Below are 56,455 nucleotides of genomic sequence, written 5' to 3'. Positions count from 1 at the left end.
TCGGCGTAGGTCTTGCCACCGGCGATGGACTTCAGGTGCAGCCCGATGAACTGGTTGGCGTAGCACTCGGCCTGCTTGCCGGTGGTCATCGGCTTGCCGGCGTACTCGACCAGGCAGTCGGCCTTCTTCTCCTCGTCGGTGAGGGTGTCGGCCGACTTGAAGGTGATGTGCTGCGCGCCCAGCTGGTCGCGTACGTAGTCGTTGGCGAAGTTCGCGTTGGTGGTGAGGACGATGCCGGCGACCAGGAGCAGGACCGTGAGGCCCAGCCCGCCGATGCTGAACAGCAGGTCAAGGGTGCGTCGCTTCATGTCATGCTCCCGGTGCGGGGGGAATGGTGGGGGTCGTCGTTGCTCGTCCCATCATCGGCGGGGACCGTCCACTACGGTCAGGGCCGAACCCCCCGTACCGCCCGGGACCTTCGGCCCCCTCGGCGCCGGGCCGACCGGCCGGGCGCGGGCGGCTCAGACCGCGGCGGAGAGCGCGCGCAGCTCGGCCAGCCCGCCCGGCCGGCCGTACCGGTAGCCCTGGCCGTGCACGCAGCCGATGGCGGTGACCGCCGCGTGCTGCCCCTCGGTCTCCACCCCCTCGGCGATCACGACCAGGTCGAACGCGGCCGCCAGCCGGGTCACCATCTCCACCGTCGCGTACGCCCGGGCGTCGGAGTCCAGCCGGGACACGAACGAGCGGTCGATCTTCAGCTCGGTGGCCGGGATCCGGTGCAGGTAGCTCAGCGAGGAGTAGCCGGTGCCGAAGTCGTCGATGGCGATGTGGATGCCCAGCTCGCGCAGCTGGCGCAGCCGTTCCAGCACCGTCTCGCTGCCGTCGATCAGCGCCGACTCGGTCAGCTCCAGGGTGAGCGCACGCGGGGCCAGCCCGGCGCCCGCGGTGGCCGCGGTGACCGTGGCGATCAGGTCGGGACGGCGCAGGTGCGCGGCGGAGATGTTCACCGCCACGGTGGCCTCCGGCACCCGTTCCCGCCAGTCGGCCGCGGCCCGGCAGGCCTCGTTGATCACCCACCGGTCGATCGGCACGATCAGCCCGGTCTCCTCGGCCAACGGCAGGAACGCCGCCGGGCCGAGCGTGCCGAGCCGGGGGTGCCGCCAGCGCACCAGCGCCTCGGCGCTACGCACCGCGCCGGTGGCCAGGTCGACGATCGGCTGGTACTCCAGGTGCAGTTGCTCCTCGTCGACGGCGCGGCGCAGGTCGGCGATCAGCTCGGCGCGGGTCACCGCCGACTCGCGCAGCGCCGGGGTGCAGGTCCGGTACGCGGACTTCCCGGCGGCCTTGGCCGCGTACATCGCGATGTCGGCGTCGCGGAGCAGGTCGGTGTGGGAGGCGTGCTGCGGGCCGTACTCGGCGATGCCGATGCTGGCCGACGGGTGGATGCCGACATCCTCCTCGCCCGGCGAGGGGTGCAGGGCGGCGAGCAGCCGCTCGGCGAGCCGCTCCGGCGGTACCGGCCGGGCACCGTCGACCAGCACCGCGAACTCGTCGCCGCCGAGCCGGGCGATCGTCCCGTCACCGCCCACCGCGAGCCGCATCCGCTCGGCGATGCTGGTCAGCAGGGTGTCACCGGTGGCGTGCCCGAACCGGTCGTTGACCTGCTTGAACCCGTCCAGGTCAAGGAGCAGGACGGCCACCCGTGGCCGGTCGCGCAGCGCCCGGCGCAGCCGCCGGTTGAACGCCAGCCGGTTCGGCAGCCCGGTGAGCTGGTCGGCGTAGGCCAGCCGGCGCAGCCGGGCGACCAGGCGCAGGTTCTCGTTGGCGGCCAGCCCCTGGCGCAGCGCGAGCATCCCGAGCAGCGTCATCATGCCGATGAAGACCAGGTGCGGGGTCTCCCCGGTGGGCCGGCGGGCCAGCACCACCGCGATGATCGCCCCGCCCACCGGCAGGTACGGCAGGGCCACCCGCCACCAGGGCGGCAACGGCGATTCGGCCGCCTCGTCGGCGCCGTCGCAGGCCGTCGGCGGGGGTCGGGTGGCCGCGACGCCGATCAGCAGGTAGCTCAACGGCCAGCAGACGTCGATGGGGTGGCCGGGGACGTAGCTGCCGTGGGCGACGAGCGAGACGTAGACCGCGTCGGCGCCGGCCCGGGTGGCCAGGCTCGCCCCGATCAGGGTCAGCGGCCGCCACACCGGCCGGGACGGGCCGGCCACCGCCACCAGGATGGTCAGCTGCATCAGGTCGAGCATCGGGTAGAGCAGCCCGAAGGTACGCAACGGATCGGCGAGGTCGGCGGCGGCGACGTCGCGGAACACCACCACCCAGCCGACCGGGATCAGGGCGAGCGCGACGATCACCCCGTCCAGCACGGTGCGGGCCCGGCCGACCAGGCTGCGCGGCGCGGTCAGTGAGCAGAGCAGCGCGGCGGTGCCGGTGACGATGCCGGCGGTGAAGGCCCCGCCGACCAGCGGGGTGTGTGGCAGCTCCGCACCGCCGAGCCGCTCGATCGTCCAGAGTGTCCGGCCGACGGCGGCGAGCGCCATGGTCAGCGCGAGCAGCACCCAGAACCGGCGCAGCGGGGCGGGGTGTCGCCGCGCCGCGCCGAGGCAGGCGAGCGTCGCCCAGGCCGCCAGGGCGACCGCGCCGAGGTCGCTGGCCAGGGCCGCTCCGGGCAGCGCCGCGACCAGCCAACCCAGCTCCGCGACCACGACCGCCGACGCGACGATCGCGCCGAGGCGGTGCGGGCGGGCGGATCGGGGCGGCGCCACGGCGATGTGGCCGGCGTCCTGGGGCAGCACGGTGATCGCTCCGGCTCTCTCTCCTGCACGCACCTCGACGGTGAGGACCGGTCACGGACGGCGAACCCGGCAAGCCTAGCCATCGGCAGGTGTGCGCACCAGGGCCGGTGGGCCCGGCTCGACGGTCCGCGACCGGGCGGGAACACTCCGGAACCGACCGGCGCGGAGCCCGGCAGATCCGGGTCAGCGGCGGCGGGCAGTGGTCGGCCGGCGGTCCCGACCGGGGCGCGCGGCCGCAGCGGGCAGCCGGAGCCGGGCCGGCCAGTCGAGCACCAGCCCCGCACCGACGGGCAGCGCCGACCAGCGCGCGCCGGCCTCCCGTACCGCCTCGGCGGCCCGGCGGGCGGCAATCAGGTCGAGGTCGGGCAGCTCGCCGAGCATGACGGCGATCGCGTCGCGGACCTCGGGCGTCGGCTCCGCGGTCGGCAGCAGGCGCTCCACGACGCCACCGGCGAGTTCCGCCCGGCGCAACGCGTCGCGGTGCGCCCGGACGAGCGCGTGCGACCGTTCGGCAGCGTGCGGGGGACGCCGGCCCCCGACGTGCCGCATGCTGCGGAACACCACCCCCGACGCGATCGCACCCCACACGCCGTCCGGGATACCGAGGGTGCGTTCGGTTTCGAAGTGGATCAGATCGTGCGGGATCTCCGCGCCGGTCACCGGCCCGCCGTCCATCCGGTAGACCACACCGTCGTCGCGTTCGATCAGCGCGGTGCCGCGCTCGTGGTCGCGCGGGCGCTCGAACGTCACTCGCATGCCCCGACCGTCCCAGCGGCCGGCACCCGACGCAACGGATTAACTCCGACCGATCAGGCCCAGGCCTCCGCCGGGTCACCGTCGCCGGCCACCGGCCGGTCGGCGGCCGAGACCGGCGGGCCGCCGTGCGTCCACGGGGTCTCGTCCGGCGCGGGGAACGCCCCGGCCGGCAGGAACGCGTCCGACAGGGTGGTCAGGCAGAGCCGCTCCCCCACCTCCGGCACGCTGCCCGGCGGCGCCGTCAGCCCGCGTCCCATCCCGCCCGAGAGCTCCAGCACCACCTCGGTCTTGCCGTCCGCGCCCGGGGTCACGAAGACCACCCTCGCCTTCTGCGCCGGCCGGGCCGGGGACCAGAGCGTCGCGCCGACCGGCATCGGCACCGGCTCGGTGGTCACCACCTGGATCCGGGGCCGCAGCACCGGCCGCTTGCCGGTGTCGTCCACCCGCTTCGGGTCGGCCAGCGTCACCTCCCCGACGAACGCCTCGCCGGCCAGCCGGTGCTCGGCCATGACCAGCGGATCGTCGTAGGCGCGCTGGACCGCGTACGAGGTCAGCGCGCGCTCCAGCCGGTGCAGCCGGACCGCCGCCGCCACCGCGCCGTCCCGCCGCGGCTGCGGGCCACCGCCGCCGTCGACGTGCTCCGCGTACCCGGTGAATGCGTCCCGGTCGGCGTCCCACCGGCCGGCCACCCGGGCCCCCGCCGGCAGCGCCCGGAGCAACCCGACGCCGCGCCACATCAGCTCCCAGGTGGGCGCGAGCTGGTCGCGCAGCACCCGTTCCAGCTCCGCGTACGCGCCGGCGCGCGCGTCCGGGTCATCGGCCGCGTCGGCGTACCCGGCGATGGCCGGGGCGAGCACCCGGTTGTCGAACTCCGGATCGGTGGCCGGGCCGGCCGGCGGGCAGACCGCCGGGTCCTCCGCCCGGGCCGCCGCCTGCGCCCCGGTCAGCCCGGCCGGCGGGTCGATCCAGCCGAGCAGCGCCGGCAGGTGCAGGTCCTCCACCGCGCTCTGCCCGGTGGCCCAGTGCAGGGTCAGCGCGTCGGTCATCGCCACCAGCGCCGACGAGCCGGGGTGCTCGGCCCGCTCGGCGAGGAAGGTCAGCCAGCGCCCGAGCAGCGGCACCGACGGGTGCACCGGGTAATCGCCGTCCGGGCGGCGGAACCGGGTGGAGCGGCCGAGCAGCCGCAGGAAGGTGATCCCGGCCGGGTTGGGCACCAGCAGCTGCGGCGCGTCGACGTACCGATGGCGGACGTCCTTCCCGCGGTCCACCGGCACCGCCTCGGAGGCGCCCCGGTGACCGTCCAACCAGGGCAGCACGACGCCGGCCAGTTCGGCGGCGAAGCGGAACCGCTGGTCCCGGTTGCGGGGCTGCGCCACCACCAGCAGCCGCGCGTCGTCCGGGGCGGTGCCGACCAGCGCGGCGAGCGGGGCGTTGGCCTCGCCCGCCATCGCCAGCGGCACCAGCACCAGCGGGCGCTCCGCCAGGTGCAGGTGCCGGACGGTGGCCACCGGCTGGGCCACCCCGGCGGCCAGGGCCTGCGCCCGGGCCAGCGCGCGCAGCGTACTCATGCGGAGCGGCCGGTGAGAGCGTCGGCGCGCAACCGGGCGGCGGCCCGCAGCAGCGCGGCGGCCTCCTCCTGCCCGGGGTCGGCGGCCCGCTCACCGGCGGCCAGCGCCAGCACCTCCGCGACGGTGCCGACGCCGCCGAGCGCCTCCCGGACCGGCCGGCCCAGCGCCCCGGTGTGGCCGCGCGCCTCGTCCCGGCAGAAGTACGCCAGCTCGCAGCTGGCCAGGCACTCCGGCGCGTAGCGGGCCTCGACGGTGCGCAGCGCGGCGGCCAGCGTCGCCGGGTCGGCGGTCGGGTCGGCGGTGAAGCCCACCGGCACGGCGTCGAGCAGGGTGTCCAGCCGGGCCATCCGGTCCAGCTGGCGGCGCAGCACCAGCAGCTGCTTGCGGACGTCGAGCAGGCTGGCCACCGGACGGTTGGCGAAGTCCCGCGGGCAGACCAGCACCACGTCGGTCGAGACCAGCTCCGGGTCGTGGCCGGCGGCGGCGAGCAGGTCGCGTAGCGCCAGCACATAGACGGCGGACTGGATGGCGGCGGCGGCGACCTTGGCCGGGTCGGCCTGCCCGTCGACCACCGGGAACGACTTGATCTCGACGACGTGGAACCGGCCGGCGAGGCGGGCGGCCACCAGGTCGGGTTCCAGGTGCACCCGCCGCCCGGCCACGTCCAGCCCGAGCAGCGGATGGTCGAAGAGCGCGGCGTCCGCGCCGCTGTCGGTCAACGCGGCCCGGGAACGCTCGTGCCGGTCCGGCAGGTCGTCGGCGCCGCCCAGGTCGGTCCAGCTGGCCCGCTCCGGCACCGGTACGCCCAGCCGCTCCGCGACCAGCCGGAGCAGCTCGGCCCCACCGTCGGCCTTGACCTGCGCCTCGAACGCGTTGCCCCGGGTGATGGCGAAGCGGGACTGCCCGAAGCGGGCCGGGAAGCCGATCCGCTCGGCCAGCTTCGGCTTGTCCACCCCGGCGCCGTCCAGCACGGCCCGGCGGCCGCAGCCGGGGTTGCCGGTCAGCGCGGCGATCGTCCGGGCGTTGTGGCGCTTCGGCGGCACGTCGCCCCGGATGGCGGCCAGGCGCTGTTCGGTGCTCGTCACGACAGGCCACGATAGCCGCCGGCCGGCGCCCCGGCCCGGTACCCGCGCCCGCACCCGGCCGGTGGTGCGGCGCGGGGGCCCGGACCGACGGCCCGGGCCCCCGCTGTCACGACGCGGCCGGTCAGGGGACGACGACAGTCGTCCGCAGGCCGGCGTTGCCCGTCTTGTCGAACGTCCAGATCGCGATCGCGACCGGCTTGGTGCTCGGCGCCGCGAAGCGGACCGGGCTGGTGGTGCCGTAGCGGGCCAGGTTGCCGACGTCGGGCACGCCCGGCGCGACGTCACCGGAGTACCACCGCACGATCGTCCGGGCGAAATCCGTCGACGGCGGGTTGGTCCAGCTCAGGTTGACGTAGTTGCCGTCCCGGACCGCGCTGACCCCGCTGACCCGGTACGGACCCTTCAGGTCGGTCCGATCGTGATGACGGATCCGCCCGCTCACCGTCCGCCCGCTGGCCGACCGGCAGTGCGTCGTGAAGGTGACGTCGAGCAGGTCGAGCCGCTGGTCCGGCCCCTTGTACGCCAGGTTGGCGATGTCGAGGGTCCCCCGGTCCACCTCGCAGCCGTTGTTGGCCCAGGAGAGACTCACCCGCAGCCCGGTGCCGTCGGGCTTGTACTCGTAGTGGCCGCCCTGGGCGAAGGTCTGCCCGGTCGGCAGGTAGTACCGCGCCATCCAGAGGTTCCCGTCCGCGTCCCAACTCTGCGACGAGATCTCGTACGGGTTGCCCCAGCTGATCGAGCTCGGCAGGTCGAGGTGCACGTCGGTGCTGGTCGCCTCGTCGTAGTCGACATCGAGCGGGGACCAGTTGCTGGTGCCCAGGTCGCCCGCGCCGTCCAGCGTGCTGCTCAGGGTGCCCGCCGACGTCTTCACCTCCAGCCGGGCGTACCGGGGACCGGCGTACTGCGGGACAAAGCCCACCCACACCGTGCAGCCGGACGGGCCGACCACGCCCGTGCAGCCGTTGCGGCGGATCGGGAACGAGCCGGGGGTGGGCCCGGTGACCGCCACCGAGTTGACCGTGACCGACGTCGTGCCGGTCGGGTACACGGTCACCGGCATGTCGTACGACGAGTGACTCGGGTACGTGCCGGGCGGCCAGCGCACGGCGCGGGGGGTGACGTCGGCCGACGACGGCTTCGGGTAGCCGAGCCGGATCTCACCGAACGAGGGGCGCTGGTCGGCGTAGAAGGCGTTGTTGCAGTACCGCTGGAAGGTGATCCAGATCCGGATGATCGCGGGGCCGTTCCACGCGATGTCGCGGACCTCGAAGTTGCCCCGCTGGTCGTCGCAGAAGCCGAGCGGGCTGATCGAGATGCCCGGCCGACCCGGATCGGTGAACGGCTCGTTCTGCGCGTCGCCGTAGTAGCCGACCTTCAGGTACTCGTTCGAGTTGTCCCGGGAGGCGAACCGGAAGGTCATGCCCGACGACCCGTCGCGCATGGAGACACCCACCTGGATCATCTGGCGGGTGACCTCGTTGGACTGGAGGACCCCGACCGTGGAGTTGGCCGGGGTGTAGACCGCGCTGCCGTACTGGCCGCTGATCGAGACGGAGTGGTTCTCCTCGATCACCGTCGCCTCGGCGGGCCGCGCGGGGATGACGTCGGTGGTGACCAGCGTGGCGAGCACCGCCACCAGGGTGATGCCGATCGCCCGGCGGCGCCACGGTCGGGGCGCGTGGCGGCCGCGACCCCATCGGGGCCCGGCGCCCGGCACCCGGTGGGTGGGCACGGGAACAGGTGATCCGGTCATGGGTTCCTTCAGCTGCTGGGGAACTGGGGCTGGACCGGGTGCGCGCCGAACCACCGGGCCGCGGTCATCCGGATCTTGACCGGTCCATCTATCAGGCGTCGGGAACATCGAAAGGGTTACATCGGCTCCCTGGCGGGGGCATCCCGCCCGGATTCCGGTGTGGACGGAGCTGTCCCGGCTATCCGGCCGGAACCCGTTCCGGGCGGGGCGCCCGGGCCCGGCGGACCAGCACGGCGGTCGCCACCGCGGCGACCAGGGCCACCGCCGCCATCGACCAGAGCACGGTGTGCAGCCCGCCGGTGAAGCCCGGGTCGGCGAGCCGACCGGCGGTGGTGCTGGCCAGCACCGCACCGACCACCGCGATGGCGACCGTCTCGCTGGCCAGCCGGGCCGTGTTGATCATCCCGGCGCCGGTGGCCGCCCGCTCCGGGGCGACGCTGCCGATCGCGATCGCGTCCAGCAGGCCGATCGACAGCCCCACCCCGACCCCGATGGTCAACAGCGGTCCGGCCAGCGCGGCGGCCCCGGCGTGCGGGCCGAGCACGGTCGCCCAGGCGGCGCCGACCGCGACCACCGCCACCGAGGTGACGATCACCGCCGGCGCCGGCACCAGTCGGGTCAGCGCGCCGCTGAGCAGCGGCAGCACCAGGGTCGGCGCGGTGAGCAGGATCAGCGTCGCGCCGGCCGCGCCGGGGCTCATCCCGACCACCGTGGTCAGGTACGACGGCAGGTAGACCAGCAGCGGCACCAGCACCGCCACGATGGTCGCCGCCGCCAGGCAGATGCCGACGAAGCGGGGGCTCGCGAGCAGGGCCAGGTCGAACATCGGGTCGGCGCGGCCCCGCTCCACCCGGACGAACGCCACCAGCAGGGCGACCGCCGCGGCGAACGCCGCCACGATCACCGGGGCGGACCAGCCCAGCTCCGGCCCCTGCACGAAACCGAAGATGAGCAGCAGCAGCGCGGCGGTGAAGGTGACCGTCCCCGGCCAGTCGATCCGGCCGGGCAGCGGCTGGCGCGACTCCGGCAGCAGCGGGGTGAGTGCCAGCACCAGCAGGGCGGCCAGCGCCGGCGCCGCGAACACGGCCCGCCAACCGAAGGCGGAGATGAGCAGCCCGGCGATCGACGGGCCGAAGGCCAACCCGACGCCGATGGTGGTGCCGAAGACGCTGAACACCCGGGCCCGGGCCCGACCGTGGAAGGTGTGCGCCAGGATGGCCGAGCCGCTGGTCGCGGCGGCCGCGGCGCCCACCCCGGCGAGGGCGCGCACCACGTCGAGCAGCACGATGTTCCCGGCGACCGCGCCGAGCAGACCCGACGCGGCGAAGACGGCGACACCGGCGGCGAAGACCCGCCGCCGGCCGAACAGGTCGGCGAGCGCGCCGGTGGCCAGCATGAAGCTGGCGAAGGTGGCGTTGTAGCCGTTCACCACCCACTGCACCCCGGCCAGCCCGGAGTGCAGATCCCGGCCGATCTCCGGCAGCGCGACCGACGCGCCGGTCAGCGAGACCGGCAGCGAGAGGGTGGACAGCAGGACGGCGACCAGCACGACGGTCGGGTGGTTACGCACAGTTCTCCCCGTTCGGACGGCGGCCCCAGCCTAGAGCGCGCAGGTCGGGGCGAGATCCGTACGGGGACGAGGATCACCGGGTCAGCGGCCGGCCGACCGGTTCCAGGGCGAGCGGGGGGACTGCGCGCCGGCGAGCGGGCGGCTGCGCCGACGGTGCCGGCGCCGACCCGGCGTGCACGGCGGCCGGGACACCGTGTGCACCGGCGGAACGGGCTGCCGGCCGATCAGCCAGCAGAGGAAACGGGCCATCGCCGGATCAGCCGACCGGGAGGCGCTGCGCCTCGTGCCGGGACACGGCGTACTCGGCGCCGCAGAACGAGCACTGCTGCACGTAGCGGGTCCGGATCGGGATCAGCGGGATGAAGAAGAGGGTGAACTTCGTCGACCGGCGGGTGATGACCTGTGAGGCCTGATGGTGGCAGTTGCGGCACACCGCGGTGAGCACACCCGACCGGGAGACCTTGGTGCGGAGACCGAAGATGAAGAACATCGCCCGCCAGTACCCCGCGGGCCACCGAATATCACCTCCGATTTTTTTCTGGTAGGCAGGTGTCCGGAACCGCGCATCCCGTTCGTCACCCTGGTGACCGACCACGACACCGAGGAGCGCCGAAGATGAAGTACCTGATGTTTGTCTGCAGCGACACCGAGCCGGACGCCGACCCGAGCGCCGCGCCCGACATCGAGCAGTGGGTGGCCGAGCGGGACGGCAACGGCCAGCGCCTGATGGGCAGCGTGCTGGCCGAGCCGTCGGCGGCCACCACGGTGCGGGTCCGCGACGGGGAGCTGCTGCTGACCGACGGGCCGTTCGCCGAGACCAAGGAGGTGATCGTGGGCTTCGACCTGCTGGAGTGCGCCGACCTGGACGAGGCGATCGAGGTGGCCCGCCGGCACCCGATGGCCTACGCCGGCCGGCTCGAGCTGCGCCCCCTGGTGGACCTGGACTGATCGCCGGTGACGGACGCGGTCGACGCGGTCACGGTGGCGGGTGCCGAGGCGTACCCGCGGATGGTGGCCGCGTTGATCCGGGTCACCGGCGACTGGACGCTCGCCGAGGACTGCGCCCAGGAGGCGCTGACGCTGGCGCTCGAACGCTGGCCGCGCGACGGCGTACCGGGAAATCCGGGCGGCTGGCTGATGACGACCGCCCGGAACCGGGCCGTGGACGTGCTGCGCCGCGCCGCCGTGGAACGCCGCAAGCTGCGGGAGCTGGCCCTGCTCACCGATCCGGAGCCGGCACCCGCCGAGGCCGAGGGGACCGTGGTGGACGACCGGCTGCGACTCATCTTCACCTGCTGCCATCCGGCGCTGGCCCCGGAGGCCCGGGTCGCGCTGACCCTGCGCACCGTGGCCGGCGTGCCCACCGCCCACATCGCCCGCGCCTTCCTGGTCACCGAGTCCACGATGACCCGTCGGATCACCCGGGCGAAGGCGAAGATCGCGACGGCCGGCATCCCGTACCGGGTGCCGACCGGGGCCGCGCTGGTCGAGCGGCTGCCGGGCGTCCTGGCCGTGCTCTACCTGCTCTTCACCCGGGGGTACGACGCCGACGGCGAGCCCGCCTTCGCCGACGAGGCGGTCCGGCTGGCCCGGCTGCTCGACCGGCTGATGCCCGACGAGTCCGAGGTCGCGGCACTGCTCGCGCTGCTGCTCCTGCAGCACTCCCGCCGGGCGGCCCGCCGCGACCCGGACGGCAACCTGCGCACCCTCGACGAGCAGGACCGCTCCCGCTGGGACCACGAAGCCGTCGCCGAAGGGCTGACGGTGCTGGCCCGGGCGCACCGGCACGGCCCGTACGCCCTCCAGGCCCGGGTCGCCGCCGCGCACGCCACCGCGCCCACCCCCGCCGCCACCGACTGGCCGGCGATCGCCGGTTGGTACGACGAGCTGGCCCGGCTCCATCCCAGCCCGGTGGTCCGGCTCAACCGGGCAATGGCGCACGGCCTGGCGTACGGACCGGCGACCGGGCTGGCCCTGGTCGCTGAGGCCCGGGCCGGTGGGGCGCTCGACGGCTACCCGCCGGCGCTGGCGGCCGAGGCGGAGCTGACCGCCCGCCGGGGCGACGCGGTCCGGGCCGCCGCGCTGTTCCGGGACGCCGCCGGGCTGGTCGCCTCGGCCGCCGAACGGCGGGCGCTGCTGCGGCGGGCCGACCAACTCGACCCGGCGGGCTGAACGCCGGTGCCCGCCGGGCTCGGGGCCGGCGGGCATCGGCCGGATCGCGGCCAGCAGCCGGACCGGTTCGGCGTTCCGGATTCCCCATCCGTTCCCGGCCTCGGACGGAGGTCACGTCGGACGCTGCAAACTTGATGACGTTCGCGGATCGCCGGGCCTCGACCGAACTCAAGGTGGTGATTCGTCTAGGTCATCAAGTTCGTAGCGCCCATAAACCCTGGTCGGGCCCGGCGGTGCGGACACCAGCGGCGCCAACCTGACCGTGCCCGGACCGGGTCGCGCCGCCAGGCACCGCGCCGCCCGGCTCCGGGTGCGTCGCTCAGGTTCCGGACGGGAGCTCCACGGCGACCCAGATCGGCTTCCAGTCGGCCATCTCGTGGAAGCGGCGCAGCTCGGAGAGCCCGGCCACCGACCCGCTCCACGCCGCGTACGGCGGGTTGCCCTCGTCGAAGCCGCTCTGCACGAAGGTCAGCTTCGTCTTCCCTTCGGACTCGGCCAGCTCCCAGGTGACGACGCCCGGGACGCCCCAGTCGACGGACATCTTCCGGCCGGGCTCCAGGTCGAGCACCTTGGCCGGGTACCCCTGCTCGAAGCCGCCCATGGCGTAGCGGCCGCCGACCCAGGGCTCGATCCCGATCGGGTAGCCGAACCAGGCGCTGGCCTGCGCCGAGTCGGTCAGCGACTCCCACACCTTCGCCATCGGCGCGTCGATCAGCAGCTCGCCGCGCAGGTCGGTGGAGGTGAAGTCGGTCTTCGGCAGCAGCGCGCGCCCCTCCAGGTGGGCGGCGAGGTTGGCGATCGACAGTGACCACCAGGTGTGCAGCACACCGCGGATGCCCTTGCCGCTCAGCGCGTCGGCGAAGTCGAAGTCGGTCTGGGTCAGCGTCAGCAGCGTCGCGTCCGGCCCGTCGGGGGCCAGGGATATCTCGCTGGTGGTCTCCACCCCGTCGAGCAGCCAGGCGAACCGGAGGGTGTGGTCGTCGGCGTGCAGCAACCGCTGGTGCGGCGCGTCGCCCTCGGGGGTGTGCCGGCCCCAGAACTCGTACCGGGTGGGCAGCTCGACCTCGGCGTGCTCGGTCAGCCAGACGCGCAGCGTTGCCGGCGTGGTGAGCGCGCCCCACACGGCCTCGACCGGCGCGGCGAGTCGAGCGCTCAGCTTCATCGGTTCAGTCACGGTCGTTCTCCTTGGGATAGCAGGCCACGGCGAGCTTGAAGGCGTCTCCCTCGGCACCGCCGTAGCGGGCGAACAGGTCCCGCAGTGTCGACTGCAGGTCGTGCAGGAACTCCTGCCGGCGCTCGGCCGGCACCCGGATCTCGCCGGACACCCCGATCGAGGGCAGTTCCGGCGCCGTCCGGTCCAGTGCCGCGACGTCGGCCTGGACCTCCTCCATCAGGTCGAGCAGGTGGCCCAGGCTCAACTCGTCGCGGGCCCGGCGCAGGCCGCCGATCCGGCCCACCAGCCGGGGCGACAGCCAGTACGACCGGGCGGCGGCCTGGTAGATGCCCTCGCTGATGCCGCGCACCCGGCGGCTGGACACCTGCTCGGCCAGGCCGGCCGCGACCAGCTGCTTGACGTGGTAGTAGACCCGCTGCGGGGTCTGCTCCAGCCGCGCCGCCACCTCGGTGCAGGTGCCCGGCTCCGCCAACTGCCGCAGCACCTCGACGCGCTGCGGCTTGAGCAGGGCCTCGGCCTGCTCGATCTGCTCCAGGTACAGGACGTCTCTCATCGCAAAAACCAGCTTGTACGTACAAAATCTGTTTGTCAATGGGTCTGACGAAAGCCGCGCCGTCTCCGGCGCGGCTCGCGTCGACCGGCCGCGGTCAGGGCGTCCAGTCGGGCCGCAGCGGGTAGCTCGACCTGCCGTCCGGGCCGTTGCGGGTGGCCAGCACCTGGTGCAGCTGGATGCCGTTGCGTTCGAACGCCAGCCGGGAACCGGCCATGTAGAGCCCCCACACCCGCGCCGTGCCCGGGCCCACCTCGCCCACGCAGAAGTCCCAGTGCTCCACCAGGTTGCGGCACCAGCCGGCCAGCGTCAGCGCGTAGTGCTGCCGCAGGTTCTCCTCGTGGCGCACCTCCAGACCGGCGTCATGGATCTCGCCGATCAGCCGGCCCGGCCCGGCCAGCTCACCGTCCGGGAAGACGTACCGGTCGATGAACGCGCCGGAGCGGTGCGGGGCCCGGTTGTCGATCCGGGTGATGCAGTGGTTGAGCAGCCGGCCGTCCGGGCGCAGCCGGTCGCGCAGCGCCCCGAAGTACGCCGGGTAGTTGCGCACCCCGATGTGCTCGGTCAACCCGATCGACGAGACCGCGTCGAACTGCTGCCGCGGGGCGTCCCGGTAGTCCAGGTGCCGCACCTCGGCCAGCCCGGACAGCCCCTCCCGCTCGATGGCCGCCTGCGCCCACTGCGCCTGCGCCCTCGACAGGGTCACCCCCAGCGCCTTCACGCCGTACTCGCGGGCCGCGTGCCGGACCATGCCGCCCCAGCCGCAGCCGACGTCGAGCAGCGTCATCCCCGGCTTCAGCGCGAGCTTGTTCGCGACCAGGTCGTACTTGGCCGCCTGGGCCTGCTCCAGCGTGTCACCGGGGCTGTGGAAGACCGCGCAGGTGTACGTCATGGACGGGCCGAGCACCTTTTCGTAGAAGGCGTTCGAGACGTCGTAGTGGTGCGAGATCGCGGTGCTGTCCCGGACGCGGGAGTGCCGCAGCCCGTTCATCACCCGCTTCCAGCGCGGCAGCGCCTCCTGCGGCGGGGGCGGCGGCGGCAGCAGCCGCTCCCAGCCCAGCCCGCGCGCCAGCGCCAGCCCCTCGGCCACCGCCGGCGCCCGCAGCTTCAGGCCGTCCTTGAGCACCACCAACGCCTCGTACGGGTCACCCGGGTGGACCGCCCCTTCCAGGGCCAGGTCGCCGCTGACGTACGCCCGGGCCATGCCCAGGTCGCCCGGCGCGGTGAGCAGGTACGACAGGCCCCGCTCGGTGCGGATGGAGAGGGTGATCCCGGCGTCGGCGGGGCCGATCGCGCTGCCGTCGTACCCGGTGATGCGGACCGGAAGGTCCCCGTTGGTGACCGCGCGGACGACGTCGGCGACGGTCGGGCCGGTGCGCCGGCCCCCCGCTGGCGGGGTGGCCGGCGAGGCGGCCGCCCCCTGTTCTCGGTCGGTCAGGCTCATTTCCTTGCAACCGCCTTCTCGTAGAGTCCGGTGAGCCGGTGGTCCGGGTCGTAGCGGTCCTTCACGGCGCGCCAGGTCTCCCCGCCGTAGAGCCGGTCGAAGGCCGCTCGGTCGTAGTACGCGTCCGAGTAGAGCGACTTGTGCCCGCCCGCCTCCGACACCGCCCGCTCGATCGAGCGGTTCACGTCGCCGTCGGCTGCGCCCTCGGCGATCGGCACGCTCCCCCAGAAGCCGATGTTGACGTAGCTCTCCCCCGGCCGGAGCGGATAGAGCGGCCAGACCCGGGCCGAACCCGGACCGGACGGCTCGCGCAGCCGCAGCGGGCAGAGCCACACCGGGGTCATCCCGACCTCGCGGGCGAACCAGCGCAGGAAGTCGGCCGTCCCGTCGAGCGGGATCTCCACGTCCTGCACCACCCGCTCCCGGGCCGGCCGGCCCCGCCAGCGGTCCACCCGGGCGGCCACCTGGTGCCGGTGCTCCAGCCGGACCAGCCGGTGATAGACGTCGCTGCGCCGCAGCCGGGCCGGCCAGAGCCGGCGGATCACCGGGTGCTGCACGCCGAACGCCGACGAGCACCAGAACCAGTCGGTGTCCCAGCGCCAGAGGTAGTCGTACGCGCCCAGGGCGTCCCGGGCGCGCCGGCGCAGCGAGCGGTAGTAGATCTCCTGGCCGGTGTAGTCGCTGAGCCGTGGCGCGTCGTCGGTGAAGGTGCCCAGGGTCAGGTACGCCTCGCCGGGGCTGAACATCACCCCGTCCATCGCGTCGACCGGCTGCCCGTCCCACTCGCCCTTGGCGATCACGTCACCGATCGCCTGGGTGAGCTCCTCCAGCCGGCTGAACCGGACGTTGCGCAGGGCCACCGCGTGGCGTACCGGTTGGAGCTCGATGCGCAGCCGGGTGGCGTAGCCGAGGCTGCCCAGCGAGTTGGGGAAAGCGGCGAAGAGGTCGGCGTGCTCCCCGTCGGGCCGGGCGGTGACGATCTCACCGGCGCCGGTGAGCACGTCCAGCTCGATCACCGACTCGTGCGGCAGGCCGTTGTGGAAGGAGGTCGACTCGATGCCCAGCCCGGTGACCGCGCCGCCCAGGGTGATCGTCCGCAGCTGCGGCACGACCAGCGGCATCAGCCCGTGCGGGAGGGTGGCGTCGACGAGGTCCTCATAGGTGCACATGCCCTGCACGTCGGCGGTGCGGGCGGCCGGGTCGACGGCGAGCACTCCGTCGAGGCCGCTGACGTCCAGCCCGGGGCTGCCGGTGGCCGAGCGGGGCCGGAACAGGTTGGAGGTGCGTTTGGCAAGGCGGACGGGCTGACCGGCAGGCACCGCGGCGTACGATCGCCGCAACCTGTCTACCGCCTGCTCATGATCACGCTGCGCGCGCATGAGATCACCTTACGCGCGTGGAGCCGGTCCGCGTGGGATGTCCACGATGGTCTTTTGCCATCGGCTACCCGACAGCGACGGGTGGCCGCGGCGGAACCGGCGGCATAGCGTGGGGTCATGCCGAAAGCCGTCTGGAACGACCTGGTCGTCGCGGAGAGCGACGACACCGTCATGGTGGAGGGCAACCACTACTTCCCCCGCTCCGCCCTCCGCGACGACCTGATCACCGAGTCGTCGACCCACACGGTCTGCCCGTGGAAGGGCACCGCCTCCTACTACACGCTCAGCCACGCCGGCCTGACCAGCGCCGACGCGGTCTGGTACTACCCGGAGCCGAAGCCCGACGCGGAAGCGGTCCGGGACCGGGTGGCGTTCTGGAAGGACGTGAAGGTCGTCGACTGAGTCACGCCCGCCCGCGTCGGACTGGCCTACCGGGCGGTCGGTGGGTCAGGATGCCCCCATGTCCGTCCCCGACGAACACCACGACCCGACCGGCACCGTCTACGGCGCCCGCCCGGCCGCCCGCCGCGGGCTCCCCCGCGACCCGCTGATGCGGGTCGCGCTGGCCACCGGGCTGGTGGGCGTACTGCTGGGGGTCTTCTTCGCCACCGGCGTGCTCGGCGGCGGCGGTGACCCGTCGGTGGTGCCGGCGGCGGCCGCGCCCGCGCGGCCGACCACCGCGCCGACGACCGCGCCGACGGTCGACGCGGCGGCCCCCACCACCATCTCGGCGACGCCCTCGCCGACCGCCGCCCCGACCACGCCGCCGGCGCCCGCTCCGGCCGCACCGGCGCCGGTGACCGGCCCGAAGGTGATCCGGGCGGTGACCTCCGGGCTCTGCGTGGCCCCCGACGGCAACGGCGAACAGGCGACGGCCCGGCTGACCCCCTGCACCGGCGGGCCGGAGCAGCAGTGGGTGGCGAACCCGGTCGCGGCGGACGTGGTGACCCTCACCAACGCGGCGTACGGCCAGTGCCTGGACGTTTCCGGCGGCGGCGTCGACGACGGCGCGAAGCTCCAGCAGTTCGGCTGCCACGGCCAGCCCAATCAGCAGTGGCGGGTGACCCCGGTCGGCACCGGGCCGGTGCTGCTGGTCAGCGTGCAGTCCGGCCGGTGCGCGCAGGTGCGGGACGCCCGCACCGACCCCGGCGCGGAGGTCATCCAGACCGGCTGCACCGCCGGGGCCGAGCAGCAGTGGGCGCTCGGCTGACCGGTCAGCCCCGGAAGCTCCAGGCCCGTGCGGCGGGTACCACCACCGGCAGCGGTGCCGGCACCTGCTGCCGTCGGCGCAGCAGCAGGGAGAGCCCGGCCGCGCCGATCGACAGCGCCCCGGCGACGTACCAGGCCAGCGCGTAGTCGCCGAGCCGGTCGCGGACCAGGCCGGCCCCGGTCGCGGCGGCCGCCGCGCCGAACTGGTGGGCGGCGAAGACCCAGCCGAAGACCACCGGCCCGGCGGCGCCGAAGTACTCCCGGCAGAGCGCGACGGTGGGCGGCACGGTGGCCACCCAGTCCAGGCCGTAGAAGATGATGAAGACCAGCATGCTCGGCTCGGCGCTGCCCGCGAAGAGACCGGGCAGCACCAGCAGGGACAGGCCCCGCAGCGCGTAGTAGGCGCCGAGCAGCAGCCGGCTGTCCATCCGGTCGGTGAGCCAGCCGGAGGCGATCGTGCCGACGATGTCGAAGAGCCCCACCAGGGCGAGCAGGCCGGCCGCCGTGGTCTCCGGCATGCCGTGGTCGTGCGCGGCCGGCACGAAGTGGGTGCCGACCAGCCCGTTGGTGGTCGCGCCGCAGATCGCGAACCCGCCCGCGAGCAGCCAGAACGGTCGGGTCCGGGCGGCGGAGGCCAGCGCGCCGATCGCCCGGGACGCCGCGCCGCCGGCCGGCGGCGCGGGGGGCGTCACCTCGGTCGCGCCGTAGGCGGGCAGGCCGAGATCCGCCGGGTGCTCGCGCAGCAGCCACACCACCAGGGGTACGACCGCCAGCGCCGCCACGGCCACGACCAGCGCGGCGGCCCGCCACCCGTGATCGCGCACCAGGAGGGCGAGCAGCGGCAGGAAGACCAGTTGCCCGGCCGCCCCGCCGGCGGTGAGCACCCCGGTGACCAGCCCGCGGCGGTGGACGAACCAGCGGCCGGTGACGGTCGCCACGAAGGCCAGCGCCATCGAGCCGGTGCCGAGCCCGACCAGCACGCCCCAGCAGAGGATGAGCTGCCAGCTGGCCGTCATGAACACGGTCAGCCCGCTGCCGGCGGCCACCAGCACCAGCGCGGTGGCCACCACCCGACGGATGCCGAACCGGTCCATCAGGGCGGCGGCGAACGGCGCGGTCAGCCCGTAGAGCAGCAGGTTGACCGAGACGGCGGCGGAGATGGTCGCCAGCGGCCAGCGGAACTCGGCGTGCAGGGGGTGCAGCAGCACGGACGGGGTGGCGCGGAAGCCGGCGGCGCCGACCAGGGCGACGAAGGCCACGGCGGCGACGGCCCAGGCCGGGTGGAAGCGGCGGTCTCGGATCACCTCCCGAGTCTGCGAGTCGCCGACCCCCGCCGACGAGTGGCCGGGAAGCCATGATGCGCAATAATCGGGCCATGACCCCCGCCCCGCACCGGGTGGCCGTGCTCGCGGTCGACCACGTGGTCGGCCTGGACCTGGGCACCCCGGCCCAGGTATTCGGCACCGCCCGCACCGACGACCTGCGACCGCTCTACACCGTCGACGCCTGCACCCCGGGCGGCCGGCCGGTGCGCAGCACCGCCGGCTTCCAGGTCCTCCCCGAGCACGGCCTCGACCTGCTGGCGACCGCCGACACGGTGGTCGTGCCCGGCATCCACGGCGGATCGCCGATGACCGACGGCACGGTCGACCCGGAGGTCGCGGCGGCGCTGCGGGCCGCCCACGACCGCGGCGCCCGGATCATGTCGATCTGCACCGGGGCGTTCGTGCTCGCCGCCGCCGGCCTGCTCGACGGCCGCCGGGCCACCACCCACTGGGCGTACGCCGACCGGTTCCGCCGGCTGCACCCGGCGGTCGACCTCGACCCGGACGTGCTCTTCATCGACTCCGGCAGCGTGCTGACCTCGGCCGGGGTGGCCGCCGGCATCGACCTCTGCCTGCACGTCATCCGCACCGACCACGGCAGCGAGGTGGCCAACCGCTCGGCCCGGCGCTGCGTCGTGCCGCCGTGGCGGGACGGCGGCCAGGCCCAGTACATCGAACGCCCCGTCCCCCGGGGGCCGGCGAGCGGCACCGCCGCCACCCGGGAGTGGGCGCGGCAGCGGCTGCACGAGCCGGTGGCGCTACGCGACCTGGCCACCCACGCCCGGATGAGCGTGCGCACCTTCACCCGGCACTTCCGCTCCGAGACCGGCCTGAGCCCGGCCCAGTGGCTGCTCCAGCAGCGCACCGACCACGCCCGACTGCTGCTGGAGACCACCGACCTGCCCGTCGACCAGGTGGCCCGGCGCAGCGGCTTCGGCACCACCGCCGCCCTCCGCCAGCAACTGCACCATCGCATCGGCGTCTCCCCGACCACCTACCGCCGCACGTTCCGCCGCGCCTAGCCCCGCTCCCTGTCCCCGTCGCGTCGGTCCAGGGAAAGCGTCCCTGTTCGATCTCCGACGACGACACCTTCCCTAGACCGACGAAGGTGGGGTACCGGGGGCAACTGGAGCTCCGCGGAGGCGATGGAGGGCCGCGAGGACGTCCTGGAGGTGGACGTCGTAGGGGTGAGCGGCGGTGCCCGAGCAGGGGTGTGCGCCGGGTGCCGCGGGGAGCGGGGGTGGTCGGGTGGGCGGCGCGGGATGCATGGCCGGCGGCGAGCGGTCGGCCAGCGCGGTCAGACCGTCCGCCAGCGCCGTCAGCTGATCCGGCAGCGAGGGTCGTGGTGGGACGGCCGGCGGGTACGCGTCCGGGGGCGGGGTCGGCAGCTCCAGTCGGGACCGGACGTCCTCGCAGAGCAGCAGGACGGCTGCGACCAGCACATCCACGTCGTCGAGCGGCTGGTCAGCCGCGCGCAACCGCGACACTCGCCGCCGTCCCCGTACCGTCCGACCGGTGACCCGGCGAGCGGCCGTGCGGGCCGCGGAGAGTTCCCCCAACCGGGCGTGCGCCTCCCGGGCGTGCCCGCAGGCGGCGTCCGCCTGCGCCACCGAGCTTCGGCGCACCGCCTCGGCCGCGCTGAGCAGGGCCTCCGCCGCGTCCCGCAGGATTTCCCGGACCGGCGCCTCGACCAGCTTCACCGGATCCGGGCTGAACAGCACCTGGCTGCCGAGCAGCCCCACCGCACCGCCGACCGCGGCGTCCAGCAGGTAGTCCGTCGGCGAACTGGACGCGCCGACCGTCACCACGATCAGCACGGCGGCGCCGGCCTGGATGTAGGTCAACGGCCGGGGGTCGAGGAGGGCGGCCATCGACATGGCCAGCGCGACCGCCGGGATGATCAGCCAGAACCCGCCGCCCAGGTGCAGGGCGCGGACCCCCTCCCCGATCAGGACCCCGGCCAGCACCCCGACGAACAGGTCGACGGCCTGGCGACCCCGGCCGCCCATGCCGGCGGTCAGGCAGATCAGCGCGGCGGTGGCAGCGAAGATCGGAGTCGGGTGGCCGAGGAGCGACTGGGAGATCCACCACGCACCACCGGCCAGCAGCGCGCACTGGACGATCAGCGGCGCGGCCACCCGCAGCCGGCGGCGCAGCACGGCCGGGCCGGCGTCCAACGCGAAACGGCGGCCCGGCAGCGGCCACCTCACCGGAGCGGGCGACTCATGACCCGGCCGTGCGGGCCACCCCGTCGCGCAGCATCCGAAGCTGGGCCAGGTGCTTGGGCAGGTGTACCCGGGTGTGCAGGTCCAGGGTGCGACCCCAGGGCAGCGGCTCGTCCACCACCAGGTCGAAGCCCTCGCGCAGGTGGGTCTCGACCGCGGTGTCGGCCGCCGGGCCGAGCCGGTCGACCAGCGTGCAGAGCTTCTGGCTGGTGGCCCGCAGCAGGGTGGCCAGCCCGGGCAGCCCGCCGCACTCGGCGACCAGGGCGTCCAGCTCCGGCCGGTGCACGCCGGCCAGGTCGTAGAAGACGTACGGGGACCCGCCGAGCACCGCCTCGGACGCCTCGCTCATCAGCTCGTCGTTGGCCGCGAGGTGCGCCACGATCTGCTCCGCGCTCAACTGCCCCGCCGGGGGCACCCCGAACCCACCCGCCTCCACCTCGGCGAGCACCTCCCCGTACGCCCGCCGCATCCCCGAGCTGTCCATCCCCCCATCCAACCCCGCCCGCCAGCGTCGACCGGGCGGCTACCGCTCCCGGATCACCCGGACGGGCGGGTCCGCTCCCCTGGGTCAGCGGCGGCCGTGGCGGGCTCGGAGGTAGTCGGAGACGACGTACTCGCCGAGGTCGTCGAGCTCGGGGGTGAACATCCGGCCCTTCGAGCGGCGGGCCACCGCGTCGACGAAGCGGCGCAGACCGGAGTCGTCGCCCAGCATGAAGAGGTTGAGGGTGGCGCCGTAGCGGGTCAGCTTGTCGACCTCGCGGACGGTGGCCTCGATCGTCTCCGGCAGCGGCGGCCAGTGGAAGTACGCCTCACCGTCCTCCGGGTCCAGGTGCGCGGTCGGCTCGCCGTCGGTGACCACCAGGACCACCGGCTCCGCCCCCGGATGCCGGCGCAGGTGCCGCCCGGCCAGCCGCAACGCGTGCTGGAGGTTGGTGCCCTGCTGCATGTCCGGCTCCGCCGCCGCCAGCTCCTGCTGGGTCAGCGGCATCGCCTCCCGGCCGAAGCCGACGATCTGCAACGCGTCCTGCGGGAACCGGGTCGCCATCAGGTGCGACAGGGCCAGCGCCGTCTGCTTCATCGGCCCCCACCGCCCCTGCGAGATCATCGAGTACGACAGGTCCACGCAGAGCGCCACCGCCGCCGACGCCCGACGCTCGGTCTCCACCACCTCGAAGTCGTCGACCGCGAGCTGGAGGGGGACGCTCGGGCCGGCCCGGCGTACCGCCCGGGTCAGCGTGCGGACCACGTCGAGGGGCTGCTCGTCGCCGTACTCCCACTGCCGGGACGCGCCGCTGACCTCGCCGGCCGCACCGGCCGAGCGGAGGTCGTGCCCGCCGCGCGGGCCGGCGGTCAGGTCGGCGAAGACCCGGCGCAGCGCGGTGCCGGCGAGCCGGCGCAGCGCCTTCGGGCTGAGCGTCAGCCCGTCGGCGTCCCGGCTCACCCAACCCTGCCGGCGCAGCTGGAGTTCCAGCTCCCGCAGCCGGCGGACGTCATCGGCGGCGTCCCGGCCCAGCGTCCGGGCCACCGCGTCGACGTCCACGTCGTCCAGGGTGGCGCCGGCGTGCTCCTGGTCAAGCGAGTCCAGCAGCTCGTCCAGCTCGGCGATCTCGTCGAGCGCCCCGGTCGCCTCGCCGTAGCCGAGCGGCTGGTCGCCGCGGACCCGCTCGCCGCGCTGCCAGTTCAGGTCCGGGCGCAGCGCCCGCAACTGGCCGTCGAGCTGGGACAGCTCGCCGGCCAGCTGATCGCCGAGGGACTGGCGCATCAGCCCGGCCAGCTCCTCGCGCTGCCGGTCGGACAGCGACCGCATCAGCCGCTCCCCGGCCGCCGCCCGGCGGGCCAGCACGTCGACCAGCTCGTCGACGTCCTTCGGCTGCTCCGGGAAGAACTCCCCGTGCCGGCGCATGAACTCGGCGAACGCGTCGGTGGTGTCCTCGGAACGGGCGTGCCGGGCCAGCAGGTCGTTGAGGTCGCCCATCATCTCGGCGAGCTGCCGCTGCACCGCCGGGTCGCCGGCGGCGCGCGCCGCGTCCCGCAGCCCGGCGAAGCGCTGCTCCAGCACCTCACCGCGCAGCCCGTCGAGGATCCGCTGGTACGTCTGCCGCGCCTCGTCGCTGGCCCACCGGTAACCGGAGAGCTCCTGCACCGCGCGGGCGGTGGAGCGGGGCAGATTGTCCAGCACCGCCTCGGCGAAGCGGGCCTCGTCGTCGGTACGCCCGCGCAGCTCGTCGCGTTCGGCCGCGAGCGCCTGGTCGAGCAGCGCCCGGGAGCGGGTCACCGCACCGTCCAGGTCGCCCCGGCGCAGTGCCTCCCGGCGCAGCCGCCGGGCCCGGGCGGCGAGGTCCTCCAGGCCGCCGTGCCCCTGCGGGCCACGGCGGAGCAGGTCACGCAGCGCCTCCCGCAGGCTGCCGCCGGCCAGCACCTCGGCGCCGACCGCGTCCACCGCGGCGCGCACGTCGTACGGCGGGGCGAGCGGGTCGGGCCCGCCGCGCCACTGGCCGTAGCGGAACCGGTTCCCGGCCACGCCTCAGCCCCGGCCGCCGTAGACGGTACGGCCCGACTCGGTGACATCCTTGCCGAGCCGGCGGGTCAGGTGCAGCCCCTCCAGCACGAACTCGACGCCCGCGGCGGCCTGCTCCGGGGTGGGCGCGTCGCCCAGCCCCAGCCGGTCCAGCGCCTTGGCCAGCCCCGGCACGGTGCCGACCTGGCGCAGCAGCTCGGCCGAGGAGACCAGCTCGCCGGTCTCGATCACGCCGTCCTCGGCGACCAGCGCGGTGAAACCGGACAGGTCCAGCCCGGCGAGGCGGGCCCGGAAGGTCTCCGCGGTGGCGGTCCGCAGCAGGTGGGCGAGGACCTCGATCTCCCGCCCCTCCTCGCCGCTCTCGAACTCGACCTTTCCGCGCAGCGTGGAGGTCACCGAGACCGCGTCGCCGACCCGGGCGACCGGCGCCTCGGCGCGTACCCCCTCGGCGGCGGGACCGGCGGCGAGCAGGCCGGAGCGGCGCAGCGCGGCGGCGGCGACCGTCTCGGCGGCGGCGATGGCGAACCGGGCGGAGACGCCCGAGCGCGGGTCCACCGACGGCGACTCGCGGACCGCGCGGGCGAACCGGGCGAGCACCTCCAGCACGTGCTCCGGCACCTCGGCGACCAGGTCGGCCTCCTGCCGGATCAACGCCAGCTCCAGCTCCAGGTCGACCGGGTAGTGGGTACGGACCTCCGCGCCGAAGCGGTCCTTCAGCGGGGTGATGATCCGGCCCCGGTTGGTGTAGTCCTCCGGGTTGGCGCTGGCCACCAGGAAGAGGTCCAGCGGCAGCCGCAGCTGGTAGCCGCGGACCTGGATGTCCCGCTCCTCCAGCACGTTGAGCAGCGCCACCTGGATCCGCTCGGCCAGGTCGGGCAGCTCGTTGACCGCGAAGATGCCCCGGTTGGTGCGCGGCACGAGTCCGAAGTGGATGGTCTCCGGGTCGCCGAGGGTACGGCCCTGGGCCAGCCGGATCGGGTCCACGTCGCCGATCAGGTCGCCGACGCTGGTGTCCGGGGTGGCGAGCTTCTCGCCGTACCGCATCGAGCGGTGCAGCCAGGCGATCGCCAGCTCGTCGCCGGCCTCGGCGACCAGCGCGCGGGACGCCGGGGTGAGCGGGTGCAGCGGGTGCTCGTTGAGCGCCGAGCCGGGGAGCACCGGCGTCCACTCGTCGAGCAGCGCCACCAGCGAACGGATCAGCCGGGTCTTGCCCTGGCCGCGCTCGCCGAGCAGCACCATGTCGTGGCCGGCGAGCAGCGCCCGCTCGACCTCGGGAAGAACGGTGTCGTCGTAGCCGACGATGCCGGGGAAGCGGTCCTCGCCGGAACGCATCCGGGCGAGAAGATTGTCGCGGAGTTCGGACTTGACGCTGCGGTACCGGTGGCCGGACGCGCGCAGCTCGCCCAGCGTGCCGGGCAGGTCGGCGGGCGGGACCGGGAGAACCTGGTTGGGCTCAGTCACCCGACCCACGCTAGCGCGGTCCCGTGGCCGGCTGCCCGGTTCCGCCCGCCCGCGCTCCCCGGAGGGCCCACGAACGGGCGGAACCGGGCGACCGGGAGCGGCCGATCCCCCCGTTTCCCGCGACCCGCCGCTCCCGGTCACTCCCGGCCGCAGCGGCGGCAGGCGCCCCGCCGTCGCAGCTGGTACGCCAGCGCCGCCGCGCCGAGGGCCACCCCCCACAGCGGCCAGAGCAGCATCGGCGCGCCGGCCATGCTGAGCCCCTCCTCCAGCGCCCAGAACCGCGGGCTGGACAGCAGCCCGAGGGAGGCCGCGGTGACCGCGAGCGCCACCAGCCCGGCGGGGACCACCGCGAGCGGGATCGGCACCCGCCGGCCGGCCAGCCCGACCAGCCAGCGCGGGAAGCGCTCGCCCCAGGGCCGAACCAGCCCGACGGTGAGCACGGCGCCGACGGTGGCGAAGGCGCCCAGGCCGGCGCCCGCCCAGACCAGGCCGCTGTCCTGCATCTCGTGGAGGAACCCCGGGGTGATGCCGAGCGGGATCCCGGCCGCCCAGGCGAACCGGGTGACCGCGTAGGTCAGCGGGATCGCCGTGGCGGTCCAGGTCGCCCAGCGCCCCCACCGGGCCGCCGAGGCCGGGGTGGTCCAGCCCCGGGCCCGGCCGTCCCGGCCGCAGGTCAGGCAGGCGCCGGCCGCCCGTCCCTGGCCGGCCAGCAGCGCGCCGGCGAGCAGCACCCCGCCGACCAGGGCCGCAAACCGGGCGAAGAGCGGCCAGGTGAAGATCTCGGCGTAGTCGACCGGCGGCCAGCCGAACGGCGCCCCGAGGATGAGCATCGGCGCGTACCCGAGCACGACCAGCACCCGGGCGTCGGGCACCACCACGGCCAGCACGAAGGTGAGCGCCCAGCCGTAGCCGAGCAGCAGCACCCGGAGCGGGCCGCGTACCGGGGCGGACAGGGCCAGGGCGGTGACCGCGCCGGCCAGCAGCAGACCGCCGAACAGCGGGGCGCCGACCTCGACCGGGACCAGCCGCAGCAGGTTGGCGCCACCGCCGTCCGGGTCGTCGGCGCCGAACGGGTAGCCGGCGCCGGTCAGGGTGGCGACCAGGGCGAACACGCCCCAGACCGCCAGCCAGCCGGCCGCCAGCGGCGCGGCCAGGTCGAGCCGGGACCGGGCGGCCCGGTGGGGTGGGGCGGAGGTGAGCGTCGTCATGGCTCCAGCCTGGGCGGCGCGCCGGTCGCGCCCCTCCCGCGCGGGGGCGAACCCGCTCCCCCGGCGGAGGGATCAGCCGGTCGGGATGACGAAGCCCGACTCGTACGCGGCGATCACCGCCTGGGTGCGGTCCCGGACACCGAGCTTGGCCAGCACGTTTCCGACGTGCGTCTTGACCGTCTCCGTGCCGACGACCAGCTCGGCGGCGATCTCGGTGTTGGACAGGCCGGCCGTCATCAGCCGGAGCACCTCCGCCTCCCGCTCGGTCAGCCGCGCCCCGACCAGCCGGTTCCCGCCCGGCCCCGCGTACGCCCCGGCGAGCCGGCGGATCGCGGCGGGGAAGAGCAGCGAGTCCCCGTCGGCGACGGCCCGCACGGCGGTCACCACCTCCGCCGGGCGGGCCCGCTTGAGCAGGAACCCACTCGCGCCGGCGCGCAGCGCCTCGTAGACGTACTCGTCGTTCTCGAAGGTGGTGATCACCAGGACCCGCGGCGGGTCGGCCGAGGTGGCGAGCAGCCGGCGGGTGGCCTGGATGCCGTCGATGGCCGGCATCCGGACGTCCATCAGCACCACCCGGGGCCGCAGCCGCGCCACCAGCGGCGGCACCTCGACGCCGTCGGCGGCCTCGCCGACCACCCGCAGGTCGGGCTGGGCGTCGATGATCGCCCGCAACCCGACCCGGATCAGCTCGTCGTCGTCGACGATCAGCACGTCGATGGTCACCGCGTCCCTCCCGTCACGGCGTCCGCCGGCGGGGCACCGGCAGCCGCACCCGGACCCGCCACCGGTCGCCCTCCCGCCCGGCGGTGATCCGGCCGCCCAGCAGCAGAACCCGTTCCCGCATGCCGGCCAGGCCGCGGCCGCCGCCACCGGGCCCGGTCGCGCCGCCGACGGCGTTTTCCAGCTCGATCTCCAACCCCTCCGGGGGTACGTCCACCCGCAGCCGGACCGGTCCGCGGCCGTACCGGGCGGCGTTGGTCAGTCCCTCCTGGACGATCCGGTAGCCCTCCCGGGACACCGCCGGGGGCAGTTCGCACAGCTCGCCGCCGATCCGCGCCTCCACCGGCAGCCCGGCGGCCCGGGTGTCGGCGACCAGCCGATCGAGCTGGGCCAGGGTGCGCTGCGGCGCGGTGCCGGCCGATGGGCGGACCCGCTCGTCGCTCCGCCTGAGCACGCCGAGGACGTGGTCCAGGTCGTCCATCGCGTGCCGGCTGGTCTCCTCGATCGCGGCCAGCGCACGGCGGGCGAACTCCGGGTCGTCGTCGAGCAGCTGACGGGCCGCGCCGGCCTGGAGGGTGGCCACGGTGAGCGCGTGGCCGACGGAGTCGTGCAGCTCCCGGGCGAGCCGGTTGCGTTCGGCGAGCCGGATGGCCGCCCGTTCCAGGGCGGCGATCCGCTCCTGCGGGGACGGGCCGAGCAGCACCGGGGCCATCGAGGCGGCCAGCGCGCCGAGCCCGGCGACCGCGTAGCCGAGGCCGACCAGGACCAACGCCCCGGCCAGCGTGAGCCAGCCGGTGTTCCGCCCGTCCAACGGCCCCAGGCCAGTCGTCGGGTGCGGGCCGGTGTCGACGCCGAACTGCGCGACGATGAAGACCAACGCCATCGGCAGCGCGCTGATCAGCGCGAACATCACCAGGCCGCCGGTGGCCAGGTGCAGGCCGATCCAGAGCGCGGCGCGCAGCCGGGTCTCCCGGTCGATCCGGTGGCCGGCGACCGGCTCGGGCAGGTCGACGCCGAGCAACGCCCGGGCGGCGGCGATCTCCAGGGCCCGGCTGCCCTCCAGGAAGACCGGTACGGCGGCGATGGCGGCGGCGACCACCAGCAACCCGAGCACCAGCGGGCGGGGCACCTCGCCGCGGGTCAGCAGCTGGGCGAAGGTGGCGGCCAGCAGCACGTACGGCAGCACCAGCACCCCGCCGAGCAGCAGGAACACCCCGCGCCGCCAGGTGCTGCCGCGGACCAGTGGCGCGACGACGGCTCCGGGACCCATCCGGTCATTCTCCCGCCGGCACCGGCCCCGCCGACTCCCCCGAGGTGGGGAGATCCCGCCTCAGCGGTGCTCCTGCACGTACTTCTCCGGGTCCTTGTCGGCGAAGCGCAGGTTGCGCCCGTTCTTGTGCTCGCCGTAGAAGGTCAGCCAACGGGCGCCCAGCTCGGCCCGCAGCTCCACACCGACGTGCCGCCGGAAGTCGGGCAGCGCCTCGTCCTCCTCCTCGGCGAGGTGCTCGCTGTTCTCCCGGCGAGCTCGCCACACGGCGGCCCACCACTCGTCCGAGCCGACCGGGTGCAACTTCGACTCGGCGATCGCGTCGCGGATCTTGTTGTGGTCGCCAACGGCGTCCTCGGTCTCCTCCTCGCCGTCGTCGCCGTGCTTGACCAGGTGCGGGTAGAGGATGGTCTCCTCCGCCTCGGCGTGGATGTCAAGGTGCAGGGCGAGCGCCTCCCAGATGGCGAGCAGTTCGGCGTCGTCCCGGGCGTCGTCGAGCCGGGCGAAGCCGCGCCGGAAGGCGGCGTGGTCGTCGAGGATCAGCGCGGTGATGTCGTCCATGGTGCTCACTTCCCCAGCCGGGCGCGGATCAGCTTCGGCAGCGCGGCCAGGCCGGTGACCGGCCGGAACTGCTGGGCGGCGGTGGCCAGGGCGGCGTACTCGGCGTCGGTCAGGTCGATCTCGGCGGCGGCGGCGTTGCGCTCCATCTGCTCCACGCTGGACGCGCCGGGGATGGCCACCACGTTCGGGTGGTGCAGCAGGTACGCCAGGGCGATCTGGCTGGGGGTGGCGGCGTGCGCGTCGGCCACCTCGCGGAGGGTGGCGATCAGCGCGGTGCCGCGTTCCAGGTTCTCCGGCAGGAAGTACGGGTTCGCCCGGCGCACCGCACCGCTCGGGGGGTGCTTCGCGTCGTACCGCCCGGAGAGGAAGCCCTGCGCGAGCGGGCTGTACGCGATGACGATCCGGCCGGTCTGCTCGGCGTACGGGATCAGGTCCTCCTCCGGACTTCGGTCGATCATGCTGTAGCGGACCTGGTTGCTGAGCACCCGGCGGCCCAGCGCGGCCTCGGCGAAGCGCCACCGGCGCAGGTTGTAGTTGCTGACCCCGACCTCGCCGACCAGGCCCACCTCCTGCAGGTCGCGCATGCCGCGCATGGTGGTGGTGTCGGCGACCACCGGGTTGGGCTGGTGCACCTGGTACAGGTCGATGCTGCGGACGCCGAGCCGGGCCGCGGAGGCGATCGCCCGCTGCTGCACCACCGGGGCGACCGGCAGCACCGGGAAGATCTTGCTGGCCACCACGACCTTGTCCCGGTCGTCGCCGAGCGCCTCGCCGAGGATCCGCTCGCTGCGGCCGAAGCCGTAGATCTCGGCGGTGTCGAAGAGGGTGACGCCGAGGTCGAGCGCGCGCCGCACGATGTCCGCCGCGCGGCGCTCGTAGTCGGGGCCGTAGCCCCACTCCTTCGAGCCGAACTGCCAGGTGCCGAGACCGATCTTCGAAATGGGCTTCGGGGTGTCGAGCGGGACGAATCGCATGGCCTCGAAGCTACCCGGCAGGGCCGGCCGGCACGCCCGTTCCGCCGCCCGGGCGCAAGGGCCGGGTGGATCCGCCTCCACCTGACGCGACGGTCTCGCGGAGCCCCGGGAGCGGTACCACCCGACGGACTAGGCTGATGATCCGTGACCTACCTTGCCGCCGATGAGCGCTACGACCAGATGACCTACCGGCGCAGCGGACGCAGCGGGCTGCGACTGCCCGCCATCTCGCTCGGCCTGTGGCACAACTTCGGCCCGGACCGGCCCTACGAGCGGCAGCGGGACATCGTCCGGCGCGCCTTCGACCTCGGCGTCACCCACTTCGACCTGGCCAACAACTACGGCCCGCCGCCCGGCGCCGCCGAGGAGGCCTTCGGCCGGATGCTCGCCACCGACCTGAAGCCGTACCGGGACGAGCTGGTGATCTCCAGCAAGGCCGGCTACCTGATGTGGCCCGGCCCGTACGGCGAGTGGGGCTCGCGCAAGTCCCTGATCTCGTCGCTGGACCAGTCGCTGCGCCGGATGGGCCTGGACTACGTCGACATCTTCTACTCGCACCGGTTCGACCCGGACACCCCGCTGGAGGAGACGATGGGCGCGCTGGACGCCGTCGTCCGCTCCGGCAAGGCGCTCTACGTGGGCATCTCCAACTACACCTCGGAGCAGACCGCGCAGGCCGCGACGATCCTGCGCGACCTGGGCACGCCGCTGCTCATCAACCAGCCGTCGTACTCGATGTTCAACCGGTGGACCGAGGACGACGGCCTGCTGGACACGCTGGCGGAGGTGGGCGCGGGCTGCATCGCCTACAGCCCACTCGCGCAGGGCCTGCTCACCGACCGCTACCTGGGCGGCATCCCGGAGGACTCCCGGGTGCGCACCAGCGTCTTCCTCGACGAGAGCGCGCTGACCGACGAGAAGCTGGCCGCCATCCGGGGGCTCGCCGACCTCGCCGACCGCCGGGGGCAGACGCTGGCCCAGCTTGCCCTGGCCTGGGCGCTGCGCGACCCGCGGATGACCAGCCTGATCATCGGCGCGAGCAGCGTCGCCCAGTTGCAGGGGAACGTCGCCGCGGTCACCAACCTCGACCTCACCGCCGAGGAGTTGGCCGAGATCGAGCGCCTGCTGGGCTGACCGGCCGCCGGCCGCCGCGGGTCGTCCCGGGCGGCCCGGCGCCCGGGTCACCAGATGCGGCGGCGGCCGGCGCGGTGGCTGCGCACCTCGCAGGGGCGACCCGGGGGTACGGTGCCGGCCCGGCGCAGCCGCATCGCGACCATCGCGGCGAGCAGCACGGTGACCGCCGCCGCCGCCCCCACCACCAGCGGGAAGCTGTCGCCGCCCAGGTGGGTCACCGACGCCACGGGTACGCCGTCGCGCTCGACGGGCGGCGCGGTCAGCCCGGGTACCGCGGTGGTGCGCGGCGGCGTCGCGGCCGGGGACGGGCCGGCGCTGGCCGGCGTTCCGCCGCGGATCGCGTCGGGCGCCCGGAAGACCACGTCGGAGCAGGAGTAGTAGCTGTCCGGGGTGTCGGAGTTCTGCCAGATCGTGTAGATCAGGTGCCGGCCGGTCAGCCCCGCCGGCAGCCGCCCCGGAATCTGGTACGACCCGTCGCGCAGCGGCGGGTCGGTGACGGTCAGGAACGGGAGCGGGGCGAGGTCGGCCCAGCTCAGCCGGCTTCCCGGATCGTAGCCGGGGCGGGTGGCGTAGAGCCGGAAGGTCCCCTTGTGCGGGATGGTGCCCCGGTAGCGGAAGGTGAACTTCGCGCCGGCGGTCAGCTCGGTCGCCGGCCAGTCCACCCGGGGCAGGTCCAGCCCCCGGTACGCGGACAGCCCGCCGCTGCACAACTCCCCGTCGGGGATCCGCTCCCGGTCCCGGCCGTTCACGCCGAAGACCCGGATGTTGTCCCACTCGCGTACCGCCGCGCCGGCGGATACGGCGGCCTGGCAGGCGGGCGTCGAGGCGTCCCGGCCCTCCGGGCCGCAGGCGGCGGAGCGGCTCAGCGGGCTGGTCGGCGCGCCGTGCGCGGCGGCGGGAGACGCGGTGAGCAGCACGGTCGCGGCGACGGCCACGGCGGTGGCGAGCATTCGACGTACGGTCATGAGGTCGACCTCCCGCGCACTGGTACGGACCGGGGATCCGAACAGTTCGATCGGTGACGCCCCTCTCATCTTCGGCGGCGGCCTGCCAGGGCTCCGGCGCGGCGTCGCGGGGCGGCGGGCGGCAAGGGGTTCGCTCTACAGTGACCGCACTTTCGAAGGATCAAGGAGCGTGCGTGTCCGAGCCGCCAGAGACACCAGAATCTTCCGGGGTCGCCCCGTCGGCCGGCGCTGCGCCGACCGCCGACGCGACGCCGTTCCTGCTCGTCGCGTCCGCCGTCGAGGGCGCCCCGCCCGGTCTGGTCTGGCCCGGCCGCCCGGGTGAGCCCGCCTGGGCCATCCCCGTCCAGGTCCCGGCCGGCACCCGGGGGTACGCGCTGTTCCTGCCCCTGGTGCCGGCCGGTGCCGACACCGCCGCACCGCCCAGCGCCGGGTCCACGGTCCCGACCGTCGGCCCGCCGGCCACCGCGACCTCGGTGGCGGTCCCCCGGCAGGCCACCGGCGATGCCCCGACCCCGGCGATCCCCGCCCAGGCCACCGGCGACGGCACCACCACGGTGGACGGGCCCGCGGCTTCCCCGCCCTCGCCGGTCGGCGAGGACACCCCCGTGGGGATCTCGGGCGACCGCGCGGCCACCGGGGCCGCAACGCCGACCGTGCAGGCCAACACGGCGGAGACGACGCAGCCGACCGGCGACGCTCCGGCGTCGGCAGCCGGTGACCGCGTCACCACACCGGCCGGAACGCAGGCCACCCCGGCGGCCCCGACGCAGGCCGGCGGCGGCACCGCCGCGCCGGCTCCGGCCGAGGGCGCGGCCGTGCCGGCTCCGGGCGAGGGCACGGCCGTACCGGCCGCAACGCCCACCGGGCACCAGGCCGCCGCCCCGGGCGTCGGCCACCCGCGCGCCGGCGCGGCCGGTTACCCCGCCGGGCCCTACCCCGCCGGCGTACCCGGCCAGTTTCCGCCCGCCGCCGCACCGTTCCCTGGGGGTCACCCGGCACCGCAGTGGGGCGGGCCTCCGGTCACCTGGACCCCCCGGCCGGCGGAGCCCCGGACGTCCTTCCTCGGCGCGCGCTGGCCGGGGCCGAAGCAGGCGACCGGGCGGGCCGTGCCCGCCGCGGTCCTGGCCGGGGCCCTGGGGGTGGCGACCTTCGTCCCGCTGGGCCGCACCGGCATCGGCTGGTTCCTCGGCTGGCTCGTCCTGACCGCCGCGGTGTTCGCCGCCGTCCGGCGCGGCACCGCCGCGCTGCCCCGCACCGATCGGCTGATCCGGGCCGGCTGGGCGGCGGCCGCGCTGGCGCTGCTCTCCGTGCTCACCTTCCGCAACGCATGGTGGCTGGTGACGTTCTGCGTGCTCGGCGCGCTCGGCTGCGCGGCACTGGCCATCGTCGGCGGACGGTTGATCCGCTCGATCCTGTTCAGCCTGGTCGCGGCCCCGTTCGCCGCGTTCCGCGGGTTGCCGTGGGTACGCCGGCACGTCACCGCCTCGCCCGACGCGGGGATGGTCCGCCGGGTCACCGGGTCGGTGCTCGGCACCGTCGCGGTGCTGCTGGTCTTCGGACTGCTCCTCTCCTCGGCCGACGCGGCCTTCTCCGAGGTGCTCGGCGCGATCGTGCCCGAGATCGGCGGGGGCGCGGTGTTCCGTTGGATCTTCCTGGCCGTGGTGGGCGGCCTGATCGCGGTGGCCGCCACCTACACCCTGGCCGTCCCGCCGGACCTGTCGACCGTGGACCGGGACGGCCGGCGCCGGCTGAGTGCCCTGGAGTGGGCGCCGGCCATCGCCGCGCTGGTGGCGCTCTTCGCCGGCTTCGTCGCCGTGCAGTTCACCGTGCTCTTCGGTGGCCAGCGGCACGTCCTGAAGACCGCCGGGTTGAGCTACGCCGAGTACGCGCGCAGTGGCTTCTGGCAGCTGCTCTTCGTCACCCTGCTGACCCTGGCCGTGCTGGGCGGGGTGAGCCGCTGGGCGCGCCGGGAGACCCGGTCCGACCGGCTCCTGCTGCAAATCCTGCTCGGGCTGCTCGGCGCGCTGAGCGTGGTGATCGTGGTGTCGGCGCTGTCCCGGATGTACGCGTACCAGAAGGTCTACAGCTTCACCGGTGAGCGGATCTTCGTGATGGCCTTCGAGCTGCTGCTCGGCGCCGTCCTGCTGATGATCCTGGTGGCCGGGGTCCGCTGGCGCGGCCGCTGGATCCCCGGCGCCACCGTCGGGCTGGCCGTGCTGATGCTGCTGAGCCTGGCCGTGCTCAACGCCGAGGACTACGCGGCCCGCCGCAACGTCGCCCGGTACGAGCAGACCGGCAAGATCGACGCCTGGTACCTGCGGGCGCTCTCCGCCGACGCCACGCCCGCCCTGGCCGGCCTGCCCGACCCGGTCCGCCGGTGCACGTTGAGCTGGATCGACGACGACCTCGCCGAACCCGACCCCTGGTACGCCTGGAACCTCGGCCGGGCCAGGGCCCGCGCCGAGCTCAAGCGACTCGGCCCGGCCGCCAGCGGCGGGCAGCAGGACTGCACCGCCGCCGACCAGTACGACCTGCCCAAGGGGCGCACCCCCCGCTGAGCAGAGCATCGATACGGAAATGACGAACGCCCTGGCTCCGGGCAAGATCCCGGGCCAGGGCGCGAGTCGTGGTGAGAGTCGGGCAGACCGCTCACCGCTCAGCGGCACGCCGCCGTGCCGCCGTCGAGCGAGCGACGCGCGGACAACGACATCACCGCCTGCGCGCCTCGTCGCGAAGCCCCGCGTGCAGCAGCACCAACCCGAGGAGGAACCCGAGGAGGGCCAGCAGCCGCATCGCATCGCGGAAACCGTCCTGCAGGGTGAGCAGGAACACGAGCACGGCCGTGAGCAGGAGCAGGAACGACCCGAACTTCGCCAGGTTGCCTGTCAAGGCCGGCCTCCAAGCATCTGGTGCACGGATGGTCTTACAGCGGAACGTGGCATGAGGAGCCCTTCATGGAGTGCTGCACTGCGTAGGCGAGGGAAACATGCCCGGAGTACTCGAATCTCGTGACCACCGCCCGGGGGGCCTTCGATCGCCACCGATCAGCCCAGTCCGGAGCCACCACCGTGTCACCAGCGTTCCCGATTATACAAATTGGCGAGGTGCCGGCCGTCAAGTTCCCCGTCCAGCCTGCCGTCCGATTTCCGGATATCTCGGTCCGCTTCTCGCATTGTTGGGCGATCGCGTCAAAGAGCAACCCGACCGTCGGCGCGACGGTCCTCTGCGCCTGCGAGGCCTCCCATCCCTGGTACGCGTCGCAGATGCCCTCGATGTACGCACCCATTGACGACGAGATGTACCGGCCATCAAAGCGCTGAATGAGTTGGTCGGCCAAGCGGCCAAGGCTGATCAGATCACGATCCGTCATCTCCGAAACGTGCGTCAACGAACGCCACAGCCATTCTTCGTTGGCCCTGAGGTCGTACGCCGCCCCCATCACGGCCAGCAGTACGTCGCCCTGCTCGATGGCCTTCGTCCGGCCTACCACCGGTCGTTTGGAGAATTGCGCGGCCGCCTGCATCACCGCAACGGTTCCGGTCGTCCGGCAACTGAGGCGTCGCCTCGTGCAGTAGTCGCGGTAGCTGCGGTCGAGGCGCCGCTCGAGGGCGCCCACCCGGCCCTTGACCACGTCAGGTCCGGTCGTGTCCGGTGGGGCGATCGGAGCGTGCAGCAGAACCCAGGCTGAAGGCGCGACCGAGGCCGCAGTCGCCGCGGGTAACGCCCCGAACGATTGTCCGACGATACCCGCCAGGGGTCTATCCTCCGCCTTGAGGATGGCCCGCAGCGTGGTGGCGTAATCCGCGCCGCGCCACGTCCGGTAAGAACATTCTGCAAGGCCGTCCGCAACCTTCGCCGACTTGGCCGGTGACGAGAGCGCGGATCCGAACTCGTCGAGACGGGACAGGCAGGGCTTGCTCGGGCTTTCCGATGCCCAGGGCTCGCGAATCAGCAGGAGGTCGTAGTTGTGGAGCAGCGTCTCCGGTAGCCCGAAACCCGAAACGTCGGGACGGGACAGTATGTCGATTCCGGGCCCGCCCATCTCCAGCAGGACGAGTCCACGGGAGGACTGGGAGGCAGCGGCAACCGCGTAGGACACGTGCAATCCGTCCACCGTGGTGACGTCTCTGCACGTCGTCCCCTTACTGCTGCAGAGCTGCGGGATGGCGGCCGCGCGTTCCGGATCCTGATTCGAGACGCTGCCCTGAGGCACCGGGGAGGCGGTCGAGCGCGGCGAGCACGCCACGGCACCGGCAGCGAGGATGATCACGATGAACAGGGGTAATAGGCGCTTCCCGGAGCGCAGAGCGCTCCGGGAAGCATCACGGTCTGTGTTGGGCACACGCGTTCCGAATCAGCAGGTGCTCGAGTTGGTGCTACCGCATCCGGTGCCGTCCTCATAGAACGTGCTCCAGAAATTGACGTGCTGGTAGTCGTTTGCGTAGAAGGTCGAACCGGCCCGTCCAGCAATCCAGTTGAAGGCGGTCTCCCGTGGGCCGAAGGGATACGAGAGGTACGGGTGGTTCCAGTTCACGCTCATGTCGCCCGGGCTCGTCGAGCTGATGGAGACGGTGTACTTGTCACAGTCCTTGAAGGTGATGCTCGAGGAGGCGCCGGCATAGCTGAGGCTCAGCGACAACGGCGTCGAGTTGCAGTCACCGGTGTGCGTGCCGGTCGAAGGCGACCAGTCGACCCAGTGATGCATCCCGTATCCCGACTTGGGATACGACTTGATCGCGAAGTTGTCGATCCCATAGTTGAAGCCGCTGATGTCGTACGCCCGCGCGACGGCCTTGCGCTGGTAGCTCCAGTAGTCGTATGAGGCGTCGCTCTCCCCGGTCATCTTCTCCTTGGCCCACGTCGCCAGCAGCTCGCCGACGCTGGTCCTCAGTAGATACTGTCCGCTGCCCTGTAGCGAAAAGGAGGCGAAGCCCGGGCCGTCGGGCATGGTCACGTCCGACTCGTCGAACCCGATCTCGCCCAGAGCGCTGGCCGCCAGGGTCTTGTGAACCCGCCCCAGCTCATCCGCGGCCCGACCTTCTTCGATGTCGACCTGCTTGATGGTGTAATCGCGGGGAACCACCACCTCGACCGTCTTGAACTCGGCGCTGTCCGACCGCTTGAAGGACAGGTAGTCGACATACTCGGTGTCGTAGTAGGTGCCCGCCGCAGCAGCCCGGGCGACGAAGTCGCGCTTCAGCGCCTGCCCGGCAGTCGGGGTGGCGCGCGCGGTGCGGTAGGCGTCGCTCACCATGGTTGCCGAGAAGGTCGCTCTGCCACCGGGGGCCGGCGCGGTGGCCCCCGCGGCCGCCGCGCCGTTGGCCGTCGCGGCGATGACCGTGCCGACGGCCACTGCGGCGACTCCGCTACGGCGGACTAAACTCCACGTTTTTCTCATGCTGCTCCCCGATCAGTTGAAGGGTGGGACCGCATGGAAACGATTGCGGCCGCGGCGTCCTGCAAGCCGCAGCCCCTCCACACGTGACGACCATGCTATGCCGAGACATTTCCATATGACAATGCACGTTCGGATCTTGCCCGCTGACGTTTCCCGTGCTAGGGCGGATTCATGCGGTGCCGAACGGACTCCACGTATGGCACAAATTCGCAAGAACGCCGAATACGCCACAGCCGCTGGTCCATTAAGTCGACTTTCAATGGTGAGATCTCCACCTAACGGTGCCGGCACCACGAATCCGTGCGCCCGACGAGTCGCACGCCAGCGGGCCTGGACATGACGAAAGGGCGCCCGCCTGCCGGCGGACGCCCTTTCGCAAGGGTGGAGCCGAGGGGACTCGAACCCCTGACCCCCACACTGCCAGGAGCCGGCAAAGGCCGGCCAGCCTCGCCTGGCGCTGCTCAACTGGTCCGCAGGGGTACGCGGTCGTCCGGTCAGGTGCACCGCCTTGGCTACTCGCGTGGCTACTCCGCACCGGGCGATCTGCGCATTACGAGCCCGTTCCGCGGCGCTGATCCGCCCCCTGGTCCTCCTACTCGAGGTGGTGTCTGAGTCCGCGATCGTCCGCTGCTGCTCGCCGGTTTGGCTGCTCGCTTTGCTGCTCGGCGAGCCATGGACGCCCTCGGTAGCTCTGGGCCTCGCAGGTAATCCGCGACGCTCAAGCGGGTCCGGGTCGTCGTGGCCTGCTCGTGTCAGCTTCCATCGGGACGGGCGACGGTCGGCTGCGCCGGCCAGAAAGGCCATTCCTCGAACGATTTGCAGCGCCCGTCCTCGGCGAAGCGCATGATCCACACGTCGCGGTACTCCTGGTCGACTGGGTCGCCATACCGGACCTCCACTCGCGCCACCGCAGTGTTGCCCTCGACTGCGACGACCTCGCTGGCCATCTGGAACACCTCGTCAGGGCCGTCGCGCTCGTCTTCCCACATCCGGGCTATGGCCGGCAGGCCGATGATCGGTGTCTGGTACGGCCCCTGCAGATAGCTCGCCTCTTCGGTGAAGATCGTGGCGAGCACCTCAGTCCCCGGCGTCCGCCACGCCTGCTCGTAGGCCTCAAGCCAGCCCTTCACCTGTTTCCTATCCACAGGTGCCCAGCCTTCCACGTGACCGAGCGCTAGACGGCGGGGTTGGCCAAGCCGCGAGGAGTGCTCTGGCACCTGCCCGATCTGGGCCGGTCGCAAGTTCTCGCGTACAAGGCGCTTCCGGCAAGACTCAGAGCCTCCGCTGACGTCCACTGGGTCCGGGCCGGAGTTGATGGCGGTGAGGCATCATGGTGGCCATGAATGCCCCAAGCGCTGATTGGGTCACCATCGTGGCCTATGAGAACATCGCTGGCTGTCTGCAGCCGATGGCTGCCGTCCGCGCTTGACTGCGTGATCGGGGCATCGACTGGATGCCTCTCGAGCCGGGCGAGGTTCGCTGGGATCTGGCCTGCGGCGTCCGCGCTGACGGTCGTTGGCATGGCTGGGTGACCATCCGTATCCAGGCAGCTGCTCTTCGCCGCCTCGGCTTGCATCCCAGCCAGCCGACCGCGACCGTTACCGGGCCGTCTCCGCCCGCGTGGTGGCACGCCGCTGCCACGCCCGGTGAGACATCAGCGATCTCTGTTCAGACGAGGCCTAACAGGCCGGGCGCTGCTCGGTAGGTCAACGGCAGGTGTCTGCCAGGACGTGTACTCCGCACCTCCGGCTGACCTCACGTGTCGCCACCGTTGAGGCATGAGCTTCACGCCGCCCACTGCGGCGGCCCGGACGGCACTCACCTGGGCGCACGGCTACACCCTGCGGAGTGGGGCGGCGGTTGGTCATGCAACCTTTTCGGGTCACAGCCGGTACTACCTCGTGACCGACTGGGCAGAAGGGCGGGCACGTGATCACACCGGAGGGCTTTGACGACTTCGTCGTGACCCGCTCCCCGCGGTTGCTGCGCACCGCATTCCTGCTCACTCGCGATTGGGCGCTGGCCGAGGACCTGCTGCAGACCGCGCTGGCGCGGGCTTGGGAGGCGTGGCGGCGCATCGACGGCGATCCGGAGCCGTACGTGCGCCGAATCATCGTCAATACATACGCCTCGTCATGGCGGCGCAGGTGGTGGGGCGAGCTACCCACGGCCGACCTCCCCGAGGTGGCCGCCGAGGCTGATCCGCACGCCAATCTCGACGACCGGGACCGCCTTTGGCGGGCGCTGGGCCGTCTGCCCCGCCGGCAGCGCGCCGTGCTTGTGCTGCGCTACTTCGAGGACCTCTCGGAGGCCGAGATCGCCGAGGCCCTCGGCTGCTCGGTCGGCACAGTAAAGAGCCAGGCCAGCCGGGCAGTGGCCAAGCTTCGCCTCGATCAGACGCTGGCGCCGGAAGGGATGCTGCGATGAACCTCACCGATCTCAAGCAGGTACTCGACGAGCGTTCCGGCGGCCCGGCGGAGCACGTCATACACCACATGCGGCTGCACGGCGTGCGCGCCAAGGTGGTCGCGCGCCGACGCCGACGGATCGCGACCTGGACCACGTGCGCGGTGGCCGTCCTGGCCGGCATCGCCGCGGCCGCAAGCGTGCCCGGACTCCACACGGACGGCACTCCCACCCCGGCGGACAGCCCTTCCCCGCCACGCGCGATCGAGGGATTTCCGGAATACGCCAACGGCGCGCACGTCGTGACCGCAGAGTCCGCCGAACTGCCCCAGCGCCGCGTCGAGCTCACGATCGTGCCGACCACTCTTGATCTGGTCATCTTCAGCCGCTGCGACGACCCCGGAGATGGCATCGAGCTCCAGGAGAAGCTCACCGTGAACGGCCACGACCTCGCCGACGGTACGTGCGGTGGCAACGGCACCACGCGACCGTCGAGCTGGAAGGGTCTGGACGTGGTGGTCGGCAAACCCGCCACATTCGTCATGGCGGTCACCGGAGCCAAGCAGTTCCCCCAGACGGGCACCGTCGATGTGCCGATCCCGCAGACCGGCAGGTTCGGGCTCGCGATCGGCGAGCGGGTCCCGTTCGAGGAGTACCCGCTGCCACCTCGGCCATCACGAACACTCGAGCCGCTGGACCAGCGGATCCCGGCCGTCTGCACCGAGGCGCGGTGCCCGCATGCGGTGATCATCCGGTCGGATCCCGTCGACCCGAGGCGCCCGGTCCGACGGACCGTGGTTTGGCAGCCGGTCAGTTCGATCGACATGGTCGCCCAGACGCCCGGGCTCCTCCACCTCCGCGTCAACGGCGTAGAAATCACGACCGGCGAGTGGTGGGACTACGACATGAGCCCGAATGGCATGTACGGCGACAAGGGCGGGGAGTGGAAGCGCCCGTTCGGACTCGACCTGCATCCCGGCGACTCAGTGACCATCGAGATCATGCCCGAGCACACCACCGGGGCCTGGCAGGTCGTCTTCTCACCGGACGGAATGGGTGAGGGTGGGTAGTGCGTGCCGGGATTCGGGGATCAAGGCCTGCGAGACCCTCCCCTGGTAGCGGCGCATGTTCGATGCGAGGAGGCGGTTGCCGCTGACGGATCGCCTCGCTTGGTACCGAAGGTCCGCCTGAATGACCTGCGGCACACTGCCGCCACCCTCCTGCTCGACTTAGCGTGGCCCCGGATTCTCATGGAACTCCTCGGTCACTCCTAGATCGGCGTCACCACACGACAAAGGGCGTCCGCCATCTCTGACGAACGCCCTGTCGTGAAGGGTGGAGCCGAGGGGACTCGAACCCCTGACCCCCACACTGCCAGTGTGGTGCGCTACCAGCTGCGCCACGGCCCCTTGCTGTCGTTCCCGGTCGCCCGGGCACGACGAGAACTATACACACGCCGCCCGGCATGGTCATGTCGCGGGGGGTGCCCCCGCTCCGCCCTCAGTTGAGCGCGACGTCGGGCGGGAAATGGGCCACGGCCGCCATCATTCCGCCCTGCCGGCGCAGCACCATCGGCCAGAGGTCGTCCGGCCGGTCGACGAAGGCGTCCCCGGGCAGCGCGTCGAACACGAACCAGGAGCCGTCCTCGACCTCCTGCTCCAACTGCCCCGAACCCCAGCCGGAGTAGCCGGCGAAGACCCGGATCCCGCCGATGCTGTCGCGCAGCTTCTCGGGGTCGGCGGAGAGGTCGACGGTGCCGACCGCGCCGGAGATCTGCTGAAAGCCGCGCAGCCGGCGCATCGGGTGCCGCATCCGGGCCAGGCAGATCGCCGAGTCCGGCTGCACCGGGCCGCCCTCGAAGAGCACCGCCGGGTGCCGGGCCAGGTCGCTCCAGTCGCCGAGCACGTCGGCGACCGGCACCTCGGTAGCCCGGTTCAGGACCACCCCGAGCGCCCCGCCGGCCTCGTGGGCGACCAGCAGCACGACGGTACGGTCGAAGTTCGGGTCCTTGAGGGCCGGAGTCGCGACCAGCAGCCGCCCGGTCATCGACTCCATGGCTGGACCCCCGATCGCCCGCCCCTCCTCCTGCATGTCGGACACCGTCAGCCGCGCACCGGGCCGTAGGACCGGGTGCTGCCGACCATCCGTGCTGTCACCGCCATGCCTGGCACCATAGCCTGCACCCCGGGCGCTGGCTAAGGTCTGACCGGCGGATGATCGAGCAGGATCGAGGGAGGCACGATGGGTCCGACGGCGGACATCGCGGTGATCGGCGGGTCGGGGCTCTACGCGCTGCTCGACGGCGCCACCGAACACCGGGTGGAGACGCCGTACGGCGCGCCCTCCGACGCGGTCACCATCGCCGAGGTCGGCGGCCGGTCGGTCGCGTTCCTGCCCCGGCACGGCCGGGACCACCGCCACCCGCCGCACCTGATCCCGTACCGGGCCAACCTGTGGGCGCTGCGCTCCCTCGGGGTACGCCAGGTGCTCGCCCCGTGCGCCGTGGGCGGGCTCCGGCCCGAGCTGGGCCCGGGCACCTTCGTGGTGCCGGACCAGCTGATCGACCGGACCAGCGGCCGGACGCAGACCTACTACGACCGGGGCGCGGTGCACGTGCCCTTCGGCGACCCGTACTGCCCGGTGGGCCGGCGTACCCTGCTGGCCGCCGCGACCGGCCGGGACGTGGCGGCGGTCGACGGCGGCACGGTGGTGGTGGTCGAGGGCCCGCGCTTCTCCACCCGCGCCGAGTCCCGGTGGTACGCCTCGATGGGCGGCACGGTGGTCAACATGACCGGCCACCCGGAGGCGGTGCTCGCCCGCGAGCTGGCCCTCTGCTACACCTCGATCGCGCTCGTCACCGACCTGGACGCCGGCGTCGAGGCCGGTGAGTCGGTGACCCAGGAGGAGGTGTTCCGGGTCTTCGCGGCGAACACCGACCGGCTGCGGGGCGTGCTGCTCGACGCGCTGGCCGCCCTCCCCACCGACCGGGACTGCCCGTGCGGGCACGCCCTGGACGGCATCAAGACCCCCTTCCCGCTGCCCTGAGCGGTGCCGCCGGACCAACGGTGACCGGCAAAGCGCCCGGCTCGTCCCCGGACGCCCGATAGATTCGGCAGGTCGGGTGTGTGGCCGTCGTGCCTCCCGGCGGCCAGCAGCACGCGCCGGGGACACGGAGGCATGGGTGATGGCGAGCGTCCGGGACACCACCTATGACCTGCTCCGCGCGTTGGGCCTGACCACGGTCTTCGGCAACCCCGGCTCGACGGAGGAGCCGTTCCTCGAGGACTTCCCGGCCGACTTCCACTACGTGCACGCGCTGCACGAGGCGTCCGCGGTGGCGATGGCCGACGGGTACGCCCAGGCCACCGGCCGCCCGGCGCACGTCAACCTGCACACCGCCCCGGGTACCGGCAACGGGATGGGCAACCTGGTCACCGCCTGGCACAACCGCACCCCGCTGATCGTCACCGCCGGCCAGCAGAGCCGGGAGATGCTGCTGATGGAGCCCAGGCTGGCCAGCCGACACCCCACCGAACTGCCCCAGCCGTACGTGAAGTGGGCGCACGAGCCGGTCCGGGCGCAGGACGTGCCGGCGGCGATCATGCGGGCGTACGCGACGGCCGCCCAGCCGCCCACCGGGCCGGTGTTCCTCTCACTGCCGCTGGACGACTGGCACCAGCCGGCCGACCCGCCGCCGCAGGTGCGCACCGTCGCCACCCGGTTCGCTCCCGACCCGCGGCGGCTGCGGGAGTTCGCCGCGGTGCTGGCGGGCAGCCGCTCCCCGGTGCTGGTCTTCGGCGCGGCGGTGGACCGGGCGGCGGCCTGGCCGGTGGCCGTGGCGGTGGCCGAGCGGTTGGCCGCGCCGGTCTGGTCCGCGCCAGCGCCGGAACGGGCCGCCTTCCCGGAGCAGCACCCGCACTACCGGGGAGTGCTGCCGTTCGCGATCGCCCCGCTGGCGGAGAAGCTGCGCGGGCACGACACGGTGCTGGTCGTCGGCGCGCCGGTGTTCCGTTACTACCCCCACGTGCCCGGCGACCACCTGCCCGAGGGAACCCGGCTGCTGCACGTCACCGACGACTCGGACGAGGCGGCCCGCGCCCCGGTCGGCGACAGCCTGCTCGGCGACGCGGGGCTGACCCTGGCCGCCCTGCTGGACCTGCTTCCGGCGGCGGACCGGCCGGGGCCGGCGCCGCGACCCGCACCGGAACCCCCGGAGGCCGGTGCTCCGCCGAGCGCCGACGCGCTCTTCGCCGCCCTGGCCGCCTGCTGGCCCACGGACGGGGTGCTCGTCCAGGAGTCGCCGTCGAACCTGGCCGCCCTGCGCCGCCGGCTGGTGGTGAACCGGCCGGCGTCGTACTTCACCATGGCCAGCGGCGGGCTCGGCTACGGCCTGCCGGCGGCGGTCGGGATCGCGCTCGCCGAGCGGGACACCGGCCGCGCCCGACCGGTGGTCGCGGTGATCGGCGACGGGTCGTTCCACTACTCGGTGCAGGCCCTCTGGACGGCGGCACGGCTGCGCCTGCCGCTGGTCGTACTGGTCCCGGTCAACCAGCAGTACGCGATCCTCAAGGCCTTCGCCGACTTCAAGTCCACGCCGGGAGTGCCCGGGCTGGACCTGCCCGGCCTGGACATCACCGCGATCGCCCGGGGGTACGGCTGCGCGACCCGGGTGGTCAGCTCCCCCGACGAGCTGGGTGAGGCGGTCGGGGAGGCGCTGCGGGCCGACGGGCCGACCGTGCTGCCGGCCCCGATCAACCCCGAGGTGCCCCGGATCCTCTGAGGAACGGGCCCCGGGGTCAACGGACCGGCTGGCCGAGCACCCGGCCGGTGAGCACGTCGAGCACCGGCCGGCCGCCGAGCGGGGCCTTCAGCGTGACGGTGACCGGCTCCAGCTTGAGCTGGGAGGTGCAGATGCCGGTGGCGCGGACGATCCCGCCGCCGACCACCACCACGTCGGGCCGCTCCTGCACGAGCGGGGTGAGGCCGCTGTCGCAGGCGCCCACGCCGACCACATAGGTCAGCCGGGCCCCGTCCACCCGCTGGGTGTGGTCGGCGCCCACCACGCCGTCGACGGCGGGCCGGGGCGCCTCGGTGGGCTCGGGCACCGGGGTGACCGACTGCGGCGCCACGGCGACCCGAGCCACCGGCGCGCTCAGTTCTTCCACGGTGAACAGCCAGGCCGGCACCTCCGCCACGCCCCGGCTGGTGCGGACCGGCGCGGTGCCGAGCTTCACGGCGGTGACGGTGAGCGGGATGCAGGCGGTGGCGACCGGGCTGGAAACGGAGCCGTCCGGGCCCGGCTCGATCGTGGGGCCGGGCACCTTCGGCCGCCCCACGCACGGCGGCGGGTCGCCCTGGTCCAACGTCCGGTACGCCTCGGCCGCGCTGACCAGCCGGACGCTCATCGTGCCGTCCGGGAAGCGGATCGTCCCGTCGGCGGGGCGGGCGTCCGGCACCTCGATCTGGTCGCGGTACCAGCCGGCCCGGAACGCCGTCTCGGTGTCGGCGTTGAAGCCGGGGTCGCCGAGGAGCACGGTCTGGTCCTGCAACGGGACGAACCCGGTCGACCAGGACGGGCCCGGCCGCCACGCCTGGGCGACCTCGCCGGCCCGCTGGTCGAACGCCTGCCGGCGCGGGTCGGGGCTGCCACCGCCGGACGCGCCGGCATCGGGGCCGGAACCGGCCGGGGCGCAGCCGGCAGCGATGATCACCAGGGGCAGTCCCAGCAGAGCCAGAGGTCGACGCATGCCTCTTGGACGCCCCGCGGCGCCGCCCGGTTCCGCGCCGCTCAGGTCTCCCCGCCGAGGTCCGTCTGGTACGCCTGCCAGAGCAGGTCCGCGCCGTGCTGCCGGTGCCGGGCCAGCGCCCGCAGCAGCTCGTCGACCCGGCGGCACAGCTCCTCGGCGTGGACGGTGGGTCGCTCCACGGCGTGCTGGAGATCGGCGAGCGCGGCGACGATGGCCGTGTGCTCCCGGCCGAGCAGCCGTACGCCGCGGTGCAGCCGGGGGGCCTGGGCGACCACCTCGGCGTAGAGGCCGGCCGGCCCCTCGGTGATCCGGACATGTTCGGCGAAGCCCCGGCGGACCGGGGCGAGACAGACGATGAACCGCTCCCGCCAGCGCGGCTCCCCCGCCGGTACGGCGAGCGCCCGGGCCAGGCCGGACAGGTCGCCGGGCGGGACGGGCCGGCGGGCGGCGGGTGGGCGGGCCGCCGTGGGAACGACGGACGGCTGCTGGATCGGACCGGTGACCATGGGCACCTCCCGCGTTTGCTGCGCTACCGCGTACAGCGATGGTGGACCCGCAGGTCAGGGCTGTCCAGAGGGGTGGGCCGTCTCATTACTCCCATCGGCACCGGCAGCCCCGCCAGCCTCACCTGCCCCAGAGCGGACGGTCAGAGAGCCAGCGGGTTGGCCGCCATCGCCCGCAGCTGGCCGGCGAGGGCGTGCACGTCACCGTCGCGTCCCCCGGTGGGCCGGTTGGCGGTCATCGCGTCGGCGAGCGCCCGCAGCTCGTGCGGGGGCAGTGGGGCCGACCCGCCCGCGCGCAGCGGGACGGTCACCCGCCGACCGGTGTCGGGGTCACGCGCGACGATCGTCGGGACCCGGTACCCCGGCCCCACGTCGCCGTCCCGGTAGGCCAGCACGCCGGCGGTGACCTCCGCGGCGGCCAGGTCGACGGTGCGGGCGCCGAGGGCGCCCCGCACGGTCACCCGGGTGCCCTCCAGCCAGGCGGCGGTCCGCAGCGTCCGGAGCACCAGCCAGAGCCCGAGCAGCACGAACGGCAGCCCGCAGAGGCCGAGGAACCGCGCGGCTCCGAGCCCCGCCGCCGGGGTGTCCCCTCGCAGCTCCGGCGGAAGCAGCTCGGGTGGAAGGTCCTGGGCCGCCTGATAGGAGGAGAGAGCGGGTCGTCGTCGCCCAACATCCGCCGGACCAGACCGTCGGCGAGCAGCGGCAGCAGCACGAAGGCCGCGCTGAAGAGGGCGAAGAAGAGGCCGACCAGGGCCACGAAGGCGCGCTGCCCGGCCGTTACGCCCACGGAGAGTGGGACTCTCTCAGCTGTCACAGGGGCAGCGTAGGTGGCCGGAGCCACCGCGGAAACGACTGTGCGCCCCGGTCCAGAGGACCGGGGCGCACATGAGGTGGTGGAGGTGCCGGGAATCGAACCCGGGTCCTTCGCCGCATTGTCAGGGCTTCTCCGAGCGCAGCTCGCTATGCCTCTACTCGGCCCCACCGCTCACGCGAGCGAGTTGGTGTGACGGGCCCAGTCGCTGATTAATCTCGCCGCACGGACCCCGCGACCGGGTCCGATTGGCCAGCCTCCTAGCTGATGCCGGCTGACTGGGACGAAGGCGTTCCCAGGCCGACAGACTCACTACTCGCCTCAGGCGGCGAGAGCGAAGTCAGCGCGATTGTTCTTGGCGCTTATTGGTTTCCGACGAACGATTCTCGAGACGACGTCGGCTTCCTCGGCTCGCTTCCCCTGCCGCAACGTACGAAGTCGAAACCAGTCACCCCCTCGATCGGCCGCCCCTGTAGCGGCACTGACAAGCCTAACGCCTGCCGCAACGGGTTTCATCCCGAGCCCCCGGCCGGCACGCTGACCCGGGACAAACGCGACAAACTACTCTTCCATGCCCTTGCCACGCCGGCCCGACACCCGGGCGATCTCCCGGTCGGCGTCCCGCTTGGCCAGGTCCTGGCGCTTGTCGTACGACTTCTTACCCTTCGCCAGGGCGATCTCCACCTTGGCCCAGCCGTCGGAGAAGTAGACCTGCAACGGGACCATGGTCAGGCCACCCTCGCGGGTCTTGCCGATCAGCCGGTCGATCTCCAGACGGTTGAGCAGCAACTTGCGGGTACGCCGGGGCTCGTGGTTGGTCCAGGTGCCCTGGGTGTACTCCGGGATGTGCATGCCGTGCAGAAAGAGCTCGCCGTCGCGTTCCTGCGCGAAGGCGTCCACCAGCGAGGCGCGCCCGGCCCGCAGCGACTTCACCTCGGTGCCGGTCAACGCCATGCCCGCCTCGTACGTGTCGAGGATGGCGTAGTCGTGGCGCGCCTTCCTGTTGGAGGCGACCACCTTGCGGCCCTTTTCCCGTGGCATCCGGCGCCACCCCCTTTCGGTACGGCCCGCGGCCGGGCTGGCCGGTCGGCGGGCGGAGAGATCATGCTACCCGAATGACAAGGACCCTCCCGCGCCGTTTATTCCGGCACGGGAGGGCCCTCGGAGAGCCGTCGGGTGACTAGACCCGCAGGTAGAAGCGGAGGGTGACCCAGGCGGTGACCGCGCTGATCAGGCCACCGACCCCGGCCATCAGCGGGAACATCAGGAAGACGTCGGACCACTGGATCGGGGAGAGCAGCCCCTCCAGGGCCTTCAACGACCCGCTGAACAGGAACTGCTTCGCGACGACCAGCGCGGCCAGGCCGAGCAGTGAACCGATCAGCCCGGCGACCACGGCCTCCAGCACGAACGGCGCCTGGATGAACCAGTTCGACGCACCGACCAGCTTCATGACCGCGACCTCACGCCGCTTGCTGTACGCCGCCACCTGGATGGTGTTGGCGACCAGGAGCAGCGCGGCGACGGCCATCACGATCGCGGCGGCCAGCGCGATGTTCTGGATCGCGGTGAGGATGTTGAAGATCTTGTCCAGCAGCTTGCTCTGGTCGACGATCTCCGAGATGCCCGCGGTGTCCTTGTACTGGGTGTAGATCGCCCGGTACTCCTCCGGGTTGACCAGCGTCAGCCGGAACGACTCGGGAAGCTGGTCCGCCTTGACGGCGTTCACCAGGTCGGGGGCGTCCTGGTACATCTCCTTGAACCGCTTGTACGCCTCGTCCTTGTTGACGTACGTGACCTCCTTGACCAGGGGGTCGCTCTTCAACTTGGCGTCGAGGTCGTTGCGCTGCTGCTCGCTGACCTCGGTGTCCAGGAAGATCGAGACCTGGACGTTCTCGTAGTAGAGGTCCTTCATGTCGCCGACCTGCTTGTACATCAGGCCGCTCGCGCCGAGCATGGTCAGCGACACCGCCATCGTGATGATCATCGCGATGGTCATGGTGACGTTGCGCCACAGTCCGACCAGTACCTCGGACAGGACGTATTTCATCCGCATCGGGTGTTCCTCCGGCTCTCCGGCATGAGGTGTTCGTCGTCAGGGTGTACGGCAGGGGTGGAGCTGCGGCTCACCCGTAGACGCCGCGGGCCTGGTCGCGCACGATGCGGCCACTCTCGATCTCCACGACGCGACGACGCATTTGGTTCACGATGTTGGAGTCGTGGGTGACCATCACGACGGTCGTGCCGGTGCGGTTGATCCGGTCCAGCAGGCGCATGATCTCGATCGAGGTGTCCGGGTCCAGGTTTCCGGTCGGCTCGTCCGCCAGGAGGATCAGCGGACGGTTGACGAACGCCCGGGCCACGGCCACCCGCTGCTGCTCACCACCGGAGAGCTCGTGCGGGTAGCGGTGCTCCTTGCCACCGAGCCCGACCAGCTCCAGCACCTCCGGCACGACCCGGCGGGCGACCGCCTTGGTCTTGCCGATCACCTCGAGGGCGAACGCCACGTTCTCGTACGCGGTGCGGTTGGGCAGCAGCCGGAAGTCCTGAAAGACGCAGCCGATCGAGCGCCGGAAGTGGGGTCGCTTCCAGGAGCGCATCGAGGTGACGTCCTTGCCGTTCACCACGACCCGACCCTTGTTGGGCGCGACCTCGTGGAGCAGCATCTTGATGATCGTGGACTTGCCGGAGCCGGATGGACCGATGAAGAAGACGAACTCGCCCTTCTCGATCGAGACGGACACGTTGTCGAGCGAAGGCCGGGACGCCTTCGGGTACGTCTTCGTCACTTGCTCAAGCTGAATCACGGGTCGTGAGTCTACGCGGTGTAACCGCTGAGCCAAGTGCCACGCCCCACCGATGCGAGGCGCGTCATCGATTCACCCGGTCAACCGGAGATCGATGACGCGCTCCGCCCCCGGGCGATCACACAGCGTCGTTGGCGAGCTGCTGCTGCTTGCGCCAGCGGATCCCGGCCTCGATGAAGCTGTCGAGGTCCCCGTCGAAGACGGAGGACGGATTGCCGGTCTCCTGCTCGGTTCGGAGATCCTTCACCATCTGATACGGGTGCAGCACGTACGAGCGCATCTGGTCGCCCCAGGAGCTGGTGCTGCCGGTCTTCAGGCCGGCCAGCTTCTGCTCCTCCTCCTGCCGCTTGCGCTCCAGCAGCCGGGCCTGGAGCACCCGCATGGCGGAGGCCTTGTTCTGCAGCTGGGACTTCTCGTTCTGGCAGGTCACCACGATGCCGGTGGGGACGTGGGTGAGCCGCACCGCGGAGTCGGTGGTGTTGACGCTCTGCCCACCCGGGCCGGAGGAGCGGTAGACGTCCACCCGGATCTCGTTCTCCGGGATGTCGATGTGGTCGGTCTGCTCGGTGACCGGCAGCACCTCGACGCCGGCGAAGCTGGTCTGCCGGCGGCCCTGGTTGTCGAAGGGGCTGATCCGGACCAGCCGGTGGGTGCCCGACTCGACGCTGAGCGTGCCGTAGGCGTACGGGACCTTCACGGTGAAGGTGGCGGACTTCAGGCCGGCCTCTTCCGCGTACGAGGTCTCGTAGACCTCGGTCGGGTAGCCGTGCCGCTCGGCCCAGCGCAGGTACATCCGCAGCAGCATCTCGGCGAAGTCGGCGGCGTCCACCCCGCCGGCGCCGGCCCGGATGGCGACCAGCGCCTCCCGCGAGTCGTACTCGCCGGAGAGCAGGGTGCGGACCTCCATCTCCTGGATGGCCTTGCGCAGCCCGGCGATCTCGACCTCGACCTCGGTCAGCACGCCGGAGTCGCTCTCGTCCTCGGCCAGCTCCAGCAGCACCCGGCAGTCGTCGAGGCGGGAGCGCAGGCTGCCCAGCTTGCTGATCTCGCCGTTGACGTACGACAGCTGGGAGGTCACCTGCTGCGCCTTGGCCTGGTCGTCCCAGAGATCCGGCGCGGACGCCTGCTCCTCGAGCCGGGCCTTCTCCTCCTGCAGGCGGTCGAGGTTGAGCACGGACTCGATGTTGCGGAGGGTGGCGTCGAGTTCCTTGAGCTGTTCGGCGTAATCGGCAGCGGTCACGACAGATAAGCGTACTGTGCGCGCGGCGATCCGCTCACCTCACACCGCCGACCAGGGCGGATGATCAGCCGACCGGGGCGGTCTTGAGCCAGGACAGGGCGGCCTTGTGGTAGGCCACGGCGAACTCCAACGCGCTGGCGTCGTAGGGGTCGCCCTCCTTCTTGGCGTTCTTGACCTGTTCCCGCACCGTGGCCAGCGCCTCGGTGTGGTATTCGTTGGCCGAGGCGTACAGGTTCTTCAGCTGGCTCGACGAGTGCAGGTTGCCGAACGCGATCCGCAGGGCGATCGGGTTGCGGATGGTGTCCCGCCCCGGGTTCTCCGCCAGCCAGCGGGAAAATGTCCGTTTCCCGCTCGCGGTGATCGCGTACGGCTGGCTCATCCGCGGCCCGGGCTTGCCCAACCGCACGAACCCCCGCTCGGCCAGCACCGGCAACTCGCGGTAGACCTGGCTGCGGGTCATCGACCAGTACGGCGCCAGCCGGCGCTCAGCGGCGGCCATCAGCTGACCGCCCGTCATGGGACCCTCGTGCAGCAGGCCGAGCAGGGCCGCCGCGGTGGGGTTGACTCCGGAATCCGCCATGCCCTCTAAGCTGCCACTTTGCCGTCGCGGCGTCCAGGATTTCCGTATTTGCCACCCGGCAGGATTTCCAATGTGCACTGTCGGCGGACGACAGTGGCGCCAGGACTATCGATGCCCGCCGGCCGGATGGCGCCGGGACCCCACGGACGGCCGAGGGGCAGGCCCGCGCCGACCGCCCGGGCGGCCGGGCCGGCGGCCGGTGGCGCGTCCCGCGCCGCCGGCCGCCGTCGCCAGGTTCAGCCCATGTGGGGGTACGTGTGGTCGGTCGGCGGGACGAAGGTCTCCTTGATCGTCCGCGGCGACATCCAGCGCACCAGGTTGTGCCAGGAGCCGGCCTTGTCGTTGGTGCCGCTGGCCCGGGCGCCGCCGAAGGGCTGCTGCCCGACCACCGCGCCGGTCGGCTTGTCGTTGATGTAGAAGTTGCCGGCCGCGTACCGCATCTTCTCGGCCACCGCGTCGACCACCCGACGGTCGTTGGCGAAGATCGAGCCGGTCAGCGCGTACGGCGCGATCGACTCGGCCTGGGCGACCACGTCGTCGAAGCGGGCGTCGTCGAAGACGTGCACGCCGAGGATCGGGCCGAAGTACTCGGTGGTGAAGGTCTCGTGCGCCAGGTCGCTGCACTCGAAGAGGGTCGGCCGGACGAAGTACCCCACCGAGTCGTCGGCGGTGCCGCCGGCGATCACCCGGCAGGCGTCGTCGCCGTTGATCAGCTCCAGCGCGGCGGTGTGCCGGCCGAACGCCTTGTCGTCGATCACCGCGCCGCCGAAGTTGCTGAAGTCGGTGACGTCGCCGTAGGTCAGCGAGTCCGCGGTGGCGGCCAGCCGGGCGCGCAGGCCACCCTCCCAGAGCGAGCGCGGCACGTACGCCCGGGAGGCGGCCGAGCACTTCTGGCCCTGGTACTCGAAGGCGCCCCGGATCAGCGCGGTGTGCAGGGCGTCGACGTCGGCGCTGGTGTGCGCGACCACGAAGTCCTTGCCACCGGTCTCGCCGACCAGCCGCGGGTAGCCCCGGTATCCGGCGATGTTCTCGCCGACGGTCCGCCACAGGTGCTGGAAGACCTTGGTGGAGCCGGTGAAGTGGATGCCGGCCAGGTCCGCGTCGGCGAGCACGACGTCGGAGACCTCCTCGCCGCGCCCGGTGACCATGTTGATCACGCCGGGCGGCAGGCCGGCCGCCTCGAAGAGCCGCATGGTGAAGTGCGCGGCGAACTGCTGGGTCGGGCCCGGCTTCCAGACCACGGTGTTGCCGAGCAGGGCCGGCGCCGAGGGCAGGTTGCCGGCGATCGCGGTGAAGTTGAACGGGGTGACCGCGTAGACGAAGCCCTCCAGCGGGCGGTGGTCGAACCGGTTCCACACCCCGGGCGACGACTTCGGCTGGGCCTCCAGCAGCTGCCGGGCGAAGTGCACGTTGAACCGGAGGAAGTCGATGAACTCGCACGCCGCGTCGATCTCCGCCTGGACGGCGGTCTTCGACTGGCCGAGCATGGTGGCCGCGTTCAGGGTGTCCCGCCACGGGCCGGCAAGCAGCTCGGCGGCGCGCAGGAAGATCGCGGCGCGCTCCTCGAACGGCAGCGCCCGCCACATCGGGGCGGCGTCCTTGGCGGCCTTGACCGCCGTACGGGCGTCGTCGTGGGTGGCGTGACCGGTGACCCCGAGCACGTGCGCGTGCTTGTGCGGCTGCACCACGTCGATCGACTCGCCGCCGGCCATCCGCTGCTCGCCGGCGATCGTCATCGGCAGGTCGATCCGCTCGGCGGCCAGCTCGGTCAGTCGCCGCTGGAGTCGCTCCCGGTCGGCGCTGCCCGGCTCGTAGGTGCGTACCGGCTCGTTGTGCGGCTCGGGTACGGAGAACACGGCGTCCATCACAGGCTCCTGTGCGATCTCGACGGCGGTGGCGAAATCGGACCCGCAGGCACCGACCGGACGGCCGGACGCCGGGCGCCGCGGGGTGGACCGTCCGCGGCGGCGGGACCTCCGGCGATTCTCCCACGCCCCCTCGGCGGCGGGCGCGCCCCGCCCGCCCCGTGCCGTAGATCATCAGGTTCGTGGCGATGTTCGGCTCGGATCCGTACCCGAAAGTCCCGATCCGCCGAAGGAAAGCAGGAGGCCGGCGCCATCGCGGGCGTGGCCGGACCGCCGCCGGCGGGCGCGTACCCTGGGTTGCCGTAGCCCGTCCCGGCGCCGGGGCGGGTGACGCGTCGAAGGGGAGACGATGAGCAACCAGCCCGGCAGCTCGACCGCCGCGGAGCCGGACCAGCCGGACGCCACCGACCCGGCCGGCCGGGACGCGACGGAGGCCGGCGAGAACCGCCCGGCGCGCGCGCCGGGCGCCCCCGTGCTGGCGTTGTTGGCGGTCGGCTGGCTGGCCGCGATGCTCTGGTCCACCGGTCAGGCGATCAGCTCGGCGGCGGCCGGGCTCACCGCGCTCACCCTTTCCGCCTTCGCCCTGCCCGGCGTGATCTCGGCCGCGCTGGTGGCCGGCGCCGCGGTCGCCCTGGCGGTGACCGAGCAGCTCGCCCGGCGCAGCGACCGGGCCACCCTGCGGTTCGTGGCGGCGATCGGCACCGGCCTGCTGGTCGGGCTGGGCACCGCCGTGGCGATCAATCTGATCTACGCGGACAACGCGACGACCAACACCATCGCCGGCACCAGCGCCGCCGCGGCCATCATCGGCGGGGCCATCGCCGGGGCCCGCAGCGCCGCCCCGGTCGGCGCGATCGTCACCGCCGCGCTGGGCACGCTGCTCTTCGTGGTGGCGTTCAGCCGGGCCCGCGACCCGCTCTTCGACGTCTTCGGCTCCGACGGCTCCCAGGCGTCGCTGGTCGACGCCGCCAAGTGGGTGTCCCGCACCGAGTCGCTGCTCGCCGGGTTGATCGCCGGCCTGCTCGCCTTCGGCTACCTCACCTGGGCCCGCCGCCGGGCCGTCCGGCACGACCCGACCACGCCCGCGCTCCGCTGGCCCGCGTACCTGCTCGCCGGGGCCGGTCCCGGTCTGCTCCTGCTGCTCGCCGAGGTGATCATCCGGACCGGCGGCCGGACCCTGCTCGACCTGGCCGGCGCGCTCAGCGAGGCCGACGCGGTGGCGCAGACCAGCCTCGGCACCTCACGCGTGGACAACGGCATCTGGGTGCTCTTCGTGGGGGCGCTGACCGCGCTCGTCGCCTTCGGCCGCACCCTCGGCCCGGCGGCGCGCGAGGACGAGGAGCCGGTGCCGGCCGAGGACTGAGCCGCCCGGCCCGCCTTCGCCGGCCCGCCCCTCAGGAGGCGGAGCGGATCAGCAGTTCCAGCTCGGAGGGGGCATACCACTCCAGCTCGTGGTCCTCGGCTCCGTCGACGGTGAACTGGGCGTCCGGGTCGCCGGCGGCGGCCTCGACCACCACGTCGACGGCCGCGGCGACGTCCTCGGCCGCGTCGGCGCCGTCCACGTGCAGCGCGGCGATCGCCGACGCGGGCACCGGACCGGCCAGGTGGACGGTGCTGGACCCGAGGTCGACGTCAGCCCGGCCGACCGCCGCCCGGGGCAGGTCCACCGAGACGACGACCCGGCGGCGGGGCGCGGCGGGGTCCTCCCGCAGCAGGGCCAGGGCGTCCTGGGCGGCCCGGGTGAAGGCGACGTACTCCAGCTCCTCCTCGTCGCCCTCGGCGTACCACTCCCGCAGGGCGGGGGTGACGGCGTGCGCCTGCACCACCGGCAGCCCGTGCTCCCCCAGCCGGGCCAGCATCGGCACGGTCGCCGGGACGTAGACCCGGACCAGCTCGTCGCTCACCGTCGTCTCCCTCGATCGCTTCGCCGGCGGGCTGGCCGGTCCCGGCCGCCGATCATGCCGTACGCCGAGACCGTCATACACCGCGCACCGGCCCGGAGGAAGTTCCCGCACCGTAGCGGGGTGGGCGGCGATGCTGGGCCGATTCGGCCGTCGATGGCAAACTGAGGCAAACGATGCCAACACCGGGGGTTTTCCGTGGAGCCGAGGTTTCTCCTGCTCTCCGACGTGGCCACCGAGTTGAACGTGTCGGACTCGCAGGTCTACCACATGGTGCGCAGCGGAGAGCTGCCCGCAATCAAGATCGGCGGGCGGGGTCAGTGGCGGGTCGAGCGCGTCCAGTTGGAGGAGTACATCGCGCGCAAGTACGCCGAGACCGCCGACTGGGTCCGCAGCAATCCGCTCCTCGACCGCGACACCGAGTAGTCGTCCGGAGCCGCTGAGCCATTGACGGTGGGCAGCGCCGTGCCTGAGAATCTAGCCTGTCGGAGGCAAACGAAAGCAAACGCAAGGATAGAGGGGCTGATCATGGCCGACTCCCGCCGTCCCGGGCCCAGCCGTCCGCCGATCCGGCTGCGCCCCGCGCCGGTGAGCGACCCGCCCTACGCCGACGAGTCGGCCGACCTGTGGCCGCGGCCGGCCGGTCAGCTCGCCCTGGACCTGTTCGGGTCGGCCCGCCAGCCCGCCGGCCGCCCGACCGGTCGGCGGGTCGACCCCCGGCCGGGGCCGGTCCGCCCAGGTGGGTCGCCGCACCCGCCGGGCGCCCTGGCCACCGCCACGCCGGAGGCCACCCGGGCCGCGCACCGGTTCGTCGGCACCTGCCTGGAGATCCTCAACGGCTACCGGCCACCCGGGCAGCTCCGCGCCCTGGTCGAGCCCGGCCGCGCGGTCGAGTTCTCGGCGGAGCTGGCCCGGGCGGCGACCCGGGGCGGGCCGGTGCGCCGCAGGGCGGCCCGGCCGACGGTGCACCTGCGCCGGCTGCGGGTCTGCGAGCCGAGAGCTGCCGCCGTCGAGGTCGCCGCCGTGCTCGCCGGTGGCGGGCGGAGCTGGGCGATGGCGGTACGCCTGGAACACCGCCGAGGCACCTGGCTCTGCACCGTTCTCCAGGTGCTCTGACCCGCTCTCAGCCCCGACCGCGGTCCCCGTGTGTCGTAGCGGGCGGCGAATCGAGCACGTGGCCGCGCGGAGGGAGGTCGGCGCGCAGTTGCACCGGCCCCTCGGCGGTGGTGTCGCCGGATCGGGCGGCGCGGACGGCGATCGGCCGCAACCTCGCCGGCGAAGGCAATCACACACTGAGCGATATGACTCCCCGTCATATTTATGGGTCTTCTGCTGGGTTTGTGGGTCGGTGGTGGTCATCTGTTGGGTAGTTGGGGTCGGTGGCCGCCGAGGCTGAGCATGGCCAGGGCGATGAGGGCGTGGGGTGAGTGGAATCCGT

Annotated in this window: 52 protein-coding genes, 1 tRNA gene and 1 other RNA gene (1 of these 54 cut by a window edge); 14 read left to right on the top strand and 40 right to left on the bottom strand. The window is 73.2% G+C overall.

All coding sequences use genetic code 11. From position 1 onward, the window contains the following. The 8 genes from AC5RWQ_RS26590 to AC5RWQ_RS26555 all read right to left on the bottom strand — a co-directional run. A protein-coding gene (locus AC5RWQ_RS26590; protein WP_494285370.1) for a hypothetical protein crosses the window boundary here: on the bottom strand, positions 1 to 308 show its 5' portion. Its footprint begins 337 nt before the window's first position; 308 of the gene's 645 nt are visible here — the first part of the coding sequence; its start codon is at positions 306 to 308; the stop codon falls past the left edge of the window. A 153-nt stretch (positions 309 to 461) separates the two neighbouring features. Beyond that, on the bottom strand, positions 462 to 2,741 hold the full coding sequence (locus AC5RWQ_RS26585; RefSeq protein WP_494285369.1) for a putative bifunctional diguanylate cyclase/phosphodiesterase: 2,280 nt from the start codon (positions 2,739 to 2,741) through the stop codon (positions 462 to 464). A 183-nt stretch (positions 2,742 to 2,924) separates the two neighbouring features. Further along, on the bottom strand, positions 2,925 to 3,497 hold the full coding sequence (locus AC5RWQ_RS26580) for a hypothetical protein (protein WP_494285368.1): 573 nt from the start codon (positions 3,495 to 3,497) through the stop codon (positions 2,925 to 2,927). 53 nt (positions 3,498 to 3,550) lie between these two features. Continuing rightward, entirely contained in the window at positions 3,551 to 5,065 is a 1,515-nt protein-coding gene (locus AC5RWQ_RS26575) for a hypothetical protein (RefSeq protein WP_494285367.1), read from the bottom strand. Beyond that, entirely contained in the window at positions 5,062 to 6,150 is a 1,089-nt protein-coding gene (locus tag AC5RWQ_RS26570) for a hypothetical protein (RefSeq protein ID WP_494285366.1), read from the bottom strand. Before AC5RWQ_RS26570 ends, AC5RWQ_RS26575 begins: the two co-directional genes overlap by 4 nt. Positions 6,151 to 6,271: 121 nt before the next feature. Continuing rightward, positions 6,272 to 7,903, bottom strand: coding sequence for a hypothetical protein (locus tag AC5RWQ_RS26565; protein ID WP_494285365.1), 1,632 nt, complete (start codon positions 7,901 to 7,903; stop codon positions 6,272 to 6,274). Positions 7,904 to 8,081: 178 nt separating this feature from the next. Then, the gene (locus AC5RWQ_RS26560) at positions 8,082 to 9,473 is read right to left on the bottom strand and encodes an MFS transporter (RefSeq protein WP_494285364.1); all 1,392 of its coding nucleotides are present in this window, start codon (positions 9,471 to 9,473) and stop codon (positions 8,082 to 8,084) included. Positions 9,474 to 9,729: 256 nt separating this feature from the next. Continuing rightward, positions 9,730 to 9,963 (bottom strand): zinc-ribbon domain-containing protein, encoded by a 234-nt coding sequence (locus AC5RWQ_RS26555; protein WP_334491044.1) that lies wholly within the window; start codon positions 9,961 to 9,963, stop codon positions 9,730 to 9,732. A gap of 125 nt (positions 9,964 to 10,088) precedes the next feature. On the opposite strand from AC5RWQ_RS26555, the gene AC5RWQ_RS26550 reads away from it, so the two are divergent. Both AC5RWQ_RS26550 and AC5RWQ_RS26545 read left to right on the top strand, forming a co-directional pair. Further along, a complete protein-coding gene (locus tag AC5RWQ_RS26550; RefSeq protein WP_494285363.1) occupies positions 10,089 to 10,421 on the top strand; it encodes a YciI family protein in 333 nt (110 codons plus the stop codon). A 60-nt stretch (positions 10,422 to 10,481) separates the two neighbouring features. Then, positions 10,482 to 11,645 (top strand): RNA polymerase sigma factor, encoded by a 1,164-nt coding sequence (locus tag AC5RWQ_RS26545; protein ID WP_494285391.1) that lies wholly within the window; start codon positions 10,482 to 10,484, stop codon positions 11,643 to 11,645. 319 nt (positions 11,646 to 11,964) lie between these two features. On the opposite strand, the gene AC5RWQ_RS26540 is transcribed toward AC5RWQ_RS26545, so the two are convergent. From AC5RWQ_RS26540 to AC5RWQ_RS26525, 4 genes are all read right to left on the bottom strand, one after another. Further along, positions 11,965 to 12,819, bottom strand: a complete 855-nt coding sequence (locus AC5RWQ_RS26540; RefSeq protein ID WP_494285362.1) for an SRPBCC family protein — start codon at positions 12,817 to 12,819, stop codon at positions 11,965 to 11,967. Next, positions 12,812 to 13,372: a helix-turn-helix domain-containing protein gene (locus AC5RWQ_RS26535; RefSeq protein WP_334491052.1), complete on the bottom strand. Its 561-nt coding sequence runs from the start codon at positions 13,370 to 13,372 to the stop codon at positions 12,812 to 12,814. Before AC5RWQ_RS26535 ends, AC5RWQ_RS26540 begins: the two co-directional genes overlap by 8 nt. A gap of 94 nt (positions 13,373 to 13,466) precedes the next feature. Next, positions 13,467 to 14,813, bottom strand: coding sequence for a class I SAM-dependent methyltransferase (locus AC5RWQ_RS26530; RefSeq protein ID WP_494285361.1), 1,347 nt, complete (start codon positions 14,811 to 14,813; stop codon positions 13,467 to 13,469). Next, entirely contained in the window at positions 14,810 to 16,192 is a 1,383-nt protein-coding gene (locus AC5RWQ_RS26525; protein ID WP_494285360.1) for an FAD-binding oxidoreductase, read from the bottom strand. The genes AC5RWQ_RS26530 and AC5RWQ_RS26525 overlap by 4 nt, the downstream gene beginning before the upstream one ends. Before the next feature lie 117 nt (positions 16,193 to 16,309). Here AC5RWQ_RS26525 and AC5RWQ_RS26520 point away from each other — a divergent pair, with 117 nt between their 5' ends. Together AC5RWQ_RS26520 and AC5RWQ_RS26515 are read left to right on the top strand one after the other, a co-directional pair. Continuing rightward, a complete protein-coding gene (locus AC5RWQ_RS26520; protein WP_494285359.1) occupies positions 16,310 to 16,594 on the top strand; it encodes a DUF427 domain-containing protein in 285 nt (94 codons plus the stop codon). A 58-nt stretch (positions 16,595 to 16,652) separates the two neighbouring features. Continuing rightward, the gene (locus tag AC5RWQ_RS26515; RefSeq protein ID WP_494285358.1) at positions 16,653 to 17,402 is read left to right on the top strand and encodes an RICIN domain-containing protein; all 750 of its coding nucleotides are present in this window, start codon (positions 16,653 to 16,655) and stop codon (positions 17,400 to 17,402) included. Positions 17,403 to 17,406: 4 nt separating this feature from the next. Here AC5RWQ_RS26515 and AC5RWQ_RS26510 read toward each other — a convergent pair whose 3' ends face one another. Further along, positions 17,407 to 18,702, bottom strand: a complete 1,296-nt coding sequence (locus AC5RWQ_RS26510; RefSeq protein ID WP_494285390.1) for an MFS transporter — start codon at positions 18,700 to 18,702, stop codon at positions 17,407 to 17,409. A gap of 74 nt (positions 18,703 to 18,776) precedes the next feature. On the opposite strand from AC5RWQ_RS26510, the gene AC5RWQ_RS26505 reads away from it, so the two are divergent. Further along, a complete protein-coding gene (locus AC5RWQ_RS26505) occupies positions 18,777 to 19,748 on the top strand; it encodes a GlxA family transcriptional regulator (RefSeq protein WP_494285357.1) in 972 nt (323 codons plus the stop codon). A gap of 72 nt (positions 19,749 to 19,820) precedes the next feature. Here AC5RWQ_RS26505 and AC5RWQ_RS26500 read toward each other — a convergent pair whose 3' ends face one another. From AC5RWQ_RS26500 to AC5RWQ_RS26460, 9 genes are all read right to left on the bottom strand, one after another. Next, positions 19,821 to 20,936, bottom strand: a complete 1,116-nt coding sequence (locus tag AC5RWQ_RS26500; protein WP_494285356.1) for an FUSC family protein — start codon at positions 20,934 to 20,936, stop codon at positions 19,821 to 19,823. Between the two features lie 13 nt (positions 20,937 to 20,949). After that, the gene (locus AC5RWQ_RS26495; protein ID WP_494285355.1) at positions 20,950 to 21,435 is read right to left on the bottom strand and encodes a hypothetical protein; all 486 of its coding nucleotides are present in this window, start codon (positions 21,433 to 21,435) and stop codon (positions 20,950 to 20,952) included. An 84-nt stretch (positions 21,436 to 21,519) separates the two neighbouring features. Further along, entirely contained in the window at positions 21,520 to 23,472 is a 1,953-nt protein-coding gene (locus AC5RWQ_RS26490) for a VWA domain-containing protein (RefSeq protein WP_494285354.1), read from the bottom strand. Between the two features lie 3 nt (positions 23,473 to 23,475). Beyond that, positions 23,476 to 24,939, bottom strand: coding sequence for a magnesium chelatase ATPase subunit I (locus AC5RWQ_RS26485; protein WP_494285353.1), 1,464 nt, complete (start codon positions 24,937 to 24,939; stop codon positions 23,476 to 23,478). 128 nt (positions 24,940 to 25,067) lie between these two features. Beyond that, complete coding sequence (locus AC5RWQ_RS26480) at positions 25,068 to 26,138, bottom strand: hypothetical protein (protein WP_494285352.1); 1,071 nt, start codon at positions 26,136 to 26,138, stop codon at positions 25,068 to 25,070. Positions 26,139 to 26,210: 72 nt separating this feature from the next. Next, the gene (locus tag AC5RWQ_RS26475; RefSeq protein WP_494285351.1) at positions 26,211 to 26,861 is read right to left on the bottom strand and encodes a response regulator transcription factor; all 651 of its coding nucleotides are present in this window, start codon (positions 26,859 to 26,861) and stop codon (positions 26,211 to 26,213) included. 13 nt (positions 26,862 to 26,874) lie between these two features. Then, complete coding sequence (locus tag AC5RWQ_RS26470; protein ID WP_494285350.1) at positions 26,875 to 28,128, bottom strand: sensor histidine kinase; 1,254 nt, start codon at positions 28,126 to 28,128, stop codon at positions 26,875 to 26,877. A gap of 60 nt (positions 28,129 to 28,188) precedes the next feature. Next, a complete protein-coding gene (locus AC5RWQ_RS26465; RefSeq protein ID WP_494285349.1) occupies positions 28,189 to 28,686 on the bottom strand; it encodes a hemerythrin domain-containing protein in 498 nt (165 codons plus the stop codon). A 5-nt stretch (positions 28,687 to 28,691) separates the two neighbouring features. Then, positions 28,692 to 29,660 (bottom strand): aldo/keto reductase, encoded by a 969-nt coding sequence (locus AC5RWQ_RS26460; protein ID WP_494285348.1) that lies wholly within the window; start codon positions 29,658 to 29,660, stop codon positions 28,692 to 28,694. 144 nt (positions 29,661 to 29,804) lie between these two features. Here AC5RWQ_RS26460 and mgrA point away from each other — a divergent pair, with 144 nt between their 5' ends. After that, positions 29,805 to 30,794 (top strand): L-glyceraldehyde 3-phosphate reductase, encoded by a 990-nt coding sequence (gene mgrA / locus AC5RWQ_RS26455; RefSeq protein WP_494285347.1) that lies wholly within the window; start codon positions 29,805 to 29,807, stop codon positions 30,792 to 30,794. A 47-nt stretch (positions 30,795 to 30,841) separates the two neighbouring features. Here the strand turns inward: mgrA and AC5RWQ_RS26450 are convergent, their stop codons facing one another. Then, entirely contained in the window at positions 30,842 to 31,759 is a 918-nt protein-coding gene (locus tag AC5RWQ_RS26450; protein WP_494285346.1) for a lytic polysaccharide monooxygenase auxiliary activity family 9 protein, read from the bottom strand. Between the two features lie 173 nt (positions 31,760 to 31,932). Here AC5RWQ_RS26450 and AC5RWQ_RS26445 point away from each other — a divergent pair, with 173 nt between their 5' ends. Continuing rightward, on the top strand, positions 31,933 to 34,317 hold the full coding sequence (locus tag AC5RWQ_RS26445) for a DUF4153 domain-containing protein (RefSeq protein WP_494285345.1): 2,385 nt from the start codon (positions 31,933 to 31,935) through the stop codon (positions 34,315 to 34,317). A gap of 151 nt (positions 34,318 to 34,468) precedes the next feature. Here AC5RWQ_RS26445 and AC5RWQ_RS26440 read toward each other — a convergent pair whose 3' ends face one another. The 4 genes from AC5RWQ_RS26440 to AC5RWQ_RS26425 all read right to left on the bottom strand — a co-directional run bounded on the left by AC5RWQ_RS26440 (position 34,469) and on the right by AC5RWQ_RS26425 (position 38,287). After that, positions 34,469 to 34,648: a hypothetical protein gene (locus AC5RWQ_RS26440; RefSeq protein ID WP_494285344.1), complete on the bottom strand. Its 180-nt coding sequence runs from the start codon at positions 34,646 to 34,648 to the stop codon at positions 34,469 to 34,471. Between the two features lie 34 nt (positions 34,649 to 34,682). Next, positions 34,683 to 36,029: a hypothetical protein gene (locus tag AC5RWQ_RS26435; protein WP_494285343.1), complete on the bottom strand. Its 1,347-nt coding sequence runs from the start codon at positions 36,027 to 36,029 to the stop codon at positions 34,683 to 34,685. An 84-nt stretch (positions 36,030 to 36,113) separates the two neighbouring features. Beyond that, positions 36,114 to 37,112 carry a hypothetical protein gene (locus AC5RWQ_RS26430; protein WP_494285342.1) on the bottom strand — a complete coding sequence of 333 codons (999 nt, stop codon included), beginning with the start codon at positions 37,110 to 37,112 and terminating at the stop codon, positions 36,114 to 36,116. Positions 37,113 to 37,909: 797 nt separating this feature from the next. Continuing rightward, the gene (locus tag AC5RWQ_RS26425; RefSeq protein ID WP_494285341.1) at positions 37,910 to 38,287 is read right to left on the bottom strand and encodes a nuclear transport factor 2 family protein; all 378 of its coding nucleotides are present in this window, start codon (positions 38,285 to 38,287) and stop codon (positions 37,910 to 37,912) included. Positions 38,288 to 39,086: 799 nt separating this feature from the next. Here AC5RWQ_RS26425 and AC5RWQ_RS26420 point away from each other — a divergent pair. Both AC5RWQ_RS26420 and AC5RWQ_RS26415 read left to right on the top strand, forming a co-directional pair. After that, positions 39,087 to 39,584 (top strand): SigE family RNA polymerase sigma factor, encoded by a 498-nt coding sequence (locus AC5RWQ_RS26420; RefSeq protein ID WP_494285340.1) that lies wholly within the window; start codon positions 39,087 to 39,089, stop codon positions 39,582 to 39,584. Beyond that, on the top strand, positions 39,581 to 40,633 hold the full coding sequence (locus tag AC5RWQ_RS26415) for a hypothetical protein (RefSeq protein WP_494285339.1): 1,053 nt from the start codon (positions 39,581 to 39,583) through the stop codon (positions 40,631 to 40,633). The genes AC5RWQ_RS26420 and AC5RWQ_RS26415 overlap by 4 nt, the downstream gene beginning before the upstream one ends. A 266-nt stretch (positions 40,634 to 40,899) precedes the next feature. On the opposite strand, the gene AC5RWQ_RS26410 is transcribed toward AC5RWQ_RS26415, so the two are convergent. Together AC5RWQ_RS26410 and AC5RWQ_RS26405 are read right to left on the bottom strand one after the other, a co-directional pair. Then, positions 40,900 to 40,972 (bottom strand) — tRNA-Ala (locus AC5RWQ_RS26410). A gap of 91 nt (positions 40,973 to 41,063) precedes the next feature. Continuing rightward, positions 41,064 to 41,654, bottom strand: a complete 591-nt coding sequence (locus AC5RWQ_RS26405; RefSeq protein WP_334491124.1) for a YqgE/AlgH family protein — start codon at positions 41,652 to 41,654, stop codon at positions 41,064 to 41,066. Positions 41,655 to 41,804: 150 nt separating this feature from the next. Here AC5RWQ_RS26405 and AC5RWQ_RS26400 point away from each other — a divergent pair, with 150 nt between their 5' ends. After that, a complete protein-coding gene (locus tag AC5RWQ_RS26400) occupies positions 41,805 to 42,608 on the top strand; it encodes an S-methyl-5'-thioadenosine phosphorylase (RefSeq protein WP_494285338.1) in 804 nt (267 codons plus the stop codon). 139 nt (positions 42,609 to 42,747) lie between these two features. Beyond that, positions 42,748 to 44,343, top strand: a complete 1,596-nt coding sequence (mdlC, locus tag AC5RWQ_RS26395) for a benzoylformate decarboxylase (protein ID WP_494285389.1) — start codon at positions 42,748 to 42,750, stop codon at positions 44,341 to 44,343. A gap of 16 nt (positions 44,344 to 44,359) precedes the next feature. Here mdlC and AC5RWQ_RS26390 read toward each other — a convergent pair whose 3' ends face one another. The 10 genes from AC5RWQ_RS26390 to pruA form a co-directional block, all read right to left on the bottom strand. Next, positions 44,360 to 45,310, bottom strand: a complete 951-nt coding sequence (locus AC5RWQ_RS26390) for a hypothetical protein (RefSeq protein WP_494285337.1) — start codon at positions 45,308 to 45,310, stop codon at positions 44,360 to 44,362. 41 nt (positions 45,311 to 45,351) lie between these two features. Further along, positions 45,352 to 45,816, bottom strand: coding sequence for a hypothetical protein (locus AC5RWQ_RS26385; RefSeq protein WP_494285336.1), 465 nt, complete (start codon positions 45,814 to 45,816; stop codon positions 45,352 to 45,354). 140 nt (positions 45,817 to 45,956) lie between these two features. After that, a complete protein-coding gene (locus AC5RWQ_RS26380; RefSeq protein ID WP_494285335.1) occupies positions 45,957 to 46,340 on the bottom strand; it encodes a hypothetical protein in 384 nt (127 codons plus the stop codon). A 364-nt stretch (positions 46,341 to 46,704) separates the two neighbouring features. Beyond that, positions 46,705 to 47,080, bottom strand: a transfer-messenger RNA (tmRNA) gene (gene ssrA, locus AC5RWQ_RS26375). Positions 47,081 to 47,185: 105 nt separating this feature from the next. Next, a complete protein-coding gene (gene smpB, locus AC5RWQ_RS26370) occupies positions 47,186 to 47,665 on the bottom strand; it encodes an SsrA-binding protein SmpB (RefSeq protein ID WP_494285334.1) in 480 nt (159 codons plus the stop codon). Between the two features lie 139 nt (positions 47,666 to 47,804). Beyond that, on the bottom strand, positions 47,805 to 48,680 hold the full coding sequence (gene ftsX, locus AC5RWQ_RS26365; protein ID WP_494285333.1) for a permease-like cell division protein FtsX: 876 nt from the start codon (positions 48,678 to 48,680) through the stop codon (positions 47,805 to 47,807). 70 nt (positions 48,681 to 48,750) lie between these two features. Then, positions 48,751 to 49,431, bottom strand: coding sequence for a cell division ATP-binding protein FtsE (gene ftsE, locus AC5RWQ_RS26360; protein WP_030331491.1), 681 nt, complete (start codon positions 49,429 to 49,431; stop codon positions 48,751 to 48,753). Between the two features lie 118 nt (positions 49,432 to 49,549). Beyond that, a complete protein-coding gene (gene prfB / locus AC5RWQ_RS26355; RefSeq protein ID WP_334491104.1) occupies positions 49,550 to 50,671 on the bottom strand; it encodes a peptide chain release factor 2 in 1,122 nt (373 codons plus the stop codon). A gap of 64 nt (positions 50,672 to 50,735) precedes the next feature. Further along, positions 50,736 to 51,251: a PadR family transcriptional regulator gene (locus AC5RWQ_RS26350; protein WP_334491107.1), complete on the bottom strand. Its 516-nt coding sequence runs from the start codon at positions 51,249 to 51,251 to the stop codon at positions 50,736 to 50,738. A 236-nt stretch (positions 51,252 to 51,487) separates the two neighbouring features. Beyond that, a complete protein-coding gene (gene pruA / locus AC5RWQ_RS26345; RefSeq protein ID WP_494285332.1) occupies positions 51,488 to 53,116 on the bottom strand; it encodes an L-glutamate gamma-semialdehyde dehydrogenase in 1,629 nt (542 codons plus the stop codon). Positions 53,117 to 53,465: 349 nt separating this feature from the next. Between pruA and AC5RWQ_RS26340 the strand changes: the two genes are divergently transcribed. Further along, complete coding sequence (locus tag AC5RWQ_RS26340) at positions 53,466 to 54,479, top strand: hypothetical protein (protein WP_494285331.1); 1,014 nt, start codon at positions 53,466 to 53,468, stop codon at positions 54,477 to 54,479. 31 nt (positions 54,480 to 54,510) lie between these two features. Here the strand turns inward: AC5RWQ_RS26340 and AC5RWQ_RS26335 are convergent, their stop codons facing one another. Continuing rightward, positions 54,511 to 55,020: a DUF6912 family protein gene (locus tag AC5RWQ_RS26335; RefSeq protein ID WP_494285330.1), complete on the bottom strand. Its 510-nt coding sequence runs from the start codon at positions 55,018 to 55,020 to the stop codon at positions 54,511 to 54,513. 195 nt (positions 55,021 to 55,215) lie between these two features. Here AC5RWQ_RS26335 and AC5RWQ_RS26330 point away from each other — a divergent pair, with 195 nt between their 5' ends. Beyond that, complete coding sequence (locus AC5RWQ_RS26330) at positions 55,216 to 55,443, top strand: helix-turn-helix transcriptional regulator (protein WP_494285329.1); 228 nt, start codon at positions 55,216 to 55,218, stop codon at positions 55,441 to 55,443. A 102-nt stretch (positions 55,444 to 55,545) separates the two neighbouring features. After that, positions 55,546 to 56,133, top strand: a complete 588-nt coding sequence (locus tag AC5RWQ_RS26325) for an Rv3235 family protein (RefSeq protein WP_494285328.1) — start codon at positions 55,546 to 55,548, stop codon at positions 56,131 to 56,133. The last annotated feature ends 322 nt before the right edge of the window (positions 56,134 to 56,455 follow it).

This window comes from Micromonospora sp. BS32 (assembly GCF_059089345.1).
This window is presented reverse-complemented; position numbering and strand designations above follow the sequence as displayed.

What these genes read in the sequence shown, in the direction of transcription:
- AC5RWQ_RS26390 (WP_494285337.1), bottom strand. Translation starts at nt 45,310, where the DNA reads ATGCGTCGACCTCTGGCTCTGCTGGGACTGCCCCTGGTGATCATCGCT.
- AC5RWQ_RS26325 (WP_494285328.1), top strand. Translation starts at nt 55,546, where the DNA reads ATGGCCGACTCCCGCCGTCCCGGGCCCAGCCGTCCGCCGATCCGGCTG.
- AC5RWQ_RS26385 (WP_494285336.1), bottom strand. Translation starts at nt 45,816, where the DNA reads ATGGTCACCGGTCCGATCCAGCAGCCGTCCGTCGTTCCCACGGCGGCC.
- AC5RWQ_RS26580 (WP_494285368.1), bottom strand. Translation starts at nt 3,497, where the DNA reads ATGCGAGTGACGTTCGAGCGCCCGCGCGACCACGAGCGCGGCACCGCG.
- ftsX (WP_494285333.1), bottom strand. Translation starts at nt 48,680, where the DNA reads ATGCGGATGAAATACGTCCTGTCCGAGGTACTGGTCGGACTGTGGCGC.
- AC5RWQ_RS26545 (WP_494285391.1), top strand. Translation starts at nt 10,482, where the DNA reads ATGGTGGCCGCGTTGATCCGGGTCACCGGCGACTGGACGCTCGCCGAG.
- AC5RWQ_RS26525 (WP_494285360.1), bottom strand. Translation starts at nt 16,192, where the DNA reads ATGCGCGCGCAGCGTGATCATGAGCAGGCGGTAGACAGGTTGCGGCGA.
- AC5RWQ_RS26340 (WP_494285331.1), top strand. Translation starts at nt 53,466, where the DNA reads ATGAGCAACCAGCCCGGCAGCTCGACCGCCGCGGAGCCGGACCAGCCG.
- AC5RWQ_RS26520 (WP_494285359.1), top strand. Translation starts at nt 16,310, where the DNA reads ATGCCGAAAGCCGTCTGGAACGACCTGGTCGTCGCGGAGAGCGACGAC.
- AC5RWQ_RS26565 (WP_494285365.1), bottom strand. Translation starts at nt 7,903, where the DNA reads ATGACCGGATCACCTGTTCCCGTGCCCACCCACCGGGTGCCGGGCGCC.
- AC5RWQ_RS26555 (WP_334491044.1), bottom strand. Translation starts at nt 9,963, where the DNA reads ATGTTCTTCATCTTCGGTCTCCGCACCAAGGTCTCCCGGTCGGGTGTG.
- AC5RWQ_RS26495 (WP_494285355.1), bottom strand. Translation starts at nt 21,435, where the DNA reads ATGGACAGCTCGGGGATGCGGCGGGCGTACGGGGAGGTGCTCGCCGAG.
- AC5RWQ_RS26465 (WP_494285349.1), bottom strand. Translation starts at nt 28,686, where the DNA reads ATGGACGACATCACCGCGCTGATCCTCGACGACCACGCCGCCTTCCGG.
- AC5RWQ_RS26480 (WP_494285352.1), bottom strand. Translation starts at nt 26,138, where the DNA reads ATGACGACGCTCACCTCCGCCCCACCCCACCGGGCCGCCCGGTCCCGG.
- AC5RWQ_RS26550 (WP_494285363.1), top strand. Translation starts at nt 10,089, where the DNA reads ATGAAGTACCTGATGTTTGTCTGCAGCGACACCGAGCCGGACGCCGAC.
- AC5RWQ_RS26460 (WP_494285348.1), bottom strand. Translation starts at nt 29,660, where the DNA reads ATGCGATTCGTCCCGCTCGACACCCCGAAGCCCATTTCGAAGATCGGT.
- AC5RWQ_RS26470 (WP_494285350.1), bottom strand. Translation starts at nt 28,128, where the DNA reads ATGGGTCCCGGAGCCGTCGTCGCGCCACTGGTCCGCGGCAGCACCTGG.
- AC5RWQ_RS26400 (WP_494285338.1), top strand. Translation starts at nt 41,805, where the DNA reads ATGGGTCCGACGGCGGACATCGCGGTGATCGGCGGGTCGGGGCTCTAC.
- AC5RWQ_RS26505 (WP_494285357.1), top strand. Translation starts at nt 18,777, where the DNA reads ATGACCCCCGCCCCGCACCGGGTGGCCGTGCTCGCGGTCGACCACGTG.
- AC5RWQ_RS26415 (WP_494285339.1), top strand. Translation starts at nt 39,581, where the DNA reads ATGAACCTCACCGATCTCAAGCAGGTACTCGACGAGCGTTCCGGCGGC.
- AC5RWQ_RS26350 (WP_334491107.1), bottom strand. Translation starts at nt 51,251, where the DNA reads ATGGCGGATTCCGGAGTCAACCCCACCGCGGCGGCCCTGCTCGGCCTG.
- AC5RWQ_RS26405 (WP_334491124.1), bottom strand. Translation starts at nt 41,654, where the DNA reads ATGCAGGAGGAGGGGCGGGCGATCGGGGGTCCAGCCATGGAGTCGATG.
- AC5RWQ_RS26575 (WP_494285367.1), bottom strand. Translation starts at nt 5,065, where the DNA reads ATGAGTACGCTGCGCGCGCTGGCCCGGGCGCAGGCCCTGGCCGCCGGG.
- smpB (WP_494285334.1), bottom strand. Translation starts at nt 47,665, where the DNA reads ATGCCACGGGAAAAGGGCCGCAAGGTGGTCGCCTCCAACAGGAAGGCG.
- AC5RWQ_RS26450 (WP_494285346.1), bottom strand. Translation starts at nt 31,759, where the DNA reads ATGACCGTACGTCGAATGCTCGCCACCGCCGTGGCCGTCGCCGCGACC.
- AC5RWQ_RS26535 (WP_334491052.1), bottom strand. Translation starts at nt 13,372, where the DNA reads ATGAGAGACGTCCTGTACCTGGAGCAGATCGAGCAGGCCGAGGCCCTG.
- AC5RWQ_RS26515 (WP_494285358.1), top strand. Translation starts at nt 16,653, where the DNA reads ATGTCCGTCCCCGACGAACACCACGACCCGACCGGCACCGTCTACGGC.
- pruA (WP_494285332.1), bottom strand. Translation starts at nt 53,116, where the DNA reads ATGGACGCCGTGTTCTCCGTACCCGAGCCGCACAACGAGCCGGTACGC.
- mdlC (WP_494285389.1), top strand. Translation starts at nt 42,748, where the DNA reads ATGGCGAGCGTCCGGGACACCACCTATGACCTGCTCCGCGCGTTGGGC.
- AC5RWQ_RS26530 (WP_494285361.1), bottom strand. Translation starts at nt 14,813, where the DNA reads ATGAGCCTGACCGACCGAGAACAGGGGGCGGCCGCCTCGCCGGCCACC.